Annotated in this window: 56 protein-coding genes (1 of these 56 only partly in view); 50 read left to right on the top strand and 6 right to left on the bottom strand. The window is 69.6% G+C overall.

What is annotated here, in order from left to right; translation table 11 throughout:
• From rpsG to ABT263_RS01330, 7 genes are all read left to right on the top strand, one after another.
• Positions 1-303, top strand: partial view of a 30S ribosomal protein S7 gene (gene rpsG / locus ABT263_RS01300; RefSeq protein WP_148644378.1) — the 3' portion only. 168 nt of this gene lie to the left of the window's left edge; only the last 303 of its 471 coding nucleotides appear in the window; the start codon falls outside the window, past its left edge; it ends in the stop codon at positions 301-303.
• Positions 304-342: 39 nt separating this feature from the next.
• Positions 343-2,448, top strand: a complete 2,106-nt coding sequence (fusA, locus tag ABT263_RS01305; RefSeq protein WP_329488147.1) for an elongation factor G — start codon at positions 343-345, stop codon at positions 2,446-2,448.
• Between the two features lie 236 nt (positions 2,449-2,684).
• The gene (gene tuf / locus ABT263_RS01310) at positions 2,685-3,878 is read left to right on the top strand and encodes an elongation factor Tu (RefSeq protein ID WP_329488145.1); all 1,194 of its coding nucleotides are present in this window, start codon (positions 2,685-2,687) and stop codon (positions 3,876-3,878) included.
• Positions 3,879-4,087: 209 nt separating this feature from the next.
• Positions 4,088-5,281: an acyltransferase family protein gene (locus ABT263_RS01315; RefSeq protein WP_352286353.1), complete on the top strand. Its 1,194-nt coding sequence runs from the start codon at positions 4,088-4,090 to the stop codon at positions 5,279-5,281.
• Between the two features lie 204 nt (positions 5,282-5,485).
• Entirely contained in the window at positions 5,486-6,493 is a 1,008-nt protein-coding gene (locus tag ABT263_RS01320; RefSeq protein ID WP_329488142.1) for a glycosyltransferase family 2 protein, read from the top strand.
• Positions 6,494-6,587: 94 nt separating this feature from the next.
• Entirely contained in the window at positions 6,588-8,993 is a 2,406-nt protein-coding gene (locus ABT263_RS01325) for a hypothetical protein (protein ID WP_352286355.1), read from the top strand.
• A gap of 29 nt (positions 8,994-9,022) precedes the next feature.
• Entirely contained in the window at positions 9,023-9,490 is a 468-nt protein-coding gene (locus ABT263_RS01330; RefSeq protein ID WP_329488140.1) for a GtrA family protein, read from the top strand.
• Here ABT263_RS01330 and ABT263_RS01335 read toward each other — a convergent pair.
• The 5 genes from ABT263_RS01335 to rfbA form a co-directional block, all read right to left on the bottom strand.
• Positions 9,477-10,709, bottom strand: coding sequence for an acyltransferase family protein (locus ABT263_RS01335; RefSeq protein WP_352286357.1), 1,233 nt, complete (start codon positions 10,707-10,709; stop codon positions 9,477-9,479). The genes ABT263_RS01330 and ABT263_RS01335 overlap by 14 nt on opposite strands.
• Before the next feature lie 110 nt (positions 10,710-10,819).
• Complete coding sequence (locus ABT263_RS01340) at positions 10,820-11,776, bottom strand: NAD-dependent epimerase/dehydratase family protein (protein ID WP_352286359.1); 957 nt, start codon at positions 11,774-11,776, stop codon at positions 10,820-10,822.
• 67 nt (positions 11,777-11,843) lie between these two features.
• The gene (locus ABT263_RS01345) at positions 11,844-12,746 is read right to left on the bottom strand and encodes a glycosyltransferase family 2 protein (RefSeq protein ID WP_352286361.1); all 903 of its coding nucleotides are present in this window, start codon (positions 12,744-12,746) and stop codon (positions 11,844-11,846) included.
• Positions 12,747-12,902: 156 nt separating this feature from the next.
• Positions 12,903-13,502, bottom strand: coding sequence for a dTDP-4-dehydrorhamnose 3,5-epimerase (rfbC, locus tag ABT263_RS01350; RefSeq protein WP_352286363.1), 600 nt, complete (start codon positions 13,500-13,502; stop codon positions 12,903-12,905).
• On the bottom strand, positions 13,499-14,374 hold the full coding sequence (gene rfbA, locus ABT263_RS01355) for a glucose-1-phosphate thymidylyltransferase RfbA (protein WP_352286365.1): 876 nt from the start codon (positions 14,372-14,374) through the stop codon (positions 13,499-13,501). The genes rfbC and rfbA overlap by 4 nt, the downstream gene beginning before the upstream one ends.
• 81 nt (positions 14,375-14,455) lie before the next feature.
• On the opposite strand from rfbA, the gene rfbB reads away from it, so the two are divergent.
• The 41 genes from rfbB to glmM all read left to right on the top strand — a co-directional run bounded on the left by rfbB (position 14,456) and on the right by glmM (position 43,173).
• Positions 14,456-15,430: a dTDP-glucose 4,6-dehydratase gene (rfbB, locus tag ABT263_RS01360; protein WP_352286367.1), complete on the top strand. Its 975-nt coding sequence runs from the start codon at positions 14,456-14,458 to the stop codon at positions 15,428-15,430.
• Positions 15,427-16,743 (top strand): lipopolysaccharide biosynthesis protein, encoded by a 1,317-nt coding sequence (locus ABT263_RS01365; protein ID WP_352286368.1) that lies wholly within the window; start codon positions 15,427-15,429, stop codon positions 16,741-16,743. The genes rfbB and ABT263_RS01365 overlap by 4 nt, the downstream gene beginning before the upstream one ends.
• Before the next feature lie 107 nt (positions 16,744-16,850).
• Positions 16,851-17,252 carry a DUF2304 domain-containing protein gene (locus tag ABT263_RS01370; RefSeq protein ID WP_329488130.1) on the top strand — a complete coding sequence of 134 codons (402 nt, stop codon included), beginning with the start codon at positions 16,851-16,853 and terminating at the stop codon, positions 17,250-17,252.
• Entirely contained in the window at positions 17,249-18,028 is a 780-nt protein-coding gene (locus tag ABT263_RS01375) for a glycosyltransferase family 2 protein (RefSeq protein ID WP_329488129.1), read from the top strand. The genes ABT263_RS01370 and ABT263_RS01375 overlap by 4 nt, the downstream gene beginning before the upstream one ends.
• Positions 18,029-18,308: 280 nt before the next feature.
• Positions 18,309-20,123, top strand: a complete 1,815-nt coding sequence (locus tag ABT263_RS01380) for a phospholipid carrier-dependent glycosyltransferase (protein WP_352286370.1) — start codon at positions 18,309-18,311, stop codon at positions 20,121-20,123.
• A 542-nt stretch (positions 20,124-20,665) separates the two neighbouring features.
• Positions 20,666-20,974, top strand: a complete 309-nt coding sequence (gene rpsJ / locus ABT263_RS01385) for a 30S ribosomal protein S10 (RefSeq protein WP_012785157.1) — start codon at positions 20,666-20,668, stop codon at positions 20,972-20,974.
• 14 nt (positions 20,975-20,988) lie between these two features.
• Positions 20,989-21,636 carry a 50S ribosomal protein L3 gene (rplC, locus tag ABT263_RS01390; protein WP_327677876.1) on the top strand — a complete coding sequence of 216 codons (648 nt, stop codon included), beginning with the start codon at positions 20,989-20,991 and terminating at the stop codon, positions 21,634-21,636.
• A 4-nt stretch (positions 21,637-21,640) separates the two neighbouring features.
• On the top strand, positions 21,641-22,318 hold the full coding sequence (rplD, locus tag ABT263_RS01395) for a 50S ribosomal protein L4 (protein ID WP_329488126.1): 678 nt from the start codon (positions 21,641-21,643) through the stop codon (positions 22,316-22,318).
• Positions 22,318-22,638 (top strand): 50S ribosomal protein L23, encoded by a 321-nt coding sequence (gene rplW, locus ABT263_RS01400; protein WP_380382396.1) that lies wholly within the window; start codon positions 22,318-22,320, stop codon positions 22,636-22,638. The genes rplD and rplW overlap by 1 nt, the downstream gene beginning before the upstream one ends.
• A 43-nt stretch (positions 22,639-22,681) precedes the next feature.
• Complete coding sequence (gene rplB / locus ABT263_RS01405) at positions 22,682-23,518, top strand: 50S ribosomal protein L2 (RefSeq protein WP_327677872.1); 837 nt, start codon at positions 22,682-22,684, stop codon at positions 23,516-23,518.
• A gap of 11 nt (positions 23,519-23,529) precedes the next feature.
• Entirely contained in the window at positions 23,530-23,811 is a 282-nt protein-coding gene (rpsS, locus tag ABT263_RS01410) for a 30S ribosomal protein S19 (protein WP_030055821.1), read from the top strand.
• Positions 23,812-23,861: 50 nt separating this feature from the next.
• Positions 23,862-24,209, top strand: coding sequence for a 50S ribosomal protein L22 (rplV, locus tag ABT263_RS01415; protein ID WP_329488124.1), 348 nt, complete (start codon positions 23,862-23,864; stop codon positions 24,207-24,209).
• Positions 24,209-25,033: a 30S ribosomal protein S3 gene (gene rpsC, locus ABT263_RS01420; RefSeq protein WP_327677868.1), complete on the top strand. Its 825-nt coding sequence runs from the start codon at positions 24,209-24,211 to the stop codon at positions 25,031-25,033. Before rplV ends, rpsC begins: the two co-directional genes overlap by 1 nt.
• Before the next feature lie 5 nt (positions 25,034-25,038).
• Entirely contained in the window at positions 25,039-25,458 is a 420-nt protein-coding gene (gene rplP / locus ABT263_RS01425) for a 50S ribosomal protein L16 (protein WP_030393299.1), read from the top strand.
• Positions 25,458-25,682 (top strand): 50S ribosomal protein L29, encoded by a 225-nt coding sequence (gene rpmC, locus ABT263_RS01430; protein WP_063348970.1) that lies wholly within the window; start codon positions 25,458-25,460, stop codon positions 25,680-25,682. The genes rplP and rpmC overlap by 1 nt, the downstream gene beginning before the upstream one ends.
• Positions 25,682-25,954, top strand: coding sequence for a 30S ribosomal protein S17 (gene rpsQ / locus ABT263_RS01435; RefSeq protein WP_030055826.1), 273 nt, complete (start codon positions 25,682-25,684; stop codon positions 25,952-25,954). The genes rpmC and rpsQ overlap by 1 nt, the downstream gene beginning before the upstream one ends.
• 102 nt (positions 25,955-26,056) lie before the next feature.
• On the top strand, positions 26,057-26,428 hold the full coding sequence (rplN, locus tag ABT263_RS01440) for a 50S ribosomal protein L14 (RefSeq protein ID WP_030393301.1): 372 nt from the start codon (positions 26,057-26,059) through the stop codon (positions 26,426-26,428).
• 15 nt (positions 26,429-26,443) lie between these two features.
• On the top strand, positions 26,444-26,755 hold the full coding sequence (gene rplX, locus ABT263_RS01445; protein WP_030055828.1) for a 50S ribosomal protein L24: 312 nt from the start codon (positions 26,444-26,446) through the stop codon (positions 26,753-26,755).
• The gene (rplE, locus tag ABT263_RS01450) at positions 26,755-27,324 is read left to right on the top strand and encodes a 50S ribosomal protein L5 (protein WP_030300393.1); all 570 of its coding nucleotides are present in this window, start codon (positions 26,755-26,757) and stop codon (positions 27,322-27,324) included. The genes rplX and rplE overlap by 1 nt, the downstream gene beginning before the upstream one ends.
• Positions 27,325-27,328: 4 nt before the next feature.
• Entirely contained in the window at positions 27,329-27,514 is a 186-nt protein-coding gene (locus ABT263_RS01455; protein ID WP_030393303.1) for a type Z 30S ribosomal protein S14, read from the top strand.
• A 274-nt stretch (positions 27,515-27,788) separates the two neighbouring features.
• Complete coding sequence (rpsH, locus tag ABT263_RS01460; RefSeq protein WP_031063036.1) at positions 27,789-28,196, top strand: 30S ribosomal protein S8; 408 nt, start codon at positions 27,789-27,791, stop codon at positions 28,194-28,196.
• A gap of 22 nt (positions 28,197-28,218) precedes the next feature.
• A complete protein-coding gene (rplF, locus tag ABT263_RS01465; protein WP_329488120.1) occupies positions 28,219-28,758 on the top strand; it encodes a 50S ribosomal protein L6 in 540 nt (179 codons plus the stop codon).
• Between the two features lie 3 nt (positions 28,759-28,761).
• The gene (gene rplR, locus ABT263_RS01470) at positions 28,762-29,145 is read left to right on the top strand and encodes a 50S ribosomal protein L18 (protein WP_209414075.1); all 384 of its coding nucleotides are present in this window, start codon (positions 28,762-28,764) and stop codon (positions 29,143-29,145) included.
• 48 nt (positions 29,146-29,193) lie between these two features.
• Positions 29,194-29,817 carry a 30S ribosomal protein S5 gene (rpsE, locus tag ABT263_RS01475; protein ID WP_030055834.1) on the top strand — a complete coding sequence of 208 codons (624 nt, stop codon included), beginning with the start codon at positions 29,194-29,196 and terminating at the stop codon, positions 29,815-29,817.
• Positions 29,817-29,999, top strand: coding sequence for a 50S ribosomal protein L30 (gene rpmD, locus ABT263_RS01480; protein WP_030300409.1), 183 nt, complete (start codon positions 29,817-29,819; stop codon positions 29,997-29,999). Before rpsE ends, rpmD begins: the two co-directional genes overlap by 1 nt.
• A gap of 2 nt (positions 30,000-30,001) precedes the next feature.
• Positions 30,002-30,454, top strand: coding sequence for a 50S ribosomal protein L15 (gene rplO / locus ABT263_RS01485; RefSeq protein ID WP_380382401.1), 453 nt, complete (start codon positions 30,002-30,004; stop codon positions 30,452-30,454).
• A 320-nt stretch (positions 30,455-30,774) separates the two neighbouring features.
• Positions 30,775-32,085 carry a preprotein translocase subunit SecY gene (gene secY, locus ABT263_RS01490; protein ID WP_329488118.1) on the top strand — a complete coding sequence of 437 codons (1,311 nt, stop codon included), beginning with the start codon at positions 30,775-30,777 and terminating at the stop codon, positions 32,083-32,085.
• Positions 32,085-32,738 carry an adenylate kinase gene (locus tag ABT263_RS01495; protein WP_329488117.1) on the top strand — a complete coding sequence of 218 codons (654 nt, stop codon included), beginning with the start codon at positions 32,085-32,087 and terminating at the stop codon, positions 32,736-32,738. The genes secY and ABT263_RS01495 overlap by 1 nt, the downstream gene beginning before the upstream one ends.
• Positions 32,739-32,869: 131 nt before the next feature.
• Positions 32,870-33,709, top strand: a complete 840-nt coding sequence (map, locus tag ABT263_RS01500; protein WP_329488116.1) for a type I methionyl aminopeptidase — start codon at positions 32,870-32,872, stop codon at positions 33,707-33,709.
• 138 nt (positions 33,710-33,847) lie between these two features.
• A complete protein-coding gene (gene mscL / locus ABT263_RS01505; protein ID WP_329488115.1) occupies positions 33,848-34,273 on the top strand; it encodes a large conductance mechanosensitive channel protein MscL in 426 nt (141 codons plus the stop codon).
• 196 nt (positions 34,274-34,469) lie between these two features.
• The gene (infA, locus tag ABT263_RS01510) at positions 34,470-34,691 is read left to right on the top strand and encodes a translation initiation factor IF-1 (protein ID WP_003956442.1); all 222 of its coding nucleotides are present in this window, start codon (positions 34,470-34,472) and stop codon (positions 34,689-34,691) included.
• Between the two features lie 33 nt (positions 34,692-34,724).
• On the top strand, positions 34,725-34,838 hold the full coding sequence (gene rpmJ, locus ABT263_RS01515) for a 50S ribosomal protein L36 (RefSeq protein ID WP_003956441.1): 114 nt from the start codon (positions 34,725-34,727) through the stop codon (positions 34,836-34,838).
• Positions 34,839-35,017: 179 nt separating this feature from the next.
• Positions 35,018-35,398 (top strand): 30S ribosomal protein S13, encoded by a 381-nt coding sequence (gene rpsM / locus ABT263_RS01520; protein WP_329488114.1) that lies wholly within the window; start codon positions 35,018-35,020, stop codon positions 35,396-35,398.
• Between the two features lie 72 nt (positions 35,399-35,470).
• Positions 35,471-35,878, top strand: a complete 408-nt coding sequence (gene rpsK, locus ABT263_RS01525; protein WP_030232513.1) for a 30S ribosomal protein S11 — start codon at positions 35,471-35,473, stop codon at positions 35,876-35,878.
• A 129-nt stretch (positions 35,879-36,007) separates the two neighbouring features.
• Positions 36,008-37,030 (top strand): DNA-directed RNA polymerase subunit alpha, encoded by a 1,023-nt coding sequence (locus tag ABT263_RS01530; RefSeq protein WP_030232516.1) that lies wholly within the window; start codon positions 36,008-36,010, stop codon positions 37,028-37,030.
• 126 nt (positions 37,031-37,156) lie between these two features.
• Entirely contained in the window at positions 37,157-37,645 is a 489-nt protein-coding gene (gene rplQ, locus ABT263_RS01535; protein ID WP_352286372.1) for a 50S ribosomal protein L17, read from the top strand.
• A 77-nt stretch (positions 37,646-37,722) separates the two neighbouring features.
• On the top strand, positions 37,723-38,634 hold the full coding sequence (gene truA / locus ABT263_RS01540) for a tRNA pseudouridine(38-40) synthase TruA (protein ID WP_329488110.1): 912 nt from the start codon (positions 37,723-37,725) through the stop codon (positions 38,632-38,634).
• A gap of 41 nt (positions 38,635-38,675) precedes the next feature.
• Entirely contained in the window at positions 38,676-40,349 is a 1,674-nt protein-coding gene (locus ABT263_RS01545; protein ID WP_352286374.1) for an ABC-F family ATP-binding cassette domain-containing protein, read from the top strand.
• A gap of 286 nt (positions 40,350-40,635) precedes the next feature.
• Positions 40,636-41,079, top strand: a complete 444-nt coding sequence (rplM, locus tag ABT263_RS01550) for a 50S ribosomal protein L13 (RefSeq protein WP_329488106.1) — start codon at positions 40,636-40,638, stop codon at positions 41,077-41,079.
• Between the two features lie 46 nt (positions 41,080-41,125).
• Complete coding sequence (rpsI, locus tag ABT263_RS01555) at positions 41,126-41,629, top strand: 30S ribosomal protein S9 (RefSeq protein ID WP_329488104.1); 504 nt, start codon at positions 41,126-41,128, stop codon at positions 41,627-41,629.
• Positions 41,630-41,808: 179 nt separating this feature from the next.
• Complete coding sequence (glmM, locus tag ABT263_RS01560; protein ID WP_352286376.1) at positions 41,809-43,173, top strand: phosphoglucosamine mutase; 1,365 nt, start codon at positions 41,809-41,811, stop codon at positions 43,171-43,173.
• 79 nt (positions 43,174-43,252) lie between these two features.
• On the opposite strand, the gene coaA is transcribed toward glmM, so the two are convergent.
• On the bottom strand, positions 43,253-44,248 hold the full coding sequence (coaA, locus tag ABT263_RS01565; RefSeq protein ID WP_352286377.1) for a type I pantothenate kinase: 996 nt from the start codon (positions 44,246-44,248) through the stop codon (positions 43,253-43,255).
• A gap of 99 nt (positions 44,249-44,347) precedes the next feature.
• On the opposite strand from coaA, the gene glmS reads away from it, so the two are divergent.
• Both glmS and ABT263_RS01575 read left to right on the top strand, forming a co-directional pair.
• Positions 44,348-46,204, top strand: a complete 1,857-nt coding sequence (glmS, locus tag ABT263_RS01570; protein ID WP_329488100.1) for a glutamine--fructose-6-phosphate transaminase (isomerizing) — start codon at positions 44,348-44,350, stop codon at positions 46,202-46,204.
• An 840-nt stretch (positions 46,205-47,044) separates the two neighbouring features.
• Positions 47,045-48,631: an NAD(P)H-hydrate dehydratase gene (locus tag ABT263_RS01575; protein ID WP_352286379.1), complete on the top strand. Its 1,587-nt coding sequence runs from the start codon at positions 47,045-47,047 to the stop codon at positions 48,629-48,631.
• Positions 48,632-49,170: the final 539 nt, after the last annotated feature.

Here is a 49,170-nt window from a genome sequence, read left to right on the forward strand (position 1 = left end):
GACCCTGTCGTGGCGCTGAAGCGCGCGCTGGAGAACGTCAAGCCGGCTCTTGAGGTCAAGTCCCGCCGTGTCGGTGGCGCGACCTACCAGGTTCCGGTCGAGGTCCGTCCGGGCCGCGCCAGCACCCTGGCGCTGCGCTGGATGGTCGGTTACTCCCGCGCCCGTCGCGAGAAGACCATGACCGAGCGCCTGATGAACGAGATCCTCGACGCCAGCAACGGCCTGGGCGCTTCCGTGAAGCGTCGCGAGGACACCCACAAGATGGCCGAGTCCAACAAGGCCTTCGCGCACTACCGCTGGTAGTCCGAACCCCGTCACTAGACAGAGAGAGAACGAGCCACCATGGCTGCAACCTCCCTTGACCTCGCCAGGGTCCGCAACATCGGGATCATGGCGCACATCGACGCGGGCAAGACCACCACCACCGAGCGGATCCTGTTCTACACCGGTGTCTCGTACAAGATCGGTGAGGTCCACGATGGCGCTGCCACCATGGACTGGATGGAGCAGGAGCAGGAGCGCGGCATCACGATCACGTCGGCCGCGACGACCTGTCACTGGACGCTCGACGGCGTCGACAACACCATCAACATCATCGACACCCCGGGTCACGTCGACTTCACCGTCGAGGTGGAGCGTTCGCTGCGCGTCCTCGACGGTGCCGTCACGGTGTTCGACGGTGTCGCCGGCGTGGAGCCCCAGTCCGAGACCGTGTGGCGGCAGGCTGACCGCTACGGCGTCCCGCGCATCTGCTTCATCAACAAGCTGGACCGCACGGGCGCGAACTTCTTCTTCTGCGTCGACACCATCGTGGAGCGCCTCGGCGCCACCCCGCTGGTGATGCAGCTCCCGATCGGTGCCGAGGCGGACTTCCAGGGCGTTGTCGACCTGGTCCGCATGAAGGCGCTGGTCTGGACGGCCGAGGCCGCCAAGGGCGAGATGTACGACATCGTCGACATCCCGGCCGACCTGGTGGACCAGGCCGAGGAGTACCGCGAGCAGCTGCTGGACACCGTGTCGACCGTCAGCGACGAGGTGATGGAGCTCGCCATGGAGGGCGAGGCCGTCCCCGAGGAGCTCCTGATCGCCGCGATCCGCAAGGGCACGCTGAACTCGGACTTCACGCCGATCTTCTGCGGCACCGCCTTCAAGAACAAGGGCGTTCAGCCCCTGCTCGACGCGGTCGTCAACTACCTGCCGTCGCCGCTGGACATCGAGTCCATCGAGGGCACCAAGCCCGGCGACGACACGGTCAAGATCTCCCGCAAGGCGTCGGACGACGAGCCGCTCGCGGCTCTGGCGTTCAAGATCATGTCCGACCCGCACCTGGGCAAGCTCACCTTCGTCCGGATCTACTCCGGGCGCCTTGAGGCCGGCACCGCCGTCCTCAACGCGGTGAAGGGCCGCAAGGAGCGCATCGGCAAGATCTACCGCATGCACGCGAACAAGCGTGAGGAGATCGAGTCGGTGGGCGCCGGCGACATCGTCGCCGTCATGGGTCTCAAGCAGACCACCACCGGTGAGACCCTGTCCGACGAGAAGCACCCGGTCATCCTGGAGTCCATGGACTTCCCGGCCCCGGTCATCCGCGTCGCGATCGAGCCGAAGTCCAAGGGCGACCAGGAGCGGCTCGGTACCGCCATCCAGCGCCTGGCCGAGGAGGACCCGTCCTTCCAGGTCAACACGGACGAGGAGACCGGCCAGACCATCATCGCGGGTATGGGCGAGCTGCACCTCGAGGTGCTGGTCGACCGTATGAAGCGTGAGTTCAAGGTCGAGGCCAACGTCGGCAAGCCGCAGGTCGCGTACCGCGAGACGATCCGCAAGGCCGTCGAGCGCATCGACTTCACGCACAAGAAGCAGACCGGTGGCTCCGGCCAGTTCGCGAAGATCCAGATCGCGATCGAGCCGATCGAGTCCGGCGAGGGCTACGAGTTCGTCAACAAGGTCACCGGTGGCCGCGTGCCGAAGGAGTACATCCCTTCGGTCGACGCCGGTTGCCAGGAGGCCATGGAGTTCGGCGTGCTCGCCGGCTACCCGCTCCAGGGTGTCCGCGTGACGCTGCTCGACGGTGCCTCGCACGACGTCGACTCCTCCGAGCTCGCGTTCAAGATCGCCGGCTCGATGGCATTCAAGGAGGGCGCCCGCAAGGCCTCTCCGACCCTGCTGGAGCCGATGATGGCCGTCGAGGTCACCACGCCCGAGGACTACATGGGCGATGTGATCGGCGACATCAACTCTCGCCGTGGCCAGATCCGGTCCATGGACGAGCGTTACGGTGCCCGCGTCGTTTCGGCGCTGGTGCCCCTCTCCGAGATGTTCGGCTACGTCGGTGACCTGCGCAGCAAGACCTCTGGTCGCGCAAGCTACTCGATGCAGTTCGACTCGTACGCCGAGGTTCCGCGGAACGTGGCGGACGACATCATCGCCAAGGCCAAGGGCGAGTAAGGACCGGCGCGAGCCGAGTCCTTGCCCGAGCTCGCAGGACATCCCGACATTCGGGACGATTGCGAACCCTTAGGCTATTAGGAGGCGAACCCGGGGGAACCCACTCGGATTCCCCCGGGGGCCTCCGCCCCCACCCGCGGGACGGCATGGGGCGCACTCCAGCGCCGCATACCCAACCCGATCAAAGACCAACTGACGTCAGCACGGCGTACAGAACTGTCCTCAGGAGGACTGCAGTGGCGAAGGCGAAGTTCGAGCGGACGAAGCCCCACGTCAACATCGGCACCATCGGTCACATCGACCACGGTAAGACGACCCTTACCGCGGCCATCACCAAGGTGCTGCACGACGCGTACCCGGAGATCAACCCCTTCACGCCGTTCGACCAGATCGACAAGGCGCCGGAGGAGCGGCAGCGCGGTATCACCATCTCGATCGCGCACGTCGAGTACCAGACCGAGGCGCGTCACTACGCCCACGTCGACTGCCCGGGTCACGCGGACTACATCAAGAACATGATCACCGGTGCGGCCCAGATGGACGGTGCGATCCTCGTCGTCGCCGCCACCGACGGCCCGATGCCGCAGACCAAGGAGCACGTCCTCCTGGCCCGCCAGGTCGGCGTCCCCTACATCGTCGTCGCCCTGAACAAGGCCGACATGGTGGACGACGAGGAGATCCTGGAGCTCGTCGAGCTCGAGGTCCGCGAGCTCCTCTCCGAGTACGAGTTCCCGGGCGACGACCTGCCGGTCGTCCGCGTCTCCGCGCTGAAGGCGCTGGAGGGCGACAAGGAGTGGGGCGAGAAGCTCCTCGGCCTGATGCACGCGGTCGACGAGGCCATCCCGACCCCGGCCCGCGCCGTGGACCAGCCGTTCCTGATGCCGATCGAGGACGTCTTCACGATCACCGGTCGTGGCACCGTCGTCACCGGTCGTATCGAGCGTGGCATCCTCAAGGTCAACGAGACTGTCGACATCATCGGCATCAAGGAGACCAAGACCACCACCACGGTCACCGGTATCGAGATGTTCCGCAAGCTGCTCGACGAGGGCCAGGCCGGTGAGAACGTCGGTCTGCTCCTCCGTGGCATCAAGCGCGAGGATGTCGAGCGCGGCCAGGTCATCATCAAGCCCGGTTCGGTCACCCCGCACACCGAGTTCGAGGCCCAGTCCTACATCCTGTCGAAGGACGAGGGTGGCCGTCACACCCCCTTCTTCAACAACTACCGCCCGCAGTTCTACTTCCGTACCACGGACGTGACCGGCGTGGTGACCCTCCCCGAGGGCACCGAGATGGTCATGCCGGGCGACAACACCGCCATGACGGTCGTGCTGATCCAGCCGATCGCCATGGAGGAGGGCCTGAAGTTCGCCATCCGTGAGGGTGGCCGCACCGTCGGCGCCGGCCAGGTCACCAAGATCCTCAAGTAATCGAGGCTCTGGACCTGCCTGTGTCACACAGGTGAAGTCCGAAGGGCCCCGCACACCTCGGTGTGCGGGGCCCTTCGGCGTGTCGCGCGGAGCGCGCGGGGGTCCTGTGCGTAGGGCGATCGCGCTGCGGATAGACTGAGCCACCCGCAGCCGTCGCCAGGGCGAGGCTGACCGAGGCTCTCCGCCCCACTCGCTGAAAGCGCTCCGGAATGACCTCTGCCCCCCTTCTCACGAAGCCCTCGCTTCTCCGGCGCCGTTCGGCCGCGCGCGCGGGCCAGTCGCCTGACGGTCGCGCCAAGCGCCCCCGGCTGTACGCGCTCGACGGGATGCGTCTCTTCGCGGCCCTGAGCGTGCTCTCCTTCCACTGGACCGCCTACGTCGGCATCTCCGGGGTGTGGCAGGGCGTCACTCCGAAGGACGTACTGCCGACGGTGAACCGGATGGCGGCCTACGGCTGGCTCGGGGTGGAGCTGTTCTTCGTCATCAGCGGCTTCGTGATCTGCATGAGCTGCTGGGGGAAGCGGCCGGGGGAGTTCTTCGTCTCCCGGGTGGTCCGGCTGTACCCCGGCTACTGGGCGGGCATAGCGCTCACCAGCCTGGTGGTGCTGAACCTCAAGCAGTTCGCCCGCTCGGGGGCCGGTGACGGGCTCAACGCCGGCACCATCCTCGGCAACCTGACCATGCTTCAGACCCCGCTCGGGATGCGGCACGTCGACGGCGTCTACTGGACGCTCTGGGTGGAGATGCGGTTCTACCTGCTCTTCGCGATCGTCGTGGCGACGGGCCTCACCTACCGCAAGGTGGTGGCGTTCTGCGGGATCTGGACGATCCTCGCGGTGCTCGCGCCGCAGGCGGACCTCCCGCTGCTGACCACCCTCGCCATGCCTAACGAGTCGCCGTTCTTCATCGCCGGCGTCGGCATGTTCCTGATGTACCGCTTCGGTCAGAACCTGCTGCTCTGGGGGATCGTCGGATTCTCCTGGATCCTCGCGCTGACCCGCCTGACCTCCATCCAGGAGGTGTACGTCAACGTTCTCGGCCACCCCCTTTCGTGGAACGTCATGGCCGGTGTGGTGACGGCCGCGTTCGCCCTGGTGCTGGGTGCCGCGCTGGGCGTGTTCGACTGGGTGCAGTGGACGTGGCTGACGGTCGCCGGTGCGCTGACCTACCCGCTCTACCTGATCCACCAGGAGATCGGCTGGACGCTGATCCACTGGCTGCTCACCAAGGACTTCGGTGTCCGGGCGGCCCTGGGGACGACCCTGCTCGCGGTGATGGTGGCGGCCTGGCTGATCCACCGGTTGGTCGAGCGGCCGGTGTCGAAGATGATGAAGAACGCGTTGGACCGTTCGATGGCGACCCTGCGCCGGGCCTCCGACGAACCCGCTCCGGTGAAGCACTGACAATGCAGGGGGACGCGTGAATTCGGCGTCCCAAGAATCATTCATGCAATCGCAAAATCCTGCTGCTAGCCTGGCCGCCATCACGGGGTGGACCCAGGCCGCGCACCCCTCCTTCGCAACCATCAGCTCGGTCGTCCGGGCCACCCGGCCGCACTCCGGGATCGATCGATCGTTCTCAAAGACATAAGGGACAGGCGACAACTGATGTACAACGCAGCAGTATCGGCAGAGCAGGCCGTCCCGCCGGCGCCGCTGTTGTCGGTCGTGATGCCGATCTACAACGAGCAGGAGGCCCTGCCGTTGACGGTCCAGCGCCTGCGCCCGATCCTGGACGAGCTGGGGATCGACTACGAGGTCGTCGGTATCGACGACGGCAGCACCGACGCCACCCCGGCGATCATGCAGAAGATCCACCAGGACTGGCCGGAGTTCCGGATCGTCCGCTTCGCGCGCAACTCCGGTCACCAGGCGGCGCTGACCGCGGGCATCCACCGCGCCTACGGCGACTACGTGGTGTCCATCGACGCCGACCTGCAGGACCCGCCGGAGAAGATCCCCGAGATGCTCGCGCTCGCCCGCGAGAAGAACCTCGACATCGTCTACGGCGTGCGCGGCGACCGCGGCACCGACACCTTCTTCAAGCGGCGTACGGCCGGCGCCTACTACTGGCTGATGCGCAAGCTGGTCGGCAAGAACATGCCGAACCAGGCCGGTGACTTCCGCCTGCTCAGCCGCGCCGCGGTGGACGCGCTCAAGGCGATGCCCGAGCACCAGCCGGTCTACCGCCTGCTGGTCCCGTGGCTGGGCTTCCCCAGCGGCGAGGTCGTCTACGTCCGCGAGGAGCGGGTCGCGGGCAGCACGCACTACCCGCTGTCCAAGATGGTCCGTCTCGCCATCGACAGCATCACCAACTTCTCCGCCAGCCCGCTGCGGCTCGCCACCTGGCTCGGCCTGCTGAGCTTCGTGCTCTGCTTCTGCCTGGGGATCTACACCACGGTCGAGTACGCGCTCGGCAAGACCGTGCCCGGCTGGTCCTCGCTGTTCGTCGGCATGCTCTTCCTCGGCGCCGTCCAGCTGGTCTGCATCGGTCTGCTGGGCGAGTACGTCGGCCGGATCTACTCGGCGGCGCAGGCCCGCCCGGCCTACTTCGTCGGGTACGACTCGGCCGAGGACCGCGCGAAGGCGGCGAAGGTCTCCGAGTACGCGGTGTGACCCCCTGGTCCGTCCCGCGGCGCCGGCCGCCGCGGGACGGACCGGCCGCCGACCGCCAGGAAGCCGACGCACAGCCCGCAGGAGAAGAAGAGCGATGGGCACTACCGACAGCACCGCGCCCGCCCTGGGCACGCCGACCCCGCCCGCGGGGCGGACCGGCAGTTCCGCGCCGGACGCCGGCGGTGCCCCGCTGAGCCCGCGCGACCGGGTGGTGGCGTTCCTGCCCGCGGTCGCGGCCTACCTCTTCCTGGTCGTCCTGCTGCTGGCCGCCGACACCTCGGTCAGTGACATCGCGCGGTACACCTTCTACGTGCTGTGGGGCGTCATGCTCCCGGGCACGCTGGTCTTCCGCCTGCTGCGGCGCCGTCCGCACACGCTGGTCGAGGACCTGGCCTTCGGCGCCGTGGTCGGCCTGGTGCTGGAGCTGGCCGCCTGGGCCGTCCTGGTCGGGCTCGGCCTGCAGTCGGTGGCCACGGCCTGGCCGCTGGCGGTGGTGATCCCGTTCGCCGCCGTGCCGGGGCTGCGGCGGCACTGGCGGCCGCGCGGCTACCGCCGCACCTCGCCGGGCTGGTCCTGGTCGGTCGCCGGCACCGTCGCGTTCACCAGCGCCTACATGTACGGGGCGGTGCTCAGCCGGAACCCGGTCGTGCCGGACAGCGAGACCACCCGGCAGTACATCGACCTGCCCTATCTGCTGTCGCTGGCCGGGAACGCCAAGCACAACTTCCCGCTGACCTTCCCGCAGGCCGCCGGGGAGCCGCTGCACTACCACTGGTTCACCTTCGTCCACATGGCGATGACGGACCTGGTCGGGCACATCGACCTGACCGTGGTCCAGATGCGCCTGATGGTCCCGGCGCTCGCCGCCCTGGCCATGGTGATCACCGCCGTGGTGGCGCACCGGCTGACCGGGCGGCCGTGGGCCGGCCCGGTCGCCGCCCTGCTGATCTTCGCGGTCGGCGAGTTCAACGCGATCTACCCCAACAACGTCGGCCACTGGACCTTCGGGGCTCCGGCGGTACCGCTGATGTCCTGGGCGAGCCTCTCGCTGACGTACAGCCAGCCGCTGCTGATGGCCCTGATCGGGGTGGTCGGTGACGCCCTGCGCGGGCGCGGCGGCGAGGCGCGCGCCGAGGAGGACGGGCCCGCCCGGATCCCGGCGCTCGGCCGGGGCGCGTTCGTCCTCACCGCGCTGTTCGCGGTGGCCTCCAGCGCGGCGAAGGCGAGCTCCCTGCCGGTGACGCTGGCCGCGCTGGCCTTCGCCGGTCTGATGGTGCTGATCGGCACGCGGCGCGTCCCGTGGACCATCGTCGGCCTCGGCGCGGTCATCGCCGGCGCCCAGGTGTTCGCCACCGCGGTGCTGTTCCGCTTCGAGAGCTACGGCCTCGAAGTGGTGCCCTTCGGCAACATCGAGAAGTACTGGGCCGATCCGCAGCAGACCCGGACGGCGGTGACCCAGAGCGTGGTCGTCGCCGCCACGCTGATCGCGTTCCTGCTCAACCACCAGCTGCGGATGGTCGGCATGATCCCGCTCCTGTGGCGCCGCCGGCTCCGCCTGGAGCAGACCCAGTGGTTCCTGCTCGGCGGGGCCATCGCCGGCCCGGCCGTCTACCTGGTGGTCAACGGCTTCAACGCCAGCTACTTCACCCTCGCCGGCCTCTCCTTCGGCGTGCTGCTCTCGGCCTGGGGCTACTGCGAGGTCTTCGAGCGGGCCGCGCTGCCCACCCCGGGCAAGTTCGCGCTCGGCGCCGGCACGGTGGCCTTCGTCCTCCTGCTCACCCTCGGCATCTACCACTACGCGGACGACTGGGCGGCCTTCGCGCTCAAGGCGGTCGGCGACGCCGACGGCACCGAGTCCTACACGGCGCTGGTGCCGGCGCTGGCCGCGGCGGCGGCGCTGGCCGGGGCCGCGGCGGTCTGCGGCCTGCTCTGGTGGGCGGCCGGCCGGGCGCTGCCGGCGCTGCGCGGCCGCGGCGCCGTGGTGCTGCTCACCGCGGCGCTGGCGGCCGGCGCCCCCTCGCTGCTGCTCGACGTCCAGCAGTCCCGGCAGGTCCCGTGGGACGGCGCGTGGCCGCTCCCGGCCAGTCAGGTGGAGGCCGCGCGCTGGGTCCGCGCGCACAGCGACCCGACCGACGTCCTGGTGACCAACGGCCACTGCCGGTCGGAGAGCGACTACACCGTCCCCGGGGAGAACTGCTGGAACTCCCTGTCCTTCTACCTGAGCGCCTACTCCGAGCGCTCGGTGCTGGTGGAGGGCTGGGCCTACTCGCCGCGGCTGATGTCGGCGAAGTCCGCGTCCTTCTGGGACCAGGAGCTGCTCAAGCTCAACGAGGACTCCGTCTACCGGCCGACGGCCGCTATCCTCGACCGGCTGAGCGAGCGGCACCACGTCCGCTACGTGGTGGTGAACCGCAAGGTGGCGCCGGAGTCGCCGGACCTGAAGACCCTCGCCAAGCCGGTCTTCGACAACGGCCGGATGGCCGTGTACGAGATTTCCTGAACCGCCGAACCGATCGCATGGGTGCTCACATGGTTTCCACCGACCAGCCGACCGAAGCGGCCGAGGTGCCGCCGGCCGGCCAGGGCCCGCGGCCCTCCGACACCGGGACGGCCAAGCGCCAGGTCCCGTCCTTCCTAGTGATCGGGGTCCTGAGCACCCTCTTCTACCTGCTCCTCTACGTGGTGGCCCGGCGCTTCGTCGACCCCCAGGCGGCCAACCTCATCGCGCTCGCGGTCAGCGCGGTCGCCAACACCGCGGCCAACCGCCGGTTCACCTTCGGGATCACCGGCAGTGAGGGCGCGCTGCGTCACCAGCTCCAGGGCGCGGTGGCCTTCCTGATCGGCCTGGGGCTGAGCTCCGGGGCGCTGGCGCTGCTCGACCTGGCCGCGCCGAACGCCTCGAAGGCGGTCGAGGTGGCCGGGCTGATCGCCGCGAACGGTCTGGCGACGGTGGTCCGGTTCCTGCTGATGAAGATCTGGGTCTTCAGGGAGAAGTGACCCCGGGCGGCTTCGGCGGCGGCTGGGACGGCGTCCGGGGCTGCCGCGGCGGTGCCGGGGGCCGGGGCCCGCGCCCGGCGGCCCGCCGCCGCTGCCCCGGGGTCCAGGACCGCAGCCGCAGCGCGGGCGCCTCGACGAGGTGCCACGAGAGCGCCGCCAGCAGACCGGTCACGGCCAGCGCGCCGGCCAGGAAGCCGAGCGGACCGAAGCGGGCCGCGCCGGTCAGTGCCAGCGCCTGCTCGACCGGGAAGCCGAACACGTACACGCCGTACGAGTAGTCGCCGCGCACGCCGATCGCCCGCCAGCGGCGGGGGAGCGCCGACGCGGCCCAGAACAGCAGATAGACCAGCGCGGGGACGCCGAGCACCGCGAAGCCGCCCCAGCGGGCGGAGCCGGTCAGGACGAGCGCGGCGGTCAGCGCCAGGGCGTCGTGGAGCGGGATCCGCTCGGCGTAGAGCCGCAGCACGCCGCCGAGCAGGAAGGCCAGGCCGAGGGTGGCGGCGAGGTGGAAGGTGACCAGTCCCAGCAGCGGGAGCGCCACCCCGGGCCCGCCCGCCGGGGGCACCTCGGCCGGGAGGTCCACCGCACCGCTCGCGACCAGGAGCCAGAGCGCGAGCGCCGCCGAGGCGACGGACGCCCGCCGGCGCAGCAGCCCCAGGGCGGCCAGCAGCCCCGCCGCCAGGTAGCAGAGCAGCTCGTACTTGAGCGACCAGAGGGCGCCGTTGAGGCTCCGGTCGAAGTTGGTCCCGCTGCGGACGCCCTCGGCGATCACGCCCGAGACGTCCCAGCCGGTGGTCGGCGCGGCACTGCCGAGGCTGGTCAGATAGCTCAGCGGACCGTCCGGGCGGGTCCAGAAGCCGCCCAGGGTGCCGTGCTGCCACCAGTACAGGGCGGGCATCAGGACGGCGGCCGAGAACAGCAGCGAGCCGCCGAGGCCGGGCCCGATGCGCAGGGCCCGGTGCCAGAGGTAGCGGCCGGGCGGGAGCCGCCGGGCGCTCTCGGTGATCACGAATCCGGAGAGTGCGAAGAACCCGAGGACGGCGGCCTTGCCGAGGTCGGTCTGCCGGCCGCTCCAGAGCCAGAGCGGATCGGGGTGTCCCCAGCCGAGCGGGAAGACGTGCGAGACGACGACGGTGGCGGCCAGCAGGAGGCGGAGCGCGCCGAGCCCGTTCGCCCGGTCGTCGAGGAGCCGCGCGAGGGTGCCGCGCGGGCGGAGCACTGCTGGTCGGCTGATGGCTCCTCCCGGCGGATCGGCCGGGCGGCGCCCGCGGTCGTCGCGGACGCCGCCCCGTTGTGGCGTGCGGTGCTCGTCGGACGAGGGCCGGGGCCCTACGCCTGCGGAGCGGCGATCTGGGCCTCCCAGAGGTCGCGGACGGCCTCGCGCAGGGTGCGCCGGGGCTCCCAGCCGAGCCGCTCGCGGGCGACGGTGATGTCGAGCTGCTGCCACTCCGTCTCCGGGCCGGTGCCGTCCGGCGCGGGGACCTCGGTGATCTCGGTGGGCACCCCGCTCTCCTCGATCAGCAGCTCGACCAGCAGCCGGGCGGAGGACGCGGTGCCGGTGCCGATGTTGACCACCGGCGGCACGTCCGGGTGGACGGCGGCGAGCAGCACGGCGTCCAGGGTGTCGCTGAGGTCGACGAAGTCGCGCTGGGCGGTGAGCGGCTGCAGCGACAGCCGCGCGGTCTCACCGGCCCGGCGGGCGGCGTCCAGCTTGGCGGCCATCACCCCGAGCAGGCTGTGACCGGGCTGGCCGGCGCCGACCACGTTGCCGAGCCGCAGCGACACCGCGTCCAGCCGGCCGGCCTCGACGGCGCGGACGACGGCCTCGGTGGCGGTGAGCTTGAGCTTGCCGTACTCCATCACCGGCGCGGCGGGGTCGCTCTCGCGCTGGCTGGTGCCGACCGGCGCCATGCCGTACTCGTGCACGGTGCCGAGGTGGACCAGGCGGGCGGGGGAGGCCATCGCGCAGACGGCCTCGATCAGCCGGTCCACCAGGACCACGTTGGCCTGGTACATCTGCTCGTCGTTCAGGCCCCACATGCCGCCGGCCGCGTTGACCACGGTGTCGATCCGCTCGCGGTCGAGCAGCGCGGTGAGGTCGGCGGCGGCGTCGGAGGAGATGTCGAAGGCGACGAACCGGCCGGGCGCCGGCACGGCCGGGGCCTTGCGGGCGAGGCTGACGACCTCGGCGCCCTGCTCCAGCAGGCGGGCGCCGACCACGCGGCCGATGAAGCCGGTGCCGCCGAGGACGGCGACCCGGGAGGGGGCCGGGTGCGGTGCGGTCATGTGCGGTGACTCCCTGGGACGGTGATGGGCCCGGGACGGTGGACGGCCCGGGACGGTGGCGGCTGGGTCAGCGGGGGCGGGCGGCGGTGCTGGTGGCGTTGCGCAGCAGGGCCTTCGCCCCGTCCCACTGGCCGGCGCGCATCGCGCCCGGGACCAGGGTGAGGGCGTGGATCCGGGCCGAGAGGTGCATCCGGGAGGCCTTGGCGGCCCGCGGCCAGCCGTGCGCGTCCAGGCGGTCGGCGGCGTCCAGGAAGTACCGGCGGGCCTCGGTGAACCGGGTGCCGCTGTAGGCGGACTTCGAGGAGATGCTGACGGTGTGCCGGCGGTACTGGAACGCCCGGACGTCGTCGACGACCATGTGCTCGCCGGCCTGGAGCAGGTCGATGACGAGCGCGAGGTCCTGGATGATCTCCAGGTTGTCGCGGAAACCGGTGGTCCGCACGGCCTCGGTGCGCCAGCAGATCGACGGGAAGTACAGCCAGTTGCCCTTGAGCAGGCTGACCGCGAGCTCCTCGCCGCCCCGCAGGGTGCGGCCCTGCTGCTTGGGCGCGTAGATCCGGCGCTTGGCCTCGTCGGCCAGCGAGCTGGTCGGCTTCCCGTCGCCGTCGATCACCTGGACGCCCGGCTGGATCATCGCGACGCCGGGGTACTGGGCCAGGATCGAGCGGATGGTGGCGACGTAGTTGGGCAGCATGATGTCGTCGGTGCCCATGAACATCATGTACTCGTACTCGGCCATGCCCAGGCACTTGCGGTAGTTGCCGGTGACGCCGAGGTTCCGCTCGTTCCGGAAGTACCGCACCCGCGGGTCGCCGAGTTCGGCGAACCACTCCGGGACGCCGGGCTCCTGACCGTCGTCGACGACGGTCAGCCGCCAGTCGGGATCGCTCTGCGCCAGCACGCTGCGGACCGCGGCCTGCATCAGCGCGACGTCGCCGTAGTACGGAAGCAGGATTTCCAGAGTGGTCATGGTGGAGGGCACATCCGCTGGTCTGAGTCGGGGCCGGGTGCGGGGCGAGGACCCCGCGGCGGGCCCATCATACTGAGCCGGTCGGCGGCTCCCGCCGGGGCGGACGACGATGCCCGGGCCCGCGCCGGAGGGCGGCGGGCCCGGGCATCGGGCGGTTCAGCGGGTGCGCAGGCTCTCGGTGAAGGCGAGGCACTTCTCGTAGTCCGGCAGCAGGCCGGTGGCGAGCGCCTCGGCCAGCGAGGGCGCGGCGTCGTCCCGGGCGGACAGCTGCGGGGCGTCGGTGGGCCACTCGATCCCGAGGTCCGGGTCCAGCGGGTGCACCGCGTGCTCACCGGTCGGGTTGTAGGTCTCGGAGCAGACGTAGGACAGCGTGGCGTCGTCGGTCAGCGCGCAGAAACCGTGGCCGAGGCCCTCGGGGATGTAGACCGACTTGCGCTCGGCGTCGTCCAGCCGGACGAACTCCCAGCGGCCGAAGGCGGGGGAGCCCACCCGCAGGTCCACGATCACGTCGAGCACGGCGCCGCGCACGCAGCTGACGTACTTGGCCTGGCCGGGCGGGACGTCGGCGAAGTGGATGCCGCGCACGACGTCCTTGGCGGACACCGACAGGTTGCCCTGGGCGAACTTCAGCGGGTGGCCGACCACCTCTTCGAGCCGGTCGAAGCGGTACCACTCCATGAACAGGCCGCGCGGGTCGCCGTGCTGCTGCGGGGTGACCTCGAAGGCGCCGGGGATCGAGAGCTCACGGAACTTCACCGGGCCGCCTCCTCTTCGAGCAGCGCGATCAGGTAGTCGCCGTAGCCGCTCTTGCACAGCGGCTCGGCCAGCTCGCGCAGCTGCGCGTCGTCGATCAGGCCGGCCCGCCAGGCCGCCTCCTCGATGCAGCCGATCTTGAAGCCCTGGCGCTCCTCGATGACCCGGACGAACTCGGAGGCCTGCACCATCGACACGAACGTGCCGGTGTCGAGCCAGGCGGTACCGCGGTCGAGGATGGTGACGTGCAGCTCACCGGTCTTGAGGTACTCCTCGTTGACCGCGGTGATCTCCAGCTCGCCGCGCGCGCTCGGGCGCAGGCCGGCCGCGATCTTGACCACGCGGTTGTCGTAGAAGTACAGGCCGGGCACCGCGTAGCGGGACTTGGGCTGGGCGGGCTTCTCCTCGATGGAGATGACCTGGCCGTTGTCGTCGAACTCCACCACGCCGTACGCGGTCGGGTCGGCGACCGGGTAGGCGAACACCATGCCGCCCTGGGGCGCGGTGCGCTGCGCGAGCCGGGTGCCGAGGCCGCTGCCGTGGAAGATGTTGTCGCCGAGGATCAGCGCGACCGGCTCGTCACCGATGAAGTCGGCGCCGAGCACGAAGGCCTGGGCGATGCCCTCCGGCTTCTCCTGGACGGCGTACTCCAGCTTGAGGCCGAACTGGGAGCCGTCGCCGAGCAGCCGCTGGAACTGCTCCTGGTCCTGCGGGGTGGTAATGATCAGGATCTCGCTGATGCCCGCCATGACCAGGGTCGACAGCGGGTAGTAGATCATCGGCTTGTCGAAGACGGGGAGGAGCTGCTTCGAGACTGCTCGGGTCAGCGGCCACAGTCGTGACCCGGTGCCGCCCGCCAAGAGGATTCCACGCATGCGCGCAGCTTATGTGAGGTTCGGAGCCCGCCGCTGACCCGGGGCGAGGGCCCCGGGGCACACCGGTAGACTGCCCGCACTATGCGCATCCTCGTCACCGGCGGCGCCGGCTTCATCGGTTCAGAGTTCGTCCGCCAGCTGCTCGGCGCCGACGCAACGGATCAGATCACCGTCTTCGACAAGCTCACCTACTCGGGCGTCGAGGCCAACCTGGCGCCCGTCGCCGGTCACAGCGGCTACTCCTTCGTGCGTGGCGACATCTGTGACGCGGAGGCCGTCGACCAGGTCATGCCCGGCCACGACGTGGTCGTCCACTTCGCGGCCGAGTCGCACGTGGACCGCTCCATCGAGGGCGCCGGCCCGTTCGTGGTCACCAACGTCCTGGGCACCCAGGTGCTGCTGGACTCGGCCAAGAAGCACGGCGTCGGCCGCTTCGTCCACGTCTCCACCGACGAGGTCTACGGCTCCATCTCCGAGGGCTCGTGGACCGAGGAGTGGCCGCTGGCGCCGAACTCCCCGTACTCGGCCTCGAAGGCCGGCTCGGACCTGCTGGCGCTCGCCTACCACCGCACCCACGCCATGGACGTGGTGGTCACCCGCTGCTCCAACAACTACGGGCACTACCAGTTCCCGGAGAAGGTCATCCCGCTGTTCACCACCAACCTGCTGGACGGCAGGAAGGTGCCGCTCTACGGCACCGGCGGCAACATCCGGGACTGGCTGCACGTCTCCGACCACTGCCGCGGCATCGAGCTGGCCATGCGCAAGGGCCGCTCCGGCGAGGTCTACAACATCGGCGGCGGCACCGAGATCACCAACAAGGAGCTCACCGAGCTGCTGCTCCAGGCCGCCGGCGCCGACTGGTCGATGGTCGAGCCGGTCGCCGACCGCAAGGGCCACGACCTGCGCTACTCGCTGGACATCACCAAGATCAGCGAAGAGCTCGGCTACGCCCCGCAGGTCCGCTTCGAGGACGGCCTCGCCGCCACCATCGCCTGGTACCGCGAGAACCGCGCCTGGTGGGAGCCGCTGAAGGCCAAGGCCACCCTGCGATGACGAACCCGGTGGCCAAGCTGCTGGGGGCGCTGCCCCCCGGTGTGCGGCTCGTCGCGGGGGGCACCGTGGTCCTCGGTGTCTCCTCGTACATCTTCCTGGCCCTGGCCGGGCACAGCTTGGACACCACCCAGGTCGCCGGCGTCTCGATGCTCTGGACCGTGGTCATGTCCGTCGGGTACGGGCTGTTCTCGCCGGTCGAGCTGGAGCTGACCCGCCTGGTGGCCGCCCGTGACGTGGCGGGACAGGGCCCCGGACCGGCGATCCGGCGGGTCCTGCTGGTCACCGCCGGGGTCCTGGTGGCGGTGCTGGCCGTGATCGCGGCCGCCGCCCGGCCGATCGCGGACCGCTTCTTCTCCGGCGACCTCGGCCTGGTGGCCGGCCTGGGCGGCGCCCTGGTCGGCCTGGCCGTGAGCTCGGTGGCCCGCGGGGCGCTGGCCGGCCTGGGCAACTTCGGCGCGTACGGCATGCAGCTCGCCGTCGACGGCGGGCTGCGGATCGGGCTCGCCGCGCTGATCCCGGTGTTCGGCGCGCACTCGGCGTTCGCGTTCGCGCTGATCCTGGTCGCCGCACCGCTCGCCGCCTCGGCGATCGGGATGCGTTCGGTCCTGGCGGACCGGCGCGGCGGCCCGGCCCCGGTCTGGCGCGACGTCGTCACCGGGCTCGGCCTGCTGACCGGTTCGACGCTGCTGGCCCAGCTGATGGTCAACGCGGCCGTGGTCAGCGTCGGCGTGCTCTCGCCGTCCTCCAAGGCGCTGATCGCCGCCCTGCTGAACGCCGTGGTGCTGGCCCGGGTGCCGCTCTTCGCCTACGCGGCGATCCAGGCCTCCCTGGTCTCCTCGCTCTCCGGCGCCGCCGCGGCCGGCAACCACGGGGAGTTCCGCAAGGTCCTGCTGCGCACCGGCGGCATCGTGGTGCTGATGAGCGCCGCCGCCGGCCTGCCGACGGTGGTCCTCGGCCCCTGGGCGATCCGGCTCTTCTTCAAGGCACAGGACGTGCTGGGTTCGGTGGACTTCCTCTGGCTGGCCCTCGGCACGCTCTGCTACATGCTGGCGACCGTCTTCGGCCAGGCCCTGCTCGCGCTCGGGCGCCACCAGCGCCAGCTGCTCTCCTGGCTGGCCGGTTCCGTGGTGCTGGTAGCCGTCACCCTGGTGCCCGGCGACATCGCGACGAGGGTCGAACTCGCCTACCTGGCTGGTGCGGCGGTCAGCGCTGCTGCCATGCTGTGGGCGCTGGCCCGCTCGCTGTCCGCCCCGGCCCGGCCCGTGGCGGAACACCGGGCGCCACTGGCGGCACACCAGTCGTCGGAGGTATGACGCCCGTTCGCCGGGCCCACAGCCGGCGGCGGCGGGACGTTCACGCCGCGCCTTTAATATGTGATTACCCTTGGCCACGCCACTGCCGCTGAAAGGCGCCTCCAGTCGTGCATCTCACCGTCATCACTTCGATCACCGGCGTGCTGGTGCTCGTCTACATCCTGGAGTTGCTGCGCCGACAGCAGCTCCGGGAGAAGTACGCGGCTATCTGGCTCGCGATCGGCGTCGTCGTGGCGCCGCTCGGGTTCTTCCCGACGATCCTCGACTCGACCGCCCGCCGGCTCGGCATCGCCTCCGGCGTGAGCCTCGTGCTCTTCGCGGGCTTCGTCCTGGTCCTGATGGTCTCGCTGCACCTGAGCTGGGAGGCCTCCCGGCTGGAGGCGGAGACCCGGACCCTGGCCGAGGACGTCGCCATGATGCGGGCCCACCTGGCCGAGCACCACGGGTACCCGATCGCACGCAGCAGCAACGACGCCGGCAAGGCGACGGACTCCGGGGTGACGGCATGATCGACGGCAAGCGGGTTCTGATCATCCTCCCCGCCTGGAACGAGGCGGAGGGTCTGCCCAAGATCCTCCACGAGATCCAGCAGAAGCTCCCCGGCGTGGACACCCTGGTGGTCGACGACGGCTCCGTGGACAACACCGCCGCCGTGGCCGCCGCGGCCGGCTCCCGGGTCGCGCAGCTGCCGTACAACCTCGGTGTCGGCGGCGCCATGCGGTTCGGCTACCGCTACGCGCACCTGCACGGCTACGACGTCGCCATCCAGTGCGACGCCGACGGCCAGCACGACCCCGCGTACGTGCCGGCGCTGCTGGAGAAGCTCCAGGAGGCCGACCTGGTCATCGGCGCCCGGTTCGCCGGCCAGGGCAGCTACAAGGTGCGCGGCCCGCGCAGCTGGGCGATGAAGCTGCTCTCGGTGGTGCTGTCGAGGGTCACCCGGACCCGCCTCACCGACACCACCTCGGGCTTCAAGGCCTGCAACAAGCCGATGATCGAGTTCTTCTCGCAGTGGTACCCGGTCGAGTACCTGGGCGACACCATCGAGAGCATGGTCGGCGCCGCCCGCTGCGGCTTCGTCATCCGGCAGGTCCCGGTGGCGATGCGCGAGCGGACCACCGGTACGCCCAGCGCCTCCCCGATCAAGGCGACGATCTACCTGGCCCGCGCCGGCCTGGTGCTCCTGCTCGCGATGATCCGCCGGATGCCCAAGCACCTGAAGACCATCGAGCCCGCCACCCGCACGGCGGCGGCGAACCGGCGAGAGCTGGTCGGCAAGGCCTAGCGGTACCGCGATCGACACGACTCCGGCGGTCGGCCCCACGGGCCGGCCGCCGGAGGTCGTCGGGGCACCTCCGCCGCGTGCCGCTAGGCTGAGCGCTGCGCGGAGTGTGCTATGGGTGCCGGGTCCACCGCAGCGGTGAGGTCCCGGCACGTGCCGCGGGCCGGGGCGCCCGGGCACGGGCCCTCCGCGAGTTGTTAGCGTGACCTCCACCATCGAACGGGCCGGGCGGCCTGCCGGATCCACCTCAGAGCCGGGCTACCAGGGGAAGAGTCGGAGTTCAGTGCAGACTTCAGCAGAGACCGTCGACGAGCAGCTGGACGGTGTCCAGGGGACGAGACGGGTCGGCGCCTCGCGGTCGGCGGGTCTGGCGGCCCGGGCGGTGCGGCGGTTCGAGGAGGCCCGCGGGCGGCGGTGGTTCTGGCCGGCCGCGCTGGTGGCCGGGTACGCCGCGGAGGTGCTCTTCCGGCTCGTCCTCGTCCGGCACATGAGCTACCCCTCCGTCCACGCGGACGAGGACGGGTACCTGGTGCTGGCCCGCGTGCTGGCCGGCCGGCCGACCACCGAGATGCCGGTCGGCGTGGTGATCCCGGGCGGCTACCCGCTGCTGATCTCCCCGGCGTTCCGGATCGCCGACGACCCGGTCATGGCCTACCACCTGATCATGGGGATCAACGCGCTGCTGAACGCGCTGGTCTTCCCGCTGGCCTACCTGGCGCTGCGCCGGCTCGGTCTGCGCCGGCTGCTGGCGTACGTCTTCGCCGGGGTCACCGCGCTGCTGCCTCCGGTGATCTTCTACTCCGAGTTCGTCATGTCGGACACCGTGCTGCCGGTGCTGATCCTGGCCTGGCTGCTCTGCATGCACGGCTGGCTGAGCGAGGGCCCGGTCAAGCACCGCTACTGGTACGCGGCCGGCACCGGCGCGGCCGCCGCGTACACGATGGCCACGCACGACCGCGGCGGTGTCGTGGTGGCGCTCACCGGAGTGGTCCTCGTCGGCGTCCTGGTGCTGCGCTGGGCCCCGTGGCGCACCACGCTGGTCGGCCTGGGCGCGCTCGCCGTCGGTTCGGTCGGCGCCAAGGCGCTGTCCTGGTGGCTCGACCGCCAGTTCACCGTCGAGCCGAGCAAGGTCGGCAGCTACCTGATCGACGGCCTGAAGAACCCCGACATCCTGCAGCGCACGCTGACCAGGACCACCGGGCAGATCTGGTACTTCATCGTCTCCACCTGGGGGATCGGCGGCCTGGCGGTCGTGGTCTGCCTGGTCGCGCTGTTCAGCGGCCGCTTCCCGCGCCCGCACCGGATCGTCGGCGGCGTGATGGTGGCCCTGCTGGTCGGCACCGCGCTCGCCTCGGCCGCCGCCCTGCCGGACGACGCCCGCATCGACAACTGGGTCTACGCCCGCTACGTGGCCTACCTCGTGCCGGTGGCCTTCGTGGCCGGGGTCGCGGTGCTCGCCCGGTTCAGCCTGCGCAACGTCGTCCTGACGGTGGCGGGCTCGGTGGTGCTCACCCTCGTCCTCGCCAAGCTGGTGATCTGGTCCGCCGGCAAGCTGCTCCACACCCAGGTCTTCATCGGCTGGGGCATGCCGGACGTGACCTTCCTGGCCGCCGACTGGTCCAGGCTGAACATGATGCGCTCGACCGCCGCGGCGTTCATCATCCTCGGCGCCGTCGCCCTGATGCTGGTGGCCGGCGGGCGCCGGGTGCTCTGGGCGGTCGGCCTCTCGCTCGCGCTGTTCGCCGGGTTCGCCACCGCGACCATCACCGAGCAGGTCGCCTACCCGCACTCGGACTGGCGCAAGCCGCTCGCGACGGGCTTCACCAAGGCCGCCGGGATCAAGCCCAAGGACAACCTGGTGCTCGCCTGGGACCTCGACGGCAGCCTGCGGATGGCCCAGGCCTTCGAGGTCTACGACGGCCGGGTCTGGTACCTGGACCCGCGCTGGCAGCCCGTCCCGGCCGCGGCGACCGCGATCGTCACCCCGCTCGCCGAGGAGGGGAAGGCGCCGGAGTCCTACTGGAAGGAACATCCGGACGAGTGGTACGTGGAGCGGACCAACAAGCAGCAGGGCTGGATGATCTGGCGCAAGCGCTGAGCGACCGGACGCGCAGGTTGACCGGGCGGACCGGGTGACCGGACGCGCCGGTTGACCGGGACGGACCCCATCGGGGCCGGCGGGGGAGATCCCCGCCGGCCCCGATTGGCTTTGTCGCTGCTCCATGTGGCAGTATGTCCAAGTTGCTCGGTTGAGTGCCGATGCTACGCGCCTCCCGCCGGGAGGACTGGAAGCGAGTCCCATGTACTCGTCGTTCCCGTGATGGCCGTTCATGTGTTCACGTGAAGTATGTGGACGCAGTGGTGTGAAGGCGACACCGCGGCAGCTGCGGGGCGGACGTACGGGAATCTTCCGGGAAGCGTGGGCGGGGCCTCGATCCGGCGCCTGGTGGATGCAAGACCTCACCGATCCGTGGGAAATCCGCAGAGGGAAACCTCTTCGCGGACTTTTTGCAAGCGACAGGGCGACACGCCCGACCGCGTGGGTCGGAGGAAACCATCCACAGGCACCACCGGACACAGTCCACCTGGATGAATCCGGCCGTAGAAGCAGCAGACGACACAAAGGACTACTGAGTAGCCATGGCGGGACAGAAGATCCGCATCCGGCTCAAGGCCTACGACCACGAGGTGATTGACTCCTCGGCGAAGAAGATCGTCGAGACCGTCATTCGCACTGGTGCGCAGGTCGCGGGCCCGGTGCCGCTGCCCACTGAGAAGAACGTGTACTGCGTCATCCGCTCGCCGCACAAGTACAAGGACTCGCGCGAGCACTTCGAGATGCGCACTCACAAGCGTCTGATCGACATCCTCGACCCCACGCCGAAGACGGTTGACTCGCTGATGCGTCTCGACCTGCCGGCTGGTGTCGACATCGAGATCAAGCTCTGAGAGGCACACCGAAGATGGCTAAGCAGATTAAGGGCATCCTGGGCGAGAAGCTCGGCATGACCCAGGTCTGGGACGAGAACAACCGGATCGTTCCGGTGACCGTCGTCAAGGCTGGGCCCAATGTCGTGACCCAGGTCCACACCGCCGACAGCCCGGCCGGCTACGACGCCGTCCAGATCGGCTTCGGCGAGATCGACCCCCGCAAGGTGAACAAGCCCCTCGCGGGTCACTTCGCCAAGGCCGGTGTCACCCCGCGCCGGCACCTGGTCGAGCTGCGTACCACGGACGCGTCCGAGTACACGCTGGGCCAGGAGATCACCGCCGAGCTGTTCGAGGCGGGTGTCAAGGTCGACGTGACCGGCACCTCCAAGGGCAAGGGCTTCGCCGGTGTCATGAAGCGCCACAACTTCCGGGGCCTCGGCGCCGGTCACGGTGTGCAGCGCAAGCACCGCTCGCCCGGCTCGATCGGTGGCTGCGCCACCCCGGGTCGTGTGTTCAAGGGCGTACGGATGGCCGGCCGGATGGGCCACGAGCGCGTGACCACCCAGAACCTGACCATCCATGCCGTTGACGCGGAGAAGGGGCTGCTCCTGATCAAGGGCGCAATCCCGGGCCCGAACGGCGGCCTCGTCCTCGTCCGCACCGCGGCGAAGGGGCTGTGAGGATATGAGCACCATTGACATCCTGTCGCCCTCGGGCGACAAGACCGGCAGCCTTGAGCTGCCGGCCGAGATCTTCGACGCGAAGGTCAGCGTTCCGCTGATGCACCAGGTCGTCGTGGCGCAGCTCGCTGCGGCCCGTCAGGGCACCCACAAGACCAAGACGCGTGGCGAGGTCCGCGGTGGCGGCAAGAAGCCGTACCGCCAGAAGGGCACCGGCCGCGCCCGTCAGGGCTCGACCCGCGCGCCGCAGTTCGCCGGCGGTGGCGTCGTGCACGGTCCCGTGCCGCGCGACTACTCGCAGCGGACCCCGAAGAAGATGATCGCCGCCGCCCTGCGCGGTGCGCTCACCGACCGGGCCCGCCACAACCGCATCCACGTCATCACCGACGTGACCGCGACCGAGGCGCCGTCGACCAAGGCCGCCAAGAGCCTGTTCGGCAAGATCACCGAGCGCAAGAACGTCCTTCTGGTCGTCGAGCGCGCGGACGAGCTGGGCCTCAAGTCCGCTCGTAACCTGCCGCACGTGCACATCCTGGACGCCGGCCAGCTGAACACCTACGACGTGCTCGTCTCCGACGATGTGGTCTTCACCCAGGCCGCCTTCGAGCGTTTCGTGGCGGGTCCCGCCGCGTCCGCCAAGGCCGTGGCTGCTGAGGGCGAGCTCGAAGGGAGCGCCGCCTGATGGCTGCAGAGATCACGAGCAAGACGTTCACGGACCCCCGTGACGTCCTGGTGAAGCCGGTCATCTCGGAGAAGAGCTACTCGCTCCTCGACGAGAACAAGTACACGTTCGTCGTGTCGCCCGGTGCCAACAAGACCCAGATCAAGCAGGCCGTCGAGACGGTCTTCTCGGTCAAGGTCGAGTCCGTCAACACGCTCAACCGTCAGGGCAAGCGCAAGCGCTCCAAGACGGGCTTTGGCAAGCGCAAGGACACCAAGCGCGCCATCGTGACGCTGGCTGAGGGCAACCGCATCGACATCTTCGGTGGTCCGGTCTCCTAACGGAGATCGTGATCGTCGATAAGGACGAGGACGAGAGAGCCAAATGGGCATCCGCAAGTACAAGCCGACTACGCCGGGCCGTCGTGGCTCCAGCGTGGCCGACTTCGTAGAGATCACGCGGTCCACGCCGGAGAAGTCGCTGGTTCGCCCCCTGCACAGCAAGGGCGGCCGTAACAACGCCGGTCGGATCACCGTTCGCCACCAGGGTGGCGGTCACAAGCGCGCCTACCGCGTGATCGACTTCCGTCGTCACGACAAGGACGGCGTGCCGGCCAAGGTCGCGCACATCGAGTACGACCCGAACCGCACCGCGCGCATCGCGCTCCTGCACTACGCGGACGGCGAGAAGCGCTACATCATCGCGCCGCGCGGCATCGCGCAGGGCGACCGGGTCGAGAACGGCCCTGGCGCCGACATCAAGCCCGGCAACAACCTGCCGCTTCGCAACATCCCGGTCGGTACCACCATCCACGCGGTGGAGCTGCGTCCCGGCGGCGGTGCCAAGATGGCCCGCTCCGCCGGTGCCGGCATCCAGCTGCTGGCGCGTGAGGGCAAGATGGCGCACCTGCGCATGCCCTCCGGTGAGATCCGCCTGGTCGACGCGCGCTGCCGCGCGACGGTCGGCGAGGTCGGCAACGCCGAGCAGTCGAACATCAACTGGGGCAAGGCCGGCCGTATGCGCTGGAAGGGCGTTCGCCCGACCGTGCGTGGTGTGGCCATGAACCCGATCGACCACCCGCACGGTGGTGGTGAGGGTAAGACCTCCGGTGGTCGCCACCCGGTCTCGCCGTGGGGCCAGAAGGAGGGTCGTACCCGTCGCCCGAAGAAGGCGTCGGACGCTCTCATCGTGCGCCGCCGCAAGACCAACAAGAAGCGCTAGGAGCAGGTCAGATGCCGCGCAGTCTCAAGAAGGGCCCCTTCATTGACGGCCACCTTCTCAAGAAGGTGGACGCTCAGAACGAGGCGGGTACCCAGAACGTCATCAAGACCTGGTCCCGTCGCTCCGTGATCTTCCCGGCCATGCTCGGCCACACGATCGCGGTGCACGATGGCCGCAAGCACGTCCCGGTGTTCGTCACCGAGTCGATGGTCGGCCACAAGCTCGGCGAGTTCGCGCCGACGCGTACCTTCCGCGGTCACGTCAAGGACGACCGCAAGTCGAAGCGTCGCTAGTCGCCAGCGAGATTACCGACTCAATGACTTACACCAGCAAGGGGACAACCATGGAAGCCAGGGCCCAGGCGCGGTACATCCGCGTCACGCCCATGAAGGCCCGCCGCGTGGTGGACCTCATCCGTGGCCTGAACGCCACGGAGGCCCAGGCGGTCCTGCGTTTCGCTCCGCAGGCCGCTACCGTGCCGGTCAGCAAGGTGCTCAACAGCGCCATTGCCAACGCCGCGCACAACTACAACCACTCCAACGTGGACGACCTCGTCATCAGCGAGGCGTACGTTGACGAGGGCCCGACCCTGAAGCGGTTCCGTCCGCGCGCCCAGGGCCGTGCCTACCGGATCCGCAAGCGGACCAGCCACATCACCGTGGTCGTCAGCAGCAAGGAAGGGACCCGGTAATGGGCCAGAAGGTTAACCCGCACGGGTTCCGCCTCGGCATCAGCACGGACTTCAAGTCCCGCTGGTACGCCGACAAGCTGTACAAGGACTACGTCAAGGAAGACGTCGCCATTCGTCGCATGATGACGAAGGGCATGGAGCGCGCCGGCATCTCGAAGGTTGAGATCGAGCGCACCCGCGACCGCGTCCGCGTCGACATCCACACCGCGCGCCCCGGCATCGTCATCGGTCGCCGTGGCACCGAGGCCGACCGCATCCGCGGCGACCTGGAGAAGCTGACCGGCAAGCAGGTCCAGCTGAACATCCTCGAGGTCAAGAACCCCGAGCTGGACGCCCAGCTCGTGGCTCAGGGCGTCGCGGAGCAGCTGTCCTCCCGCGTCTCCTTCCGCCGTGCCATGCGCAAGTCGATGCAGGGCACCATGAAGTCCGGCGCCAAGGGCATCAAGGTCCAGTGCTCCGGTCGTCTCGGCGGCGCCGAGATGAGCCGTTCGGAGTTCTACCGCGAGGGCCGTGTGCCGCTGCACACCCTGCGCGCGAACGTCGACTACGGCTTCTTCGAGGCCAAGACGACCTTCGGCCGTATCGGTGTGAAGGTCTGGATCTACAAGGGCGACGTCAAGAACATCGCCGAGGTCCGCGCTGAGAACGCCGCTGCCCGCTCGGGCAACCGTCCGGCCCGTCCCGAGGGTGGTCGTCCCGCCCGCGGTGGCGAGCGCCGTGGTGGCGAGCGCGGTGGCCGTGGCCGTCGTCCCGCCGGCACCGAGGCTCAGGCCCCGGTCGCCGCCGAGACCCCGGCTGCCGAGAACACCGGAACGGAGGCCTGACCCAAATGCTGATCCCCCGTCGGGTCAAGCACCGCAAGCAGCACCACCCGAAGCGCCGCGGCGCCTCCAAGGGTGGCACCGAGCTCGCCTTCGGCGAGTACGGCATCCAGGCCGTTACCCCGGCCTACGTGACGAACCGGCAGATCGAGTCCGCTCGTATCGCCGTCACCCGTCACATCAAGCGTGGCGGCAAGGTCTGGATCAACATCTACCCGGACCGTCCGCTCACCAAGAAGCCGGCCGAGACCCGCATGGGTTCCGGTAAGGGTTCGCCCGAGTGGTGGATCGCGAACGTGCACCCGGGTCGGGTCATGTTCGAGCTGTCGTACCCCAACGAGAAGGTGGCTCGTGAGGCGCTGACCCGCGCAGCTCACAAGCTCCCGATGAAGTGCCGGATCATCCGGCGCGAGGCAGGTGAGAGCTGATGTCGGCCGGCACCAAGGCTGCTGACCTCCGCGAGCTGGACAACGAGGGTCTCGTTGCCAAGCTCCGTGAGGCCAAGGAGGAGCTGTTCAACCTCCGCTTCCAGGCGGCGACCGGGCAGCTCGACAACCACGGACGGCTCAAGCTCGTCCGTAAGGACATCGCGCGGATCTACACCCTGATGCGCGAGCGCGAGCTGGGCATCGAGACGGTGGAGAACGCCTGATGACTGAGAACACCAACGAGACGCGCGGTTTCCGCAAGACCCGTGAGGGCCTCGTCGTCAGCGACAAGATGGACAAGACCGTCGTCGTCGCCGTCGAGGACCGCGTCAAGCACGCTCTGTACGGCAAGGTCATCCGCCGTACGAACAAGCTGAAGGCGCACGACGAGGCGAACGCCTGCGGCATCGGCGACCGGGTCCTCCTCGCGGAGACCCGCCCGCTGTCCGCGACGAAGCGCTGGCGCGTCGTCGAGATCCTCGAGAAGGCCAAGTAACGAAGTCGATGTGGTACGGCCGTATGTGCAACGGGTCCCTCGCGGGCGCCGGTGTGAGCAGCGGCCGGCCCGTCAGCTCTCGTTGACGATCAGGAGAAAGCTGTGATCCAGCAGGAGTCGCGACTGCGTGTCGCCGACAACACGGGCGCGAAGGAAATCCTTTGCATCCGCGTTCTCGGTGGTTCCGGTCGCCGCTACGCCGGTATCGGGGACGTCATCGTCGCGACCGTCAAGGACGCGATCCCCGGCGGTTCGGTCAAGAAGGGTGACGTCGTCAAGTGCGTCGTCGTCCGCACCGTGAAGTCGCGCCGCCGTCCCGACGGTTCGTACATCCGGTTCGACGAGAACGCCGCCGTGGTTCTCAAGAACACCGATGGTGACCCCCGCGGTACCCGCATCTTCGGCCCGGTGGGCCGCGAGCTGCGCGACAAGAAGTTCATGAAGATCATCTCGCTGGCGCCGGAGGTGCTCTAACCCATGGCGAACAGCATGAAGATCAAGAAGGGTGACCTGGTCCAGGTCATCACCGGCAAGGACCGCGGCAAGCAGGGCAAGGTCATCCAGGCCATGCCCGCCGAGAACAAGGTCCTGGTCGAGGGTGTCAACCGGGTCAAGAAGCACACCAAGCCGGGCCCGGGTACTCAGGGTGGCATTGTCACCGTCGAGGCCCCGGTGCACGTCTCCAACGTCCAGCTGGTCGTGGAGAAGGACGGCAAGAAGGTCGTCACCCGCGTTGGCTACCGCTTCGACGACGAGGGCAACAAGATCCGCGTTGCCAAGCGAACCGGTGAGGACATCTGATGTCTGAGACGTCTGTTGAGAAGGTGACCCCCCGTCTCAAGGAGCGTTACAACTCCGAGATCAAGGGTCAGCTGCAGGAGCAGTTCTCGTACGAGAACGTCATGCTGACGCCCGGCCTGGTCAAGGTCGTCGTCAACATGGGTGTCGGCGAGGCCGCCCGTGACAGCAAGCTGATCGAGGGCGCGATCCGCGACCTGACCGCGATCACCGGTCAGAAGCCGGCCGTGACCAAGGCTCGTAAGTCCATCGCGCAGTTCAAGCTGCGCGAGGGCCAGCCGATCGGCACCCACGTCACCCTCCGTGGTGACCGCATGTGGGAGTTCCTGGACCGTCTGGTGTCGCTGGCTCTGCCGCGTATCCGTGACTTCCGCGGTCTCTCCCCCAAGCAGTTCGACGGCCGTGGCAACTACACCTTCGGTCTGACCGAGCAGGTTATGTTCCACGAGATCGACCAGGACAAGGTCGACCGTCAGCGCGGTATGGACATCACCGTCGTGACCACCGCTCAGACCGACGACGAGGGCCGGGCGCTCCTGCGCGCTCTGGGCTTCCCGTTCAAGGAGGCGTGAGCCAATGGCGAAGAAGTCCCTCATCGCAAAGGCCGAGCGGAAGCCGAAGTTCGGCGTCCGGGCCTACACCCGGTGCCAGCGCTGCGGTCGCCCGCACTCGGTGTACCGCAAGTTCGGCCTCTGCCGTGTGTGCCTCCGTGAGATGGCGCACCGCGGCGAGCTGCCGGGCGTGACCAAGAGCTCCTGGTAGTCCTCTTCCCTTAGAGGGCAACCGCTCTAGTCGCATCACGCGAAGCAGGGTGCCCGATCCCACATCGCCCGTTTTTGGGCTCCCGTACGGAATCCCGTAAGGTAGTGGGGTCGGGCCCCCTGTCACGGTCGCTCCGTAGCGGCCGCTGACCCTCTTCGAGGGCTCGCACCCAGACTTACTACGTCGCAGGTCCCCTGCGCCTGTGCCCCGTGTTCCTCAGGAACACGGGGGACCTGGTGCGGAGAAACCACGGCGAGAGAGGCCTGAGGCCATCATGACCATGACCGACCCCATCGCAGACATGCTCACGCGTCTGCGTAACGCTAACTCGGCGTACCACGACTCCGTGGCGATGCCGGCCAGCAAGATCAAGGCGCACGTCGCCCAGATCCTGCAGCAGGAGGGGTACATCTCCTCCTACAAGGTTGAGGAGCCCGTCGAGGGCGAGGTCGGCAAGAAGCTGACCATCGAGCTCAAGTTCGGTCCCAACCGTGAGCGCTCGATCGCTGGCATCAAGCGGATCAGCAAGCCGGGCCTGCGGGTCTACGCAAAGTCCACCAACCTGCCGAAGGTGCTCGGCGGCCTGGGCGTGGCGATCATCTCCACGTCCTCCGGTCTCCTCACCGACAAGCAGGCAGCCAAGAAGGGCGTAGGCGGAGAAGTTCTCGCCTACGTCTGGTAATTCGGGAAACGGAGGTACAGCAATGTCGCGCATTGGACGGCTGCCCATCCCGGTTCCCGCCGGCGTGGACGTCACCATCGATGGCCAGGCGGTCTCGGTGAAGGGCCCCAAGGGCTCCCTCACCCACCATGTCGCCGCGCCGATCGAGATCGGCAAGGGCGAGGACGGCACGCTGCTCGTCACCCGCCCCAACGACGAGCGTCTGTCGAAGGCCCTGCACGGCCTTTCCCGCACGCTGGTGGCGAACATGATCACCGGCGTGACCGCGGGCTACCGCAAGTCGCTGGAGATCAGCGGTGTTGGCTATCGAGTCCTGGCGAAGGGCTCCAACATGGAGTTCCAGCTCGGCTACAGCCACCCGATCCTGGTCGAGGCCCCGGAGGGCATCACCTTCGTCGTCGAGTCGGCCACCAAGTTCCACGTGGACGGCATCGACAAGCAGAAGGTCGGCGAGGTCGCCGCGAAGATCCGCAAGCTGCGCAAGCCCGACCCGTACAAGGCCAAGGGCGTCAAGTACGCGGGCGAGGTCATCCGCCGCAAGGTCGGAAAGAGTGGTAAGTAAGCGATGAGCGTCTCTGTCAAGATCGGCAAGGGCAACGCCTACAAGAGCGCCGCTCGCAAGCGCCGCGCGATCCGCGTTCGCAAGCGCGTCGTCGGCACCGAGGTGCGTCCGCGCCTCGTTGTGACGCGCTCGAACCGTCACATGGTCGCCCAGGTCATCGACGACGCCAAGGGTCACACCCTGGCGTCGGCGTCCACCCTCGACGTGTCCATCAAGGGCGTCGAGGGCGACAAGACCGAGCTGGCCAAGAAGGTCGGGAGCCTGGTCGCCGAGCGCGCCAAGGCCGCCGGCATCGAGTCGGTCGTCTTCGACCGCGCGGGCAACCGGTACGCAGGCCGCATCGCCGCTCTGGCCGATGCTGCCCGTGAGGCCGGGCTCGACTTCTAAGCCGCTCGTCGGCTCAGTCGACGGACGTAATCGAGAGAGGTAATTCCAATGGCTGGACCCCAGCGCCGCGGTAGCGGCGCCGGCGGCGGCACCGGCGGTGGCGAGCGGCGTGACCGTAAGCGTGACGACCGGGGCAATGCCCCCGCCGTCGAGAAGACCGCTTACGTCGAGCGCGTCGTTGCGATCAACCGTGTCGCCAAGGTTGTCAAGGGTGGTCGTCGTTTCAGCTTCACCGCGCTGGTCGTGGTGGGCGACGGTGACGGCACCGTAGGTGTCGGTTACGGGAAGGCGAAGGAGGTTCCGGCCGCCATCGCCAAGGGTGTTGAGGAGGCCAAGAAGAACTTCTTCAAGGTCCCCCGTATCCAGGGCACCATCCCTCACCCGATCCAGGGCGAGAAGGCTGCCGGCGTCGTGCTCCTGAAGCCGGCTGCCCCCGGTACCGGTGTTATCGCCGGTGGCCCGGTGCGTGCCGTGCTCGAGTGCGCCGGTATCCACGACATCCTGTCGAAGTCGCTCGGCTCCGACAACGCGATCAACATCGTGCACGCCACGGTGGCCGCTCTGAAGGGCCTCGTGCGCCCCGAGGAGATCGCCGCCCGTCGTGGCCTGCCGCTGGAGGACGTGGCTCCCGCCGCTCTGCTGCGGGCTCGTGCTGCAGGGGTGAGTGCCTGATGGCTCGCCTGAAGATCACGCAGACCAAGTCCTACATCGGCAGCAAGCAGAACCACCGCGAGACGCTGCGCTCGCTGGGTCTGAAGCGCATGCACGATGTGGTCGTCAAGGAGGACCGTCCCGAGATCCGCGGGATGGCCCAGACCGTGCGTCACCTCGTCACGGTCGAGGAGGTGGACTGATTATGGGCGACTCGCCGATCAAGGTTCACAACCTGCGTCCCGCCCCGGGTGCCAAGACCGCCAAGACCCGTGTCGGTCGTGGTGAGGGCTCCAAGGGTAAGACCGCCGGTCGTGGTACCAAGGGCACCAAGGCCCGCTACCAGGTTCCGCAGCGCTTCGAGGGTGGCCAGATGCCGCTCCACATGCGCCTGCCGAAGCTGAAGGGCTTCAAGAACCCGTTCAAGATCACGTTCCAGGTTGTCAACCTCGACAAGCTGGCCGAGCTCTACCCGCAGGGTGGCGAGGTCACTGTCGAGGACCTGATCGCCAAGGGCGCGGTTCGCAAGAACTCCCTCGTCAAGGTGCTCGGCACCGGCGAGATCTCGGTCGCGCTGCAGGTGACGGTCGACGCCGTCTCCGGCTCCGCCGCCGAGAAGATCACCGCCGCCGGCGGTACCGTCACCGAGCTCGTCTGAGCCCGCTGACTCCCCACGAGCCCCGCACCTCCTTCACGGAGGTGCGGGGCTCGTGCGTTGTCCCGGTGGTCCGTAGCCGCACTCAAGCGGGTACGGGCCTCGTTCTTTTGTGTGGCAAACCCGGGCATCCCGTACCCCGTGAGTGGGGGAGGGGCCGTACGCGCTTCTTTCGAGCGGCCGCGCACTGTTAGAGTCCGTGGAGTTCCCTTGTAGGCTGCGCGTAGGCTCGCCTGTGCCGTCTGTACGGGGGCCCGAACCGCAAACTCCCCATTCAGGACCGACCCTCCCGCCGACGACGCGCGGGAGGCGCAGGAGGCACCGTGCTCAGTGCGTTCGCGCGGGCGTTCCAGACGCCCGACCTGCGCAAGAAGCTGCTGTTCACGCTGGGCATCATGGTGCTGTTCCGGCTGGGCTCCCACGTCCCGGTACCCGGGGTCAGCTTCCAAGCTGTCAACGAATGTGTGAAGGACACCAAGAGCAGCGGATTGTTCGGGCTCGTCAACCTGTTCAGTGGTGGCGCGCTCCTCCAGCTCACGATCTTCGCGCTCGGCATCATGCCGTACATCACGGCCAGCATCATCCTCCAGCTCCTCACCGTCGTGATCCCGCGGCTCGAGGCGCTGAAGAAGGAGGGGCAGGCCGGTACCGCGAAGATCACCCAGTACACGCGCTACCTGACCATCGCGCTCGCCGTGCTCCAGGGCACCGGCATCGTGGCGACGGCCTCCAGCGGCGCGCTGTTCTCGGGCTGCGTCTACGCCAACCAGATCGTGCCGGACCAGTCGGTGTTCCGGATCGCCGTCATGGTGATCACGATGACCGCCGGCACCACGTTCATCATGTGGCTGGGTGAGCTGATCACCGACCGCGGCATCGGCAACGGCATGTCGATCCTCATCTTCACCTCGATCGCCTCGGGCTTCCCGGGCTCGATGTGGGCGATCAAGACCTCCGGCACCATCGGCGGCGGCTGGGTCGAGTTCCTCTCCGTGGTCGCGGTCGGCGTCATCGTTGTGATGCTGGTCATCTTCGTGGAGCAGGCGCAGCGCCGGATCCCGGTGCAGTACGCGAAGCGGATGATCGGGCGCCGCGCCTTCGGCGGCACCTCGACCTACATCCCCCTCAAGGTGAACCAGGCCGGTGTCATCCCGGTCATCTTCGCCTCGTCGCTGCTGTACATCCCCGCCCTGGTGGTCCAGCTGACCAGCAGCCAGGCCGGCTGGGCGACGTGGATCAGGACCAACTTCGTCAAGGGTGACCACCCGGTCTACATGGCCACCTACTTCCTGCTGATCGTCTTCTTCGCCTTCTTCTACGTCGCCATCTCCTTCAACCCCGAAGAAGTTGCCGACAATATGAAGAAGTATGGTGGGTTCATCCCGGGCATCCGGGCCGGCCGGCCGACGGCCGAGTACCTGAACTACGTGCTCACCCGCATCACGTGGCCGGGTTCGCTCTACCTGGGCCTGATCGCGTTGATCCCGATGATCGCCCTGGTGGCCTTCGGGCAGCAGACCAACTTCCCGTTCGGCGGCACCAGCGTTCTCATCGTCGTCGGCGTCGGACTCGAAACTGTGAAGCAGATCGAGAGCCAGCTCCAGCAGCGCAATTACGAAGGGTTCCTCCGCTGATGCGTATCGTCCTCGTCGGACCTCCCGGGGCCGGGAAGGGTACTCAGGCGCACCTGCTCGCCAAGACCCTGTCCATTCCCCACATCTCCACCGGCGACCTGTTCCGCGCCAACATCGGTCAGGGCACCCCGCTGGGGCTCGAGGCCAAGAGCTTCATGGACGCGGGTCGCCTGGTACCGGATGAGGTCACCATCGGGATGGCCAAGGACCGCATGCTCCAGCCCGACGCCGGCAACGGCTTCCTGCTCGACGGCTTCCCGCGCAACCTTGGCCAGGCCAAGGCGCTGGACGAGTTCCTGGCCGAGCAGGGCATCGCGCTGGACGGCGTGCTGGACCTGGAGGTTCCCGAGGACGAGGTCGTCCGCCGGATCGCCGGCCGTCGCCTGTGCCGCAACGACGGGGGCCACGTGTTCCACGTGGACTACAACCCGCCGAAGGCCGAGGGCGTCTGCGACGAGTGCGGCGGCGAGCTGTACCAGCGCTCGGACGACACCGAGGAGAAGGTGCGGACGCGGCTGGAGGTCTACCACACCGAGACCGAGCCGATCATCGACTACTACGCCCAGCAGGGCCTGGTGGCGACGATCCCCGCGCTCGGCAAGGTGGACGAGGTGACCCAGCGCGCGATCGAGGCGCTGAAGCAGGACAACTGACATTACCGAGCGACGCCGTACGGCCGCGCCGCCCCTCGCCGGGGCAGCGCGGCCGTACGGCGTCGTACGGTGGAACGAGTGCACGGCCGTCCGGCAAGGACCGGGCGGGAACCCTAGGAAGGCGTGACCAGATGGTGGAGATCAAGACCCCCGAGCAGATCGCGAAGATGCGAGTGGCCGGGCTGGTCGTCGCCGAGGCGCTCAAGGCCTGCCGGGAGGCGGTCGCTCCGGGGGTGACCACCCAGGAGCTCAACGACATCGCGGACAAGGTCATCACCGACCACGGCGCCACCTCGAACTTCCGCGCCGACCACGGCGGGCTCTGGTTCCCCGGGGTGATCTGCGCCTCGGTGAACAACGAGGTCGTGCACGGCATCCCCGGCGACCGGGTGCTCCAGGAGGGCGACGTCATCTCGATCGACTGCGGCGCCATCGTGGACGGCTGGCACGGCGACGCGGCGATCACCGTGGCGGTCGGCGAGGTGCGCCCCGAGGTGGAGATGCTCAGCCGGGTCACCGAGGGCTCGATGTGGGCCGGCATCGCCCAGATGAAGAAGGGCAACCGCCTGGCGGACGTCTCCAAGGCGATCGAGGGCTTCATCCGGCGCCAGCCGCTCCCGCCGAAGGGCAAGTGGGGCATCACCGAGGGCTACGGCGGCCACGGCATCGGCACCGCGATGCACATGGAGCCGCACGTGCTGAACTACGTCGAGCGGGGGCGCGGCAAGGGCCCCAAGCTGATCCCCGGCACCGTGCTGGCGATCGAGCCGATGGTCTCGCTGGGCACCCCGCACACCACCGTGCTGGAGGACGACTGGACCGTCGTGACCACCGACGGCACCTGGGCCTCGCACTGGGAGCACTCGGTTGCCGTCACCGAGCAGGGCCCGCTGGTCCTGACGGCCTTCGACGGCGGCCGCGCCGAACTCGCGAAGCTGGGCATCACCGCAGCTCCGGACCCCCTCGGGTAGTCGCGGAGGCGGTCAACTACCGCGTCCGACAACGGATCAGAGCCCTGGGGGTTTGGACCTCCAGGGCTTTTGTCCTATTTTTATCGGCTGGCAGTGGCTTCACTGGCTTCAGCGGCTTCGATCAAGCAGGAGAGTGCAGTGCTCAAGGGATTCCGCGACTTCATGATGCGCGGCAACGTGGTCGACATGGCCGTCGGTGTCGTCATCGGTGCGGCCTTCACCGGCGTGGTGACCGGCTTCGTGTCGGCCTTCCTCACCCCGCTGGTCGGCGTGGTGGTCGGTGCCGCGGGCGACTTCAGCTCCTACAAGGCCAACCTGGGCGGGGTCATCTTCCCGTGGGGGCAGTTCCTCAACGTGCTGATCGCGTTCCTCATGACCGCCGCGGTGCTGTACTTCTGCGTCGTGCTGCCGGTGACCAAGGCCACCGCCCGCTACCTGCCGAAGAAGCCGAAGTCCCCGAAGCGCCCCTGCCCCGAGTGCCTGACCGAGATACCGCAGGCCGCGCGCCGCTGCAGCGCCTGCACCGCCCACGTCGAGCCGCTGGTGGTCAGCCCCGGCCTGTGACGGCCGGACGGGCGGCGCCGGCCGCGCCCGGCGGCCTCGTTTTGGCCCATCGGGCGCACTGGCGTAGGATGGACCGTCGGCTCACTCGTAGCGTGCTCCAGCACGCCCTCTTCCCTCTCGGGGGACGGGGTGGACCCAGGTTCGCACGAGCGTGCCGCATACGGTAGCCGGTCCCGGAAGGTGGATCTCGCAGTTCATGGCTAAGAAGCAAGGCGCCATTGAGATCGAGGGCACCGTGATCGAGTCTCTTCCGAACGCGATGTTCAAGGTCGAGCTGCAGAACGGTCACAAGGTCCTCGCGCACATCAGCGGCAAGATGCGCATGCACTACATCCGCATCCTGCCGGACGACCGGGTCGTGGTGGAGCTCAGCCCCTACGACCTCACGCGCGGCCGGATCGTCTACCGCTACAAGTAAGAACGTCAGATCTAGACCCGGAGAACCTGAAGCATGAAGGTCAAGCCGAGCGTCAAGAAGATCTGCGACAAGTGCAAGGTGATCCGCCGTCACGGCCGGGTCATGGTGATCTGCGACAACCTGCGCCACAAGCAGCGCCAGGGCTGATCAGTTCTCCCCAGCATTTCTCGTAGTACTTCGCGCGACGCGAAAACGTCATAAGCGGGCTACCCGATCCGCCCTTCGCAGGGCGGACTGCCACCCCCGGTCAGAGGCCGGGGCTCCCACACCGTGAGGTGTCGGAGTAGGTAGCACGCAAGACCTCTGAAGAAACACAGGAGCCTTGAATGGCACGCCTCGCCGGCGTTGATCTCCCCCGTGAGAAGCGGATCGAGATCGCCCTTACCTACGTGTACGGCATCGGTCGTACCCGCGCCCAGCAGACCCTGGCCGAGACCGGTGTCAGCCCGGATGTCCGCGTTCGCGACATCTCCGAGGAAGACCTCGTCAAGCTGGGTCAGTACATCGACGCCAACTACACGGTCGAGGGTGACCTCCGCCGTGAGGTGGCCGCCGACATCCGCCGCAAGGTCGAGATCGGCTGCTACGAGGGTCTGCGTCACCGCCGCGGCCTGCCGGTCCGCGGTCAGCGCACCCACACCAACGCGCGTACCCGCAAGGGCCCGCGTCGCGCGATCGCCGGCAAGAAGAAGCCGGGCAAGAAGTAGTCCGTCCCGTCACCGGACATCCCTCCGGCCCGCGGGTCAGCGGACCGACCACCTCAGTAGGAGAACAGACTTATGCCCCCCAAGGGTCGTCAGGCTGCCGGCGCGAAGAAGATCCGCCGCAAGGAAAAGAAGAACGTCGCTCACGGCCACGCGCACATCAAGAGCACGTTCAACAACACCATCGTTTCGATCACCGACCCCGCGGGCAACGTGATCTCCTGGGCCTCCGCCGGCCACGTCGGCTTCAAGGGCTCGCGCAAGTCCACCCCGTTCGCCGCGCAGATGGCCGCCGAGGCCGCTGCCCGTCGCGCGCAGGAGCACGGCATGCGCAAGGTCGACGTCTTCGTCAAGGGTCCGGGCTCCGGCCGTGAGACCGCGATCCGCTCGCTCCAGGCCACCGGCCTGGAGGTGGGCTCGATCCAGGACGTCACCCCCACCCCGCACAACGGCTGCCGTCCGCCGAAGCGCCGCCGCGTCTGACGCAGCGCCTTCGGGCACTGGTGTTCGCTTGACACCGCGTACGGGGTCCCGGTTCGTCCGGGACCCCGTACGCTGGTTCTGTTCGGCATCAAATAGTGGGTGCCGAAGACAACTGGAGGATCTGAAAACATGCTGATCGCTCAGCGTCCCTCGCTGACCGAAGAGGTCGTCGACGAATTCCGCTCGCGGTTCGTGATCGAGCCGCTGGAGCCGGGCTTCGGCTACACCCTCGGCAACTCCCTTCGCCGCACGCTCCTCTCCTCGATCCCCGGTGCCGCTGTCACCAGCATCCGGGTCGACGGCGTCCTGCACGAGTTCACCACCGTGCCGGGCGTCAAGGAGGACGTCACCGACCTCATCCTCAACATCAAGCAGCTGGTCGTCTCCTCGGAGCACGACGAGCCGGTCGTGATGTACCTGCGCAAGCAGGGCCCGGGTGTGGTCACCGCCGCCGACATCGCGCCGCCGGCCGGTGTCGAGGTGCACAACCCCGAGCTGGTCCTCGCCACGCTGAACGGCAAGGGCAAGCTGGAGATGGAGCTGACCGTCGAGCGCGGTCGCGGCTACGTCTCCGCCGTGCAGAACAAGGCTTCCGGCCAGGAGATCGGCCGCATCCCGGTGGACTCGATCTACAGCCCCGTGCTGAAGGTCACCTACAAGGTCGAGGCGACCCGTGTCGAGCAGCGGACCGACTTCGACAAGCTGATCGTCGACGTCGAGACCAAGCCCGCCATGCGCCCGCGTGACGCCATGGCCTCGGCCGGCAAGACCCTGGTGGAGCTGTTCGGTCTCGCCCGCGAGCTGAACATCGACGCCGAGGGCATCGACATGGGCCCGTCCCCCACGGACGCCGCCCTGGCCGCCGACCTGGCGCTGCCGATCGAGGAGCTCGAGCTCACCGTTCGGTCGTACAACTGCCTCAAGCGCGAGGGCATCCACACCGTGGGTGAGCTCGTCGCCCGCTCCGAGGCCGACCTGCTCGACATCCGCAACTTCGGTGCGAAGTCGATCGACGAGGTCAAGGCGAAGCTGGCCGGCATGGGCCTGGCCCTCAAGGACAGCCCGCCCGGGTTCGACCCGACCGCCGCCGCCGACGCCTTCGGCGCCGACGACCTGGACGACGCGGGTTACGCGGAGACCGAGCAGTACTAAGAGTTTGCTGGTGGGGGCGGTTCCCCGGAGCCGCCCCCGTCATCATGAAAGCCGTACGGGCACCGTGCCCGTACGCCCGCTGCGGTACCTGGTACGGCCGCAGTCGGAGATTCAAGGAGTAATTCCATGCCGCGTCCCACCAAGGGTGCCCGCCTCGGCGGCGGCCCCCACCACGAGCCGCTGCTGCTGGCCGGCCTGTGCCGGGAGCTGTTCCAGTACGGCCGCATCACCACGACCGAGGCCAAGGCCCGTCGGATGCGCCCGCTGGCGGAGAAGCTGATCACCAAGGCGAAGAAGGGCGACATCCACAACCGTCGCCTGGTTCGCAAGACGATCACCGACATCTCCGTGCTGCACACCCTCTTCACCGAGATCGCGCCGCGCTACGAGAACCGCCCGGGTGGCTACACCCGTATCACCAAGATCGGTCCCCGTCGTGGCGACAACGCCCCGATGGCCGTGATCGAGCTGGTCGAGGCGCTGACCGTCGCGCAGACCGCCGTCGGCGAGGCCGAGGGTGCCACCAAGCGCGCCGTCAAGGAGGCCGAGGCCAAGGTCGAGGAGACCAAGGCCGAGGACACCAAGGCCGACGAGGCCGAGGCCGAGCAGGCCTGACGCCTTTGGGTGCAGTGCGGGCCCGCTCTCCCATTCCGTGGGGGAGCGGGCCCGTTCCTTCTGTCTGGAGTGAAGCAGTGATCGACGATTGCGCCGAGCGTCCGCCGGTGAAGGACGGCCCGGCCGACGGGTACGTCCGGGTCCGGCTCGACCTCGCCTACCAGGGCGCGGAGTTCTCCGGCTGGGCCCGCCAGCGCGGTGGCCGCCGCACGGTGCAGGAGGAGATCGAGAGCGCGCTGCAGATCGTCACCCGCAGCACCGAGCTGTACCCGCTGACGGTCGCCGGACGGACCGACGCCGGTGTGCACGCGCGCGGCCAGGTCGCGCACGTCGACCTGCCGGCCGAGCTGTGGGCCGCGCACCGCGAGAAGCTGCTGCGCAGGCTGGCCGGGCGGCTGCCCGGGGACGTCCGGATCTACCGGATCGGCGAGGCGCCGGCCGGCTTCGACGCCCGCTTCTCGGCGATCTGGCGCCGCTACGCCTACCGCGTCGCCGATCACCCCGGCGGGGTGGACCCGCTGCTGCGCGGCCATGTGCTCTGGCACGACCGGCCGCTGGACGTCGAGCGGATGAACGCGGCCGCGGCGCTGCTGCTGGGGGAGCACGACTTCGCCGCGTACTGCAAGAAGCGCGAGGGCGCGACGACCATCCGCACGCTGCTGGAACTGCGCTGGGACCGCGTCCCGGTCGACTCCTACGCCTCGCAGGAGGGCTCGCTGGCGGTCGCCACCGTCCGCGCCGACGCCTTCTGCCACAACATGGTGCGGGCCCTGGTCGGCGCGATGCTGCTGGTCGGCGACGGGCACAGGCCGGTGGAGTTCCCCGGCGAGGTGCTGGCCGGCGGGGTGCGCAACTCCGCGGTCAACGTGATCCGGCCGTACGGGCTGACGCTGGAGGAGGTCGGCTACCCGGCCGACGACCAGCTCGCCGAGCGCAGCCGGCTGGCCCGCCGGATCAGGACGCTGCCGGGGCAGCCGGTGGTCGGCTAATCCGTTTTGGTCCTGGGCCGCGGCTTGGGAGAATCGTCCGCATGGGACACGTCGAGATTTCGCACCTTGAGTACTACCTGCCGGACGGGCGGGTGCTGTTCGACGACGCGTCCTTCCGGGTCGGCGAGGGCTCCGCGGTCGCCCTGGTGGGCGCCAACGGCGCCGGCAAGACCACCCTGCTGCGCATGATCGCGGGCGACCTCCAGCCGCACGGCGGCTCGGTCACGATCAGCGGCGGCCTCGGCGTGATGCGCCAGTTCGTCGGCACCACCGGGCGCGAGGCGAAGCAGGACGACGAGGACCGGCAGGGCCCGGCCCCGCTGGCCGCCGACGCCTCCGTCCGCGACCTGCTGGTCTCGGTGGCCCCCGAGCGGATCGCCGTCGCGGCCCGCGCGGTCGACGCCGCCGAGCTGGCGATGATCGCCCAGGACGACGAGAAGACGCAGATGGCCTACGCCCAGGCGCTCTCCGACTGGGCCGACGTCGGCGGCTACGACTACGAGACCGACTGGGACGTCTGCACCACGGCGGCCCTCGGGATGCCCTTCGACAAGGCCCAGTGGCGCGGGCTGAACACGCTCTCCGGAGGGGAGCAGAAGCGCCTCGTCCTGGAGGCCCTGCTGCGCGGCCCCGACGAGGTGCTGCTGCTGGACGAGCCGGACAACTACCTGGACGTCCCCGGCAAGCGCTGGCTGGAGGAGGCGATCAAGGCCACCTCCAAGACCGTGCTCTACATCTCGCACGACCGCGAACTGCTCTCCCGTACCGCCGAGAAGATCATCAGCGTCGAGTCCGGCGCGGCCGGCAGCAGCGTCTGGGTGCACGGCGGCGGCTTCGACTCCTTCCACGAGGCCCGCAAGGACCGCTTCGCCCGCTTCGAGGAACTCGGCCGGCGCTGGGACGAGGAGCACGCCAAGCTCAAGAAGCTGGTGGTCACCCTGCGCCAGGCCGCCTCGGTCAGCCACGCGCTGGCCACCCGCTACGCCGCGGCGCAGACCAGGCTGAAGAAGTTCGAGGAGGCGGGCCGCCCGGAGGAGCCGCCCCGCGAGCAGAACATCACCATGCGGCTCAAGGGCGGCCGGACGGGCGTCCGGGCCTTCACCATGGAGCAGCTGGAGCTCACCGGCCTGATGAAGCCGTTCGACCTGGAGGTCTTCTACGGCGAGCGGATCGGCGTGCTGGGCTCCAACGGCTCGGGCAAGTCGCACTTCCTGCGGCTGCTCGCCGGCGACGGGACGGTCGCCCACACCGGTCAGTGGAAGCTCGGCGCCCGTGTCGTGCCGGGCCACTTCCGGCAGACCCACGCCCACCCGGAGCTCTTCGGCCGCACGGTGCGCTCGATCGTCGAGGAGGAGCACGCGCTCAGCCGCGGCGCCGCGATGGGGGCGCTGCGGCGCTACGAGCTGGACCGCCAGGAGGAGCAGAAGTTCGAGTCGCTGTCCGGCGGCCAGCAGGCCCGGTTGATGATCCTCAAGCTCGAACTGGACGGCGTGACGGCGCTGTTGCTGGACGAGCCGACCGACAACCTGGACCTGGAGAGCGCCGAGGCGCTGCAGGCCGGCCTGGAGGCCTTCGACGGCACCGTGTTGTGCGTCACGCACGACCGGTGGTTCGCCAAGACCTTCGACCGCTTCCTGGTCTTCGGCGCGGACGGCCGTGTGTACGAGTCCGCGGACCCGGTCTGGGACGTCACCCGGGTCGAGCGCGAGCGCTGACCGGAGCCCCGCCCGGGCGGTGCGGGAGCACCGATCGGGGGCCGTCCGGGCCGCTTTCCGGCCCGGCCGCCGAGGGGGGATTTTGACCGACCCCGGCGCGCCCGGTAGCCTGGGGGCTTGTTGTGCGTATTGGCTCGCTCTATCTCACGTGAGAGGTCGGTACGCCGGAGATATCAGGTCGACGACCCAGCGGCTCCCCTTGAATTGCGTCCAAGGCGGCCAGGCTGATGCCCTCGACCGGGTGCTCCTGTCAGGACTCACTCACTGAAAAGCAGAGGCTACGACCGTGCGTACGTACAGCCCCAAGCCCGGCGACGTCCAGCGTCAGTGGCACGTCATCGACGCGACCGACGTCGTGCTCGGCCGCCTGGCCTCCCAGGCCGCCAACATCCTCCGGGGTAAGCACAAGGCGATCTACGCGCCGCACGTTGACACCGGTGACTTCGTCATCATCATCAACGCGGACAAGGTGCACCTGTCGGGTAACAAGAAGACCCAGAAGCTGGCGTACCGCCACAGCGGCTTCCCGGGCGGTCTCCGCTCGGTCCGCTACGACGACCTCCTGGCGAACAACCCGGAGAAGGCCGTCGAGAAGGCCATCAAGGGCATGATCCCCAAGAACACCCTGGGTCGCCAGATGCTCTCGAAGCTGAAGGTCTACTCGGGCGACCAGCACCCCCACGCTGCGCAGCAGCCGGTGCCGTTCGAGATCACCCAGGTCGCGCAGTAACTCCGGCCACCTAGCCCCCCAACACTGAAAAGAGCTGAGGAACACCGTGGCCGAGACCACTGAAACCCTTGAGGTCGACTTCGACGAGACCGTCGTCGAGGGCGAGTTCACCTCCGAGGAGAGCTACACCTCCGAGTCGCTGGCCGGCCGCTTCGGCGAGGCCGTCCCCGGCGCCGGCCTTGGCCGCCGCAAGGAGGCGATCGCCCGCGTGCGCATCGTCCCGGGCACCGGCGTCTGGAAGATCAACGGTCGCACCCTGGAGAACTACTTCCCCAACAAGGTGCACCAGCAGACCGTGAACGAGCCCTTCAAGCTGCTGGAGCTGGACGGTCGTTACGACGTCGTCGCCCGCATCTCGGGTGGCGGCACCTCCGGTCAGGCCTACGCGCTGCGCCTCGGCGTGGCCCGCGCCCTGAACGAGGCCGACGTGGACAACAACCGCGCCGCCCTCAAGAAGGCCGGCTTCCTGATGCGTGACGCGCGTGCCGTCGAGCGCAAGAAGGCCGGTCTCAAGAAGGCCCGCAAGGCCCCGCAGTACAGCAAGCGCTAGTCGCGCCCGAGGGGGTGTGTGCCGCCCTGGTGGTGCACACCCCCGGTTGCGCTCTCACGCCCCGGAGTACCCCGTGTACTCCGGGGCGTCGTGCTCCCCGCGCATGGTGCGAAGGCCGGGGATTCGATCGAATGGACTGCCGGGTTTACCTGCCAGCAGCGGTGATGGAGGACGGGACAGTGGGACGACTCTTCGGTACGGACGGCGTACGCGGTGTGGCCAACGTGGGGCTGACGGCGGAGCTCGCGCTCGGGCTGTCCGTCGCGTCGGCGCACGTCCTCGGTGAGGCGGGGGCCTTCGACGGCCACCGGCCGGTCGCGGTGGTCGGCCGCGACCCGCGCGCCTCGGGCGAGTTCCTGGAGGCCGCGGTCATCGCCGGCCTGGCGAGCGCGGGCGTCGACGTGCTGCGGGTCGGCGTGCTGCCCACCCCGGCGGTGGCCTACCTCACCGGCGCCCTCGGCGCCGACTTCGGCGTGATGCTCTCCGCCAGCCACAACGCCATGCCGGACAACGGCATCAAGTTCCTCGCCCGGGGCGGCCACAAGCTGGACGACCGGATCGAGGACGCCATCGAGGCGCACTACCGCGCCCACGCCGTCGGCGGCGAGGAGTGGAAGCGCCCGACCGGCGAGGCCGTCGGCCGGGTCCGCGAGTACACCGAGGGCTTCGACAAGTACGTCGCCCACCTGATCGGCGTGCTGCCCAACCGCCTGGACGGCATCCGGGTCGTCATCGACGGCGCGCACGGCGCGGCCGCCTACGTCGCCCCCGAGGCGTTCGCCCGGGCCGGCGCCGAGGTCGTCCACACCCTGGGGGCGGAGCCCACCGGTCTCAACATCAACGACGGCGTCGGCTCCACCCACCTGGACCGGCTGCAGGCCGCGATGAAGGAGTACCGGGCCGACCTCGGCATCGCGCTCGACGGCGACGCCGACCGCTGCCTGGCCGCCGACGCGGAGGGCAACGAGGTCGACGGCGACCAGATCATCGCGATCCTGGCCGTCGCCATGAAGGAGGCCGGCACCCTGCGCGGCAACACCGCCGTCGCCACCGTGATGTCCAACCTGGGCTTCAAGCTGGCGATGGAGCGCGAGGGCGTCGAGCTGGTGCAGACCGCGGTCGGCGACCGCTACGTGCTGGAGGCGATGAAGGAGCACGGCTTCGCGCTCGGCGGCGAGCAGTCCGGCCACGTCATCCTGCTGGACCACGCCACCACCGGTGACGGCACCCTGACCGGTCTGATGCTGGGCGCCCGGCTGGCCGCCACCAAGCAGCCGCTGGCCGACCTGGCCGCCGTGATGACCCGGCTTCCGCAGCTGCTGATCAACGTCAAGGGCGTGGACAAGAGCCGGGTGAACTCCTGCGTCGAGCTGTCCGCGGCGGTCGCCGAGGCCGAGGCCGAGCTGGGCTCCACCGGCCGGGTGCTGCTGCGCCCCTCGGGCACCGAGCCGCTGGTCCGGGTGATGGTCGAGGCCGCCGACCAGGTGCAGGCCAAGGCCGTCGCCGAGCGGCTGGCCGAGGCCGTCCGCACGTACCTGGGCTGACGCCCGCTCAGCGTGCGAGCAGGGCCCCCGCCGTGACGAACGGCGGGGGCCCTGCGGCGTTCTGTCGGGGCGGCCCGGGTCAGAGCTTGCGCAGCAGCGCGCGGCGGACCTTGTGGTCCTGGCCCTTCTGCAGGACGAGGGTCGCGCGGCCGCGGGTGGGCAGCACGTTCTCCAGCAGGTTCGGCTTGTTGATGGTGCGCCAGACCTGGCGGCCGTACTCCATCGCCTCCTCCTCCGGCACCTCGGTGAAGCGGCGGAAGTAGGAGTTCGGGTCCTGGAAGGCGGTCTGCCGCAGCTTGCGGAAGCGGTCCAGGTACCAGTTCTCGATGTCGTCGGTGCGGGCGTCGACGTAGATGGAGAAGTCGAAGTAGTCGGTGACCGCGAGCCTGGTCCGGCCGTCCGTCCCGGGCAGGGCCGGCTGGAGCACATTCAGGCCCTCGACGATGAGGATGTCCGGACGCTCCACGGTCAGCCGCTCGCCGGGCACGATGTCGTACACCAGGTGCGAGTACACCGGCGCGGTGACCAGCTCCTTGCCGGCCTTCACGTCCGCCACGAAGCGCATCAGCGCACGGCGGTCGTAGGACTCCGGGAAGCCCTTGCGGGCCATCAGGCCGCGCCTGCGCAGCTCGGCGTTGGGCAGCAGGAACCCGTCGGTGGTGACCAGCTCGACCCGGGGGTGCTCGGGCCAGCGGGCCAGCAGCGCCTGGAGCAGCCGGGCGGTGGTGGACTTGCCGACCGCGACGGAGCCGGCCACGCCGATGATGAACGGCGTGCGGGTGCGTTCGGTGTCCGGCGTGTCCAGGAAGGTGCCCAGCGCGCCCCGCAGGTCGTGGGTGGCGTGGATGTAGAGGTTCAGCAGGCGGGACAGCGGCAGGTAGACGTCACGGACCTCGTCGAGGTCGAGGGCGGTACCGAGACCGCGCAGCCGTTCCACCTCCTCGGCGGTCAGCGGCAGCGGCGTACGCTCGCGCAGCGCGCTCCACTCGGCCCGGCTGAGGTCCACGTAGGGGGACGGCGACGGGCCGGGCGTGGCGGCGCCCCGCGTACAGAGTTCGGTCAGCACATGCTCCATTGTGGGCCGTAGCGGCGTTCACGGTGGCTGTGGTGTCGGTCACGCACGGTGGGGGAAGGGTGCGAATGGGGCGTCCCGGGCGCCCTTATGCTGGCACGCATGTGCGGAATCGTTGGATACGTGGGCTCTCAGCCCGCCCTTGATGTAGTAATCGCAGGCCTGCAGCGACTGGAGTACCGGGGCTACGACTCGGCCGGTGTCGCGGTGCAGGTGCAGGGCTCCGACGGGCAGTGGAGCCTCGCCACCGACAAGCGGGCGGGCAAGCTCGCCAACCTGGAGAAGTCGCTCGCCGAGACCCCTCTTCCCGGCGGCACCACCGGCATCGGCCACACCCGATGGGCCACCCACGGCGGCCCGACGGACGCCAATGCCCACCCCCACCTGGACGACGCCGTCCGGGTGGCCGTGGTCCACAACGGCATCATCGAGAACTTCGCCCAGCTGCGGGCGGAGCTGACCGAGCGCGGCCGCACGCTGCGCTCCGAGACCGACACCGAGGTCGTCGCGCACCTGCTGGCCGAGGTGTACGAGGGCGACCTCGCGGAGGCCATGCGGATCGTCTGCCGCCGGCTGGACGGCGCGTTCACCCTCGTCGCCGTGCACGCCGACGCGCCGGACGTCGTGGTCGGCGCGCGCCGCAACTCGCCGCTGGTGGTCGGGCGCGGCGAGGGCGAGAACTTCCTCGCCTCGGACGTGGCCGCGTTCATCGCCCACACCCGTGAGGCGATCGAGCTCGGTCAGGACCAGGTCGTCGAGCTGCGCCGGGACGGCGTCACGGTGACCGACTTCGACGGCAACCCGGCCGAGGTGCGCGAGTACCACGTCGACTGGGACGCCTCGGCCGCCGAGAAGGGCGGCTACGACTACTTCATGCTCAAGGAGATCGCCGAGCAGCCGAAGGCCGTCGCCGACACCCTCCTCGGCCGGATCGGCACCGACGGCCGGCTCACCCTCGACGAGCTGCGGATCTCCGACGCGGACCTGCGCTCGGTGGACAAGGTCGTCATCGTCGCCTGTGGCACGGCCTTCCACGCCGGCATGATCGCCAAGTACGCGATCGAGCACTGGACCCGCATCCCCTGCGAGGTCGAGGTCGCCTCGGAGTTCCGCTACCGCGACCCGATCATGGGCCCGGGCACGCTGGTCATCGCGATCTCGCAGTCCGGCGAGACCATGGACACCCTGATGGCGCTGCGGCACGCGCGCGAGCAGGGCGCCAAGGTGCTGGCGATCTGCAACACCAACGGCTCGACCATCCCGCGCGAGTCGGACGCGGTGCTCTACACGCACGCCGGCCCGGAGGTGGCGGTCGCCTCCACCAAGGCGTTCCTGACCCAGCTGGTCGCCTGCTACCTGGTCGCGCTCTACCTGGGCCAGGTGCGCGGCACCAAGTGGGGCGACGAGATCTCCGCGGTCATCAAGGAGCTCGGCGACGCGCCCAAGCAGGTCGAGCAGGTGCTCCAGACCATGGAGCCGGTGCGCGAGCTGGCGCGTTCGCTGGCCGACGCCAAGTCCGTGCTGTTCCTCGGCCGGCACGTCGGCTTCCCGGTGGCCCTGGAGGGCGCGCTCAAGCTCAAGGAGCTGGCGTACATGCACGCCGAGGGCTTCGCGGCGGGCGAGCTGAAGCACGGGCCGATCGCGCTGATCGAGGAGGGGCTGCCGGTCGTGGTGGTCGTGCCGTCGCCGCGCGGGCGGTCGATCCTGCACGACAAGATCGTCTCCAACATCCAGGAGATCCGGGCCCGCGGTGCGCGCACCATCGTCATCGCGGAGGAGGGCGACGAGGCGGTCGTCCCGTACGCGGACCACCTGATCCGCATCCCCGTGACGCCGACCCTGCTGCAGCCGCTGGTCTCCACCGTGCCGCTGCAGGTCTTCGCCTGCGAGCTGGCCACGGCCAAGGGCCACGAGGTCGACCAGCCGCGCAACCTGGCGAAGTCGGTCACCGTCGAGTAGCCGATCGCCGTTCTGACTCGGGTGGTGCCCCTGCGGTGGCTGCGTCCTACCGCAGGGGCACCGTGTCGAGCGGCGGGGGGACGGGGCGGGTCGATCAGCTTCGCTGAACGGGACCTCGTCGCGGTCGCGGTGGCTGCTGTGGTCGGCCGGTCCTTGACCGGGCCGGGCGACGTCACCTCGAAGACCATGAGGACGCCGGACGCCGGACGCCGGGAGCTGGAGCCTCCGGCTGGGAGCCGGAGCCTCCGGCTGGGAGCCGGCGCCCGGGCTCGGGAAGTGCCGCGACCGGACTGATGGTGCCGCCGGGGGTGAACCGTCCGGTCGGCGCGGTCGGGCCACGCTCGATTGAGCCACGCCCCGCGCGATCGGGCCCCGCGTGATGGGGCCCGCGTGATGGGGCCGCGCGATGGGGCCCTGGTGGCCCGGAAGGTCGAACTCGATCGCGGCCTTTCGGATGAACTGCCGGTCGAGCGGTGCGGACGCGGCCTCGTGCGCTCCGTCCGGCGTGGCGTCAGGACGATGTCGCCCCCGATCGGCACGGCCTTGAAGCCGGCGGTGTTTCCGGCCCCAGGAACGCCCGGAGGACTTCCCCGGGCCCGGCGGGGCGCTCGACCGCCGGCGTGGCGACCCCGGCCGTTCTCCTTACTGCCTCTCCTTGCTTCCGCCGGTCCTCGTGGGCGACACGGTAGGTGTTCGCGAAGCGGGGGAGCACTGGGGTGGGTGGGTCTGCGGGGGGCCGAACGCGGCGTCGGCTCGTGGCAGGTGTCGCTCTGCCACGACGCGGGCGTAGCGTCGGCGGTAGTCGTTGCCGAGGGTCAGCCGAGGGTTAGGGGCTTGCGCATGCGCCGTGCTCACCGTGTCGAACAGGTCCGGGCCGCCGAGGCCGAACTGATGGCCCGGCTGCCCGAGGGCACCCTGATGCAACGGGCCGCCGCCGGTCTCGCCGCCACCTGCGCGCGACTGCTGACGCGCCGTCGCGGCCGGGTGTACGGGAGCCGGGTGGTGGTGCTCGCGGGCAGCGGGGACAACGGGGGTGACGCGCTGTACGCCGGCGCGGCACTGGCCCGGCGGGGCGCGCGGGTGACGGCGGTACTGCTCGCGCCCGAGCGCGCGCACGCGGACGGGCTGGCCGCGCTGCGGGCCGCGCGCGGGCGGGTCGTACGGGAGCGGGAAGTCGGCCTGGCCGACTTCTCGCGCGCGGACCTGGTGCTGGACGGCATCGTCGGCATCGGCGGCCGGGGCGGGCTGCGCCCGGAGGCGGAGCCGTACGCACGGGCGGCGCGTCGGGGTGTGGTGGTCGCGGTGGACGTGCCCAGCGGTGTGGACGCCGACACCGGTGAGGTGGCGGGAGTGGCGCTGCGGGCGGACGTCACGGTCTGCTTCGGCACCCACAAGCCCGGACTGTTGATCGATCCAGGAGCCTCCTACGCCGGTGCGGTGCAGCTGGTGGAGATCGGGCTGGAGCTGCCGACGGCCGACGTGGCGGCCCTGCAGCACGCCGAGGTGGCGGCGCTGCTGCCGGTCCCGGGAGCGGAGAGCGACAAGTACCGGCGCGGCGTCGTCGGGGTGGCGGCCGGCTCGGCGACGTATCCGGGGGCCGCGCTGCTGGCGGTCGCCGGGGCGCTGCGCGGTGGCGCGGGGGCGGTGCGGTACGTAGGCACGGCGGCCGAGGAGGTGGTGCGACGGTTCCCCGAGGTCCTGGTCACCGAGGGCGGACCGGCCGGGGCCGGGCGGGTGCAGGCCTGGGTGGTCGGCCCGGGCGGCGGGGACGGAGCCCGGCAGACGCTCGGCGAGGCGCTGGCGAGCGACGTGCCCGTGCTGGTGGACGCGGACGGGCTCACCGAACTGGGCCGACTCGGCCCGCAGGCCCTGACCGGGCGGACGGCGCCCACACTGCTCACCCCGCACACCGGTGAGGCGGCCCGGCTGCTGGCGGGGGCGGGGGCTGCGGGCACCGCACCGCCGCCGGCCGACGACCTGGCCGCCGCCCGGCTGACGACCGCGCGCCGACTCGCCGCCGCGTACCGGGCGACGGTGCTGCTGAAGGGCTCCACCACGGTGATCGCGGACCCGGGAGGCGCGGTGCGGGTCAACCCGACCGGCACCCCGTGGCTGGCGACGGCCGGGAGCGGCGACGTCCTCGCCGGCCTGGCCGGCTCCCTGCTGGCGGCCGGCCTGTCCGCGCTGGACGCGGCATCGGTGGCGGCGTACCTCCACGGCCTGGCCGGCCGCCGCGCAGCGGGTCTGGCGGCGGGAGCGGGCGCGGGTCTGGCGGCGGGAGCGGGCGTGGCGAGCGACGAGGGGGCGCTGGGCGTGCCGGGTGCCCCGGTCACCGCATTGCAGGTGGCGGGGGCCCTGTCGGCGGTCTGGCGCGATGTGCGGTCGTCCGCGGGGGGCGATGGGGCCGTGGGGGCTGGCGAGGAATAGGTCGACCGGTCTACACAGTGGGTGGATTGCGTGGGCTCGCCTCGCTCGGAGCGGAGTGGGAAGTCGGCCGGGCCGACTGCTCGTGCAGGGGCAGCGGAGTGCGACTGAAGATGTAGACCGGTCTACATATTTGGTTGCCGGATGCCTGTGAGCCTCTGAAGTGCGGAGGTCGGAGTGGGAAGTCGGACAGGTCGACTTCCCACTCCGGCGTTTGGTCCTGGGGGGCGGGGTCGGCCTCAGAAGGTAGACCGGTCTACATATTTGCCCGTGGTGATTCGCTCGGTAGCGAGTGCGGGGGCGGGCGGCGACCGCCGGGGGAGTGGGAAGTCGGCCTGGCCGACTTCCTGTGCGGTGAATTGAAGGACGTGGCCTGAAAAGGTAGACCGGTCTACATATTCCTGCCCCGGGCAACGGGCCGGGCTGAAGCACGGCGGAGCCCGGAGGGGCTGGGCGGAGAAGAGTGGGAGCAGGAAGTCGGCCTGGCCGACTTCCCACTCCGCTCCGAGCGAGGCGAGCCCACGCAATCCACCCACTGTGTA

This window comes from Kitasatospora sp. NPDC001603, from assembly GCF_040298365.1.
Taxonomy (GTDB): Bacteria; Actinomycetota; Actinomycetes; order Streptomycetales; family Streptomycetaceae; genus Kitasatospora.

Bases quoted from the DNA above. Each gene is read 5' to 3' on its own strand.
- rplO (WP_380382401.1), top strand. From the start codon at position 30,002: ATGGGCGACTCGCCGATCAAGGTTCACAACCTGCGTCCCGCCCCGGGT.
- ABT263_RS01575 (WP_352286379.1), top strand. From the start codon at position 47,045: ATGCGCCGTGCTCACCGTGTCGAACAGGTCCGGGCCGCCGAGGCCGAA.
- rpmJ (WP_003956441.1), top strand. From the start codon at position 34,725: ATGAAGGTCAAGCCGAGCGTCAAGAAGATCTGCGACAAGTGCAAGGTG.
- rfbA (WP_352286365.1), bottom strand. From the start codon at position 14,374: ATGCGTGGAATCCTCTTGGCGGGCGGCACCGGGTCACGACTGTGGCCG.
- rplD (WP_329488126.1), top strand. From the start codon at position 21,641: ATGAGCACCATTGACATCCTGTCGCCCTCGGGCGACAAGACCGGCAGC.
- glmS (WP_329488100.1), top strand. From the start codon at position 44,348: ATGTGCGGAATCGTTGGATACGTGGGCTCTCAGCCCGCCCTTGATGTA.
- rplF (WP_329488120.1), top strand. From the start codon at position 28,219: ATGTCGCGCATTGGACGGCTGCCCATCCCGGTTCCCGCCGGCGTGGAC.
- rplX (WP_030055828.1), top strand. From the start codon at position 26,444: ATGAAGATCAAGAAGGGTGACCTGGTCCAGGTCATCACCGGCAAGGAC.
- rpmC (WP_063348970.1), top strand. From the start codon at position 25,458: ATGTCGGCCGGCACCAAGGCTGCTGACCTCCGCGAGCTGGACAACGAG.
- rplQ (WP_352286372.1), top strand. From the start codon at position 37,157: ATGCCGCGTCCCACCAAGGGTGCCCGCCTCGGCGGCGGCCCCCACCAC.
- ABT263_RS01530 (WP_030232516.1), top strand. From the start codon at position 36,008: ATGCTGATCGCTCAGCGTCCCTCGCTGACCGAAGAGGTCGTCGACGAA.
- rpsE (WP_030055834.1), top strand. From the start codon at position 29,194: ATGGCTGGACCCCAGCGCCGCGGTAGCGGCGCCGGCGGCGGCACCGGC.
- rplC (WP_327677876.1), top strand. From the start codon at position 20,989: ATGGCTAAGCAGATTAAGGGCATCCTGGGCGAGAAGCTCGGCATGACC.
- ABT263_RS01455 (WP_030393303.1), top strand. From the start codon at position 27,329: ATGGCGAAGAAGTCCCTCATCGCAAAGGCCGAGCGGAAGCCGAAGTTC.
- rpsH (WP_031063036.1), top strand. From the start codon at position 27,789: ATGACCATGACCGACCCCATCGCAGACATGCTCACGCGTCTGCGTAAC.
- rplR (WP_209414075.1), top strand. From the start codon at position 28,762: ATGAGCGTCTCTGTCAAGATCGGCAAGGGCAACGCCTACAAGAGCGCC.
- rpsJ (WP_012785157.1), top strand. From the start codon at position 20,666: ATGGCGGGACAGAAGATCCGCATCCGGCTCAAGGCCTACGACCACGAG.
- ABT263_RS01375 (WP_329488129.1), top strand. From the start codon at position 17,249: ATGATCGACGGCAAGCGGGTTCTGATCATCCTCCCCGCCTGGAACGAG.
- infA (WP_003956442.1), top strand. From the start codon at position 34,470: ATGGCTAAGAAGCAAGGCGCCATTGAGATCGAGGGCACCGTGATCGAG.
- ABT263_RS01330 (WP_329488140.1), top strand. From the start codon at position 9,023: ATGGTTTCCACCGACCAGCCGACCGAAGCGGCCGAGGTGCCGCCGGCC.
- rpsM (WP_329488114.1), top strand. From the start codon at position 35,018: ATGGCACGCCTCGCCGGCGTTGATCTCCCCCGTGAGAAGCGGATCGAG.
- map (WP_329488116.1), top strand. From the start codon at position 32,870: ATGGTGGAGATCAAGACCCCCGAGCAGATCGCGAAGATGCGAGTGGCC.
- rplP (WP_030393299.1), top strand. From the start codon at position 25,039: ATGCTGATCCCCCGTCGGGTCAAGCACCGCAAGCAGCACCACCCGAAG.
- ABT263_RS01340 (WP_352286359.1), bottom strand. From the start codon at position 11,776: ATGACCGCACCGCACCCGGCCCCCTCCCGGGTCGCCGTCCTCGGCGGC.
- rpsC (WP_327677868.1), top strand. From the start codon at position 24,209: ATGGGCCAGAAGGTTAACCCGCACGGGTTCCGCCTCGGCATCAGCACG.
- rplW (WP_380382396.1), top strand. From the start codon at position 22,318: ATGGCTGCAGAGATCACGAGCAAGACGTTCACGGACCCCCGTGACGTC.
- ABT263_RS01320 (WP_329488142.1), top strand. From the start codon at position 5,486: ATGTACAACGCAGCAGTATCGGCAGAGCAGGCCGTCCCGCCGGCGCCG.
- rpsK (WP_030232513.1), top strand. From the start codon at position 35,471: ATGCCCCCCAAGGGTCGTCAGGCTGCCGGCGCGAAGAAGATCCGCCGC.
- ABT263_RS01545 (WP_352286374.1), top strand. From the start codon at position 38,676: ATGGGACACGTCGAGATTTCGCACCTTGAGTACTACCTGCCGGACGGG.
- ABT263_RS01495 (WP_329488117.1), top strand. From the start codon at position 32,085: ATGCGTATCGTCCTCGTCGGACCTCCCGGGGCCGGGAAGGGTACTCAG.
- rplE (WP_030300393.1), top strand. From the start codon at position 26,755: ATGTCTGAGACGTCTGTTGAGAAGGTGACCCCCCGTCTCAAGGAGCGT.
- rfbB (WP_352286367.1), top strand. From the start codon at position 14,456: ATGCGCATCCTCGTCACCGGCGGCGCCGGCTTCATCGGTTCAGAGTTC.
- rplB (WP_327677872.1), top strand. From the start codon at position 22,682: ATGGGCATCCGCAAGTACAAGCCGACTACGCCGGGCCGTCGTGGCTCC.
- ABT263_RS01345 (WP_352286361.1), bottom strand. From the start codon at position 12,746: ATGACCACTCTGGAAATCCTGCTTCCGTACTACGGCGACGTCGCGCTG.
- coaA (WP_352286377.1), bottom strand. From the start codon at position 44,248: ATGGAGCATGTGCTGACCGAACTCTGTACGCGGGGCGCCGCCACGCCC.
- ABT263_RS01315 (WP_352286353.1), top strand. From the start codon at position 4,088: ATGACCTCTGCCCCCCTTCTCACGAAGCCCTCGCTTCTCCGGCGCCGT.
- rpsS (WP_030055821.1), top strand. From the start codon at position 23,530: ATGCCGCGCAGTCTCAAGAAGGGCCCCTTCATTGACGGCCACCTTCTC.
- rpsQ (WP_030055826.1), top strand. From the start codon at position 25,682: ATGACTGAGAACACCAACGAGACGCGCGGTTTCCGCAAGACCCGTGAG.
- ABT263_RS01325 (WP_352286355.1), top strand. From the start codon at position 6,588: ATGGGCACTACCGACAGCACCGCGCCCGCCCTGGGCACGCCGACCCCG.
- ABT263_RS01365 (WP_352286368.1), top strand. From the start codon at position 15,427: ATGACGAACCCGGTGGCCAAGCTGCTGGGGGCGCTGCCCCCCGGTGTG.
- rpmD (WP_030300409.1), top strand. From the start codon at position 29,817: ATGGCTCGCCTGAAGATCACGCAGACCAAGTCCTACATCGGCAGCAAG.
- fusA (WP_329488147.1), top strand. From the start codon at position 343: ATGGCTGCAACCTCCCTTGACCTCGCCAGGGTCCGCAACATCGGGATC.
- rplV (WP_329488124.1), top strand. From the start codon at position 23,862: ATGGAAGCCAGGGCCCAGGCGCGGTACATCCGCGTCACGCCCATGAAG.